The 57,671-nt window shown below is 62.0% G+C and carries 48 protein-coding genes (2 of these 48 cut by a window edge); 15 read left to right on the top strand and 33 right to left on the bottom strand.

The window, feature by feature from the left end; genetic code table 11:
- Positions 1-1,075: the 5' portion of an MFS transporter gene (locus HX786_RS16630; RefSeq protein WP_371132458.1), read on the bottom strand. It extends 143 nt beyond the left edge of the window; only the first 1,075 of its 1,218 coding nucleotides appear in the window; the start codon lies at positions 1,073-1,075; the stop codon falls past the left edge of the window.
- A gap of 181 nt (positions 1,076-1,256) precedes the next feature.
- On the opposite strand from HX786_RS16630, the gene HX786_RS16625 reads away from it, so the two are divergent.
- A complete protein-coding gene (locus tag HX786_RS16625; RefSeq protein WP_003209358.1) occupies positions 1,257-2,150 on the top strand; it encodes a LysR family transcriptional regulator in 894 nt (297 codons plus the stop codon).
- 161 nt (positions 2,151-2,311) lie between these two features.
- Here the strand turns inward: HX786_RS16625 and HX786_RS16620 are convergent, their stop codons facing one another.
- From HX786_RS16620 to HX786_RS16530, 19 genes are all read right to left on the bottom strand, one after another.
- Positions 2,312-2,752, bottom strand: coding sequence for a hypothetical protein (locus HX786_RS16620; RefSeq protein ID WP_003209360.1), 441 nt, complete (start codon positions 2,750-2,752; stop codon positions 2,312-2,314).
- Between the two features lie 26 nt (positions 2,753-2,778).
- Positions 2,779-4,005 carry a beta-ketoacyl-ACP synthase gene (locus HX786_RS16615; RefSeq protein WP_008439241.1) on the bottom strand — a complete coding sequence of 409 codons (1,227 nt, stop codon included), beginning with the start codon at positions 4,003-4,005 and terminating at the stop codon, positions 2,779-2,781.
- Positions 4,005-4,733 carry a 3-oxoacyl-ACP reductase FabG gene (fabG, locus tag HX786_RS16610; RefSeq protein WP_087692521.1) on the bottom strand — a complete coding sequence of 243 codons (729 nt, stop codon included), beginning with the start codon at positions 4,731-4,733 and terminating at the stop codon, positions 4,005-4,007. The genes HX786_RS16615 and fabG overlap by 1 nt, the downstream gene beginning before the upstream one ends.
- Positions 4,730-5,191 carry a hotdog family protein gene (locus tag HX786_RS16605; protein WP_177047534.1) on the bottom strand — a complete coding sequence of 154 codons (462 nt, stop codon included), beginning with the start codon at positions 5,189-5,191 and terminating at the stop codon, positions 4,730-4,732. The genes fabG and HX786_RS16605 overlap by 4 nt, the downstream gene beginning before the upstream one ends.
- Complete coding sequence (locus HX786_RS16600) at positions 5,188-6,354, bottom strand: beta-ketoacyl-[acyl-carrier-protein] synthase family protein (RefSeq protein WP_008439238.1); 1,167 nt, start codon at positions 6,352-6,354, stop codon at positions 5,188-5,190. Before HX786_RS16600 ends, HX786_RS16605 begins: the two co-directional genes overlap by 4 nt.
- Positions 6,351-6,833 carry a hypothetical protein gene (locus HX786_RS16595; protein WP_032899865.1) on the bottom strand — a complete coding sequence of 161 codons (483 nt, stop codon included), beginning with the start codon at positions 6,831-6,833 and terminating at the stop codon, positions 6,351-6,353. The genes HX786_RS16600 and HX786_RS16595 overlap by 4 nt, the downstream gene beginning before the upstream one ends.
- Positions 6,830-7,564: a class I SAM-dependent methyltransferase gene (locus HX786_RS16590; RefSeq protein ID WP_003209370.1), complete on the bottom strand. Its 735-nt coding sequence runs from the start codon at positions 7,562-7,564 to the stop codon at positions 6,830-6,832. Before HX786_RS16590 ends, HX786_RS16595 begins: the two co-directional genes overlap by 4 nt.
- On the bottom strand, positions 7,561-9,879 hold the full coding sequence (locus HX786_RS16585; RefSeq protein ID WP_178912344.1) for an MMPL family transporter: 2,319 nt from the start codon (positions 9,877-9,879) through the stop codon (positions 7,561-7,563). The genes HX786_RS16590 and HX786_RS16585 overlap by 4 nt, the downstream gene beginning before the upstream one ends.
- Complete coding sequence (locus HX786_RS16580) at positions 9,869-10,531, bottom strand: outer membrane lipoprotein carrier protein LolA (protein WP_043226421.1); 663 nt, start codon at positions 10,529-10,531, stop codon at positions 9,869-9,871. Before HX786_RS16580 ends, HX786_RS16585 begins: the two co-directional genes overlap by 11 nt.
- A gap of 32 nt (positions 10,532-10,563) precedes the next feature.
- Positions 10,564-10,989: a thioesterase family protein gene (locus tag HX786_RS16575; RefSeq protein WP_178912343.1), complete on the bottom strand. Its 426-nt coding sequence runs from the start codon at positions 10,987-10,989 to the stop codon at positions 10,564-10,566.
- Positions 10,982-12,523, bottom strand: coding sequence for a histidine ammonia-lyase (hutH, locus tag HX786_RS16570; protein ID WP_178912342.1), 1,542 nt, complete (start codon positions 12,521-12,523; stop codon positions 10,982-10,984). Before hutH ends, HX786_RS16575 begins: the two co-directional genes overlap by 8 nt.
- Positions 12,507-13,442: a glycosyl transferase gene (locus tag HX786_RS16565; protein ID WP_178912341.1), complete on the bottom strand. Its 936-nt coding sequence runs from the start codon at positions 13,440-13,442 to the stop codon at positions 12,507-12,509. Before HX786_RS16565 ends, hutH begins: the two co-directional genes overlap by 17 nt.
- Positions 13,439-14,173, bottom strand: a complete 735-nt coding sequence (locus tag HX786_RS16560) for a glycosyltransferase family 2 protein (RefSeq protein ID WP_177008295.1) — start codon at positions 14,171-14,173, stop codon at positions 13,439-13,441. The genes HX786_RS16565 and HX786_RS16560 overlap by 4 nt, the downstream gene beginning before the upstream one ends.
- 167 nt (positions 14,174-14,340) lie before the next feature.
- Positions 14,341-16,011, bottom strand: coding sequence for an acyl-CoA synthetase family protein (locus HX786_RS16555; RefSeq protein ID WP_178912340.1), 1,671 nt, complete (start codon positions 16,009-16,011; stop codon positions 14,341-14,343).
- Positions 16,008-16,553: a membrane protein gene (locus HX786_RS16550; protein WP_008439202.1), complete on the bottom strand. Its 546-nt coding sequence runs from the start codon at positions 16,551-16,553 to the stop codon at positions 16,008-16,010. The genes HX786_RS16555 and HX786_RS16550 overlap by 4 nt, the downstream gene beginning before the upstream one ends.
- Entirely contained in the window at positions 16,550-16,804 is a 255-nt protein-coding gene (locus HX786_RS16545) for an acyl carrier protein (protein ID WP_003209389.1), read from the bottom strand. Before HX786_RS16545 ends, HX786_RS16550 begins: the two co-directional genes overlap by 4 nt.
- Positions 16,805-16,813: 9 nt before the next feature.
- Positions 16,814-17,083 carry a phosphopantetheine-binding protein gene (locus HX786_RS16540; protein WP_008439197.1) on the bottom strand — a complete coding sequence of 90 codons (270 nt, stop codon included), beginning with the start codon at positions 17,081-17,083 and terminating at the stop codon, positions 16,814-16,816.
- Positions 17,061-17,873 carry a 1-acyl-sn-glycerol-3-phosphate acyltransferase gene (locus HX786_RS16535; protein WP_102367952.1) on the bottom strand — a complete coding sequence of 271 codons (813 nt, stop codon included), beginning with the start codon at positions 17,871-17,873 and terminating at the stop codon, positions 17,061-17,063. Before HX786_RS16535 ends, HX786_RS16540 begins: the two co-directional genes overlap by 23 nt.
- The gene (locus HX786_RS16530) at positions 17,849-18,571 is read right to left on the bottom strand and encodes a beta-ketoacyl synthase chain length factor (RefSeq protein ID WP_003209396.1); all 723 of its coding nucleotides are present in this window, start codon (positions 18,569-18,571) and stop codon (positions 17,849-17,851) included. The genes HX786_RS16535 and HX786_RS16530 overlap by 25 nt, the downstream gene beginning before the upstream one ends.
- Positions 18,572-18,919: 348 nt before the next feature.
- On the opposite strand from HX786_RS16530, the gene HX786_RS16525 reads away from it, so the two are divergent.
- A complete protein-coding gene (locus HX786_RS16525) occupies positions 18,920-19,690 on the top strand; it encodes a ParA family protein (protein WP_003209397.1) in 771 nt (256 codons plus the stop codon).
- A 441-nt stretch (positions 19,691-20,131) separates the two neighbouring features.
- Positions 20,132-20,380 (top strand): DUF6124 family protein, encoded by a 249-nt coding sequence (locus HX786_RS16520; RefSeq protein ID WP_003209399.1) that lies wholly within the window; start codon positions 20,132-20,134, stop codon positions 20,378-20,380.
- On the opposite strand, the gene trxC is transcribed toward HX786_RS16520, so the two are convergent.
- Entirely contained in the window at positions 20,368-20,802 is a 435-nt protein-coding gene (gene trxC, locus HX786_RS16515) for a thioredoxin TrxC (RefSeq protein WP_003209402.1), read from the bottom strand. The genes HX786_RS16520 and trxC overlap by 13 nt on opposite strands.
- A 235-nt stretch (positions 20,803-21,037) precedes the next feature.
- On the opposite strand from trxC, the gene HX786_RS16510 reads away from it, so the two are divergent.
- Together HX786_RS16510 and HX786_RS16505 are read left to right on the top strand one after the other, a co-directional pair.
- Positions 21,038-21,334 (top strand): type II toxin-antitoxin system HigB family toxin, encoded by a 297-nt coding sequence (locus tag HX786_RS16510; protein ID WP_093202502.1) that lies wholly within the window; start codon positions 21,038-21,040, stop codon positions 21,332-21,334.
- The gene (locus HX786_RS16505; protein WP_008439186.1) at positions 21,331-21,732 is read left to right on the top strand and encodes a type II toxin-antitoxin system HigA family antitoxin; all 402 of its coding nucleotides are present in this window, start codon (positions 21,331-21,333) and stop codon (positions 21,730-21,732) included. The genes HX786_RS16510 and HX786_RS16505 overlap by 4 nt, the downstream gene beginning before the upstream one ends.
- Positions 21,733-21,738: 6 nt before the next feature.
- Here HX786_RS16505 and selO read toward each other — a convergent pair whose 3' ends face one another.
- The 4 genes from selO to HX786_RS16485 all read right to left on the bottom strand — a co-directional run bounded on the left by selO (position 21,739) and on the right by HX786_RS16485 (position 30,276).
- Complete coding sequence (selO, locus tag HX786_RS16500) at positions 21,739-23,202, bottom strand: protein adenylyltransferase SelO (protein WP_178912339.1); 1,464 nt, start codon at positions 23,200-23,202, stop codon at positions 21,739-21,741.
- A 50-nt stretch (positions 23,203-23,252) separates the two neighbouring features.
- Entirely contained in the window at positions 23,253-26,603 is a 3,351-nt protein-coding gene (mscK, locus tag HX786_RS16495) for a mechanosensitive channel MscK (protein WP_008439184.1), read from the bottom strand.
- 70 nt (positions 26,604-26,673) lie between these two features.
- A complete protein-coding gene (locus HX786_RS16490; protein ID WP_178912338.1) occupies positions 26,674-28,416 on the bottom strand; it encodes a potassium/proton antiporter in 1,743 nt (580 codons plus the stop codon).
- Between the two features lie 234 nt (positions 28,417-28,650).
- Positions 28,651-30,276 (bottom strand): methyl-accepting chemotaxis protein, encoded by a 1,626-nt coding sequence (locus tag HX786_RS16485; RefSeq protein WP_177036460.1) that lies wholly within the window; start codon positions 30,274-30,276, stop codon positions 28,651-28,653.
- Between the two features lie 277 nt (positions 30,277-30,553).
- Between HX786_RS16485 and HX786_RS16480 the strand changes: the two genes are divergently transcribed.
- Both HX786_RS16480 and HX786_RS16475 read left to right on the top strand, forming a co-directional pair.
- Positions 30,554-30,784: a hypothetical protein gene (locus HX786_RS16480; RefSeq protein ID WP_003209413.1), complete on the top strand. Its 231-nt coding sequence runs from the start codon at positions 30,554-30,556 to the stop codon at positions 30,782-30,784.
- Positions 30,781-31,074: a cell division protein ZapA gene (locus HX786_RS16475; RefSeq protein ID WP_003209415.1), complete on the top strand. Its 294-nt coding sequence runs from the start codon at positions 30,781-30,783 to the stop codon at positions 31,072-31,074. Before HX786_RS16480 ends, HX786_RS16475 begins: the two co-directional genes overlap by 4 nt.
- On the opposite strand, the gene HX786_RS16470 is transcribed toward HX786_RS16475, so the two are convergent.
- Positions 31,071-32,873, bottom strand: coding sequence for an acyl-CoA dehydrogenase (locus tag HX786_RS16470; protein ID WP_178912337.1), 1,803 nt, complete (start codon positions 32,871-32,873; stop codon positions 31,071-31,073). The two genes, HX786_RS16475 and HX786_RS16470, sit on opposite strands and share 4 nt — an antisense overlap.
- A 228-nt stretch (positions 32,874-33,101) precedes the next feature.
- On the bottom strand, positions 33,102-37,055 hold the full coding sequence (gene putA, locus HX786_RS16465; RefSeq protein ID WP_134325624.1) for a trifunctional transcriptional regulator/proline dehydrogenase/L-glutamate gamma-semialdehyde dehydrogenase: 3,954 nt from the start codon (positions 37,053-37,055) through the stop codon (positions 33,102-33,104).
- 29 nt (positions 37,056-37,084) lie between these two features.
- Here putA and HX786_RS16460 point away from each other — a divergent pair, with 29 nt between their 5' ends.
- A complete protein-coding gene (locus tag HX786_RS16460; RefSeq protein ID WP_177039692.1) occupies positions 37,085-37,375 on the top strand; it encodes a hypothetical protein in 291 nt (96 codons plus the stop codon).
- Positions 37,376-37,513: 138 nt separating this feature from the next.
- On the top strand, positions 37,514-38,998 hold the full coding sequence (putP, locus tag HX786_RS16455) for a sodium/proline symporter PutP (protein WP_003209422.1): 1,485 nt from the start codon (positions 37,514-37,516) through the stop codon (positions 38,996-38,998).
- A gap of 269 nt (positions 38,999-39,267) precedes the next feature.
- Here putP and HX786_RS16450 read toward each other — a convergent pair whose 3' ends face one another.
- Entirely contained in the window at positions 39,268-39,762 is a 495-nt protein-coding gene (locus tag HX786_RS16450) for a DUF2165 family protein (protein WP_008439179.1), read from the bottom strand.
- Positions 39,763-39,950: 188 nt separating this feature from the next.
- Here HX786_RS16450 and HX786_RS16445 point away from each other — a divergent pair, with 188 nt between their 5' ends.
- Positions 39,951-41,984 (top strand): type VI secretion system tip protein VgrG, encoded by a 2,034-nt coding sequence (locus tag HX786_RS16445; protein ID WP_177039693.1) that lies wholly within the window; start codon positions 39,951-39,953, stop codon positions 41,982-41,984.
- Positions 41,981-42,694 carry a DUF4123 domain-containing protein gene (locus HX786_RS16440; RefSeq protein WP_023659354.1) on the top strand — a complete coding sequence of 238 codons (714 nt, stop codon included), beginning with the start codon at positions 41,981-41,983 and terminating at the stop codon, positions 42,692-42,694. The genes HX786_RS16445 and HX786_RS16440 overlap by 4 nt, the downstream gene beginning before the upstream one ends.
- On the opposite strand, the gene HX786_RS16435 is transcribed toward HX786_RS16440, so the two are convergent.
- Positions 42,680-43,957 carry an O-acetylhomoserine aminocarboxypropyltransferase/cysteine synthase family protein gene (locus HX786_RS16435; protein ID WP_102604288.1) on the bottom strand — a complete coding sequence of 426 codons (1,278 nt, stop codon included), beginning with the start codon at positions 43,955-43,957 and terminating at the stop codon, positions 42,680-42,682. The two genes, HX786_RS16440 and HX786_RS16435, sit on opposite strands and share 15 nt — an antisense overlap.
- Before the next feature lie 174 nt (positions 43,958-44,131).
- Here HX786_RS16435 and HX786_RS16430 point away from each other — a divergent pair, with 174 nt between their 5' ends.
- Entirely contained in the window at positions 44,132-44,968 is an 837-nt protein-coding gene (locus HX786_RS16430) for a 23S rRNA (adenine(2030)-N(6))-methyltransferase RlmJ (RefSeq protein ID WP_003209435.1), read from the top strand.
- A 142-nt stretch (positions 44,969-45,110) separates the two neighbouring features.
- Here the strand turns inward: HX786_RS16430 and msrA are convergent, their stop codons facing one another.
- The 4 genes from msrA to aceE form a co-directional block, all read right to left on the bottom strand.
- Positions 45,111-45,758, bottom strand: coding sequence for a peptide-methionine (S)-S-oxide reductase MsrA (gene msrA, locus HX786_RS16425; RefSeq protein ID WP_102367962.1), 648 nt, complete (start codon positions 45,756-45,758; stop codon positions 45,111-45,113).
- A 74-nt stretch (positions 45,759-45,832) separates the two neighbouring features.
- Positions 45,833-48,523: a bifunctional diguanylate cyclase/phosphodiesterase gene (locus HX786_RS16420; RefSeq protein WP_177047561.1), complete on the bottom strand. Its 2,691-nt coding sequence runs from the start codon at positions 48,521-48,523 to the stop codon at positions 45,833-45,835.
- 315 nt (positions 48,524-48,838) lie between these two features.
- Complete coding sequence (gene aceF, locus HX786_RS16415) at positions 48,839-50,491, bottom strand: dihydrolipoyllysine-residue acetyltransferase (protein WP_087692500.1); 1,653 nt, start codon at positions 50,489-50,491, stop codon at positions 48,839-48,841.
- An 11-nt stretch (positions 50,492-50,502) separates the two neighbouring features.
- Positions 50,503-53,148, bottom strand: coding sequence for a pyruvate dehydrogenase (acetyl-transferring), homodimeric type (gene aceE, locus HX786_RS16410; protein ID WP_003209439.1), 2,646 nt, complete (start codon positions 53,146-53,148; stop codon positions 50,503-50,505).
- Positions 53,149-53,531: 383 nt separating this feature from the next.
- Between aceE and glnE the strand changes: the two genes are divergently transcribed.
- The 3 genes in view from glnE to waaC are tightly spaced (at most 55 nt apart) and all read left to right on the top strand, a layout consistent with a single transcriptional unit that may run on beyond the window.
- Positions 53,532-56,471 (top strand): bifunctional [glutamate--ammonia ligase]-adenylyl-L-tyrosine phosphorylase/[glutamate--ammonia-ligase] adenylyltransferase, encoded by a 2,940-nt coding sequence (gene glnE, locus HX786_RS16405; protein ID WP_178912336.1) that lies wholly within the window; start codon positions 53,532-53,534, stop codon positions 56,469-56,471.
- Between the two features lie 55 nt (positions 56,472-56,526).
- Positions 56,527-57,561: a lipopolysaccharide heptosyltransferase II gene (waaF, locus tag HX786_RS16400; protein WP_102604286.1), complete on the top strand. Its 1,035-nt coding sequence runs from the start codon at positions 56,527-56,529 to the stop codon at positions 57,559-57,561.
- 1 nt (position 57,562) lies between these two features.
- A protein-coding gene (gene waaC / locus HX786_RS16395; RefSeq protein WP_003209442.1) for a lipopolysaccharide heptosyltransferase I crosses the window boundary here: on the top strand, positions 57,563-57,671 show its 5' end (the start). It continues 950 nt past the right edge of the window; 109 of the gene's 1,059 nt are visible here — the first part of the coding sequence; it begins with the start codon at positions 57,563-57,565; its stop codon lies off the right edge, out of view.

Here is a 57,671-nt window from a genome sequence, read left to right as displayed (position 1 = left end):
TACTCGACCCCACGTAGTAACTGAACAGGTACAGCGACGACGCCTGGCCCTTGGCTTTCAGCGCGCGGCGGCCGATCCAGCTGCTGGCCACCGAGTGGGCGCCGAAGAAGCCGAAGGTGAAGATCAGCATGCCGGGCACTACCAGCCACAGCGGGGTAAACAGCGTCAGGGCGATGCCGCCGAGCATCAGCACGATGGTGCCCCAGAGCACTCGGCGACGGCCCAGGCGGTCGGCCAGGGAGCCGATTTTCGCCGAGCTGTAGATACCCGAGAGGTAGACCAGCGACAGCAGGCCTACCACGGCCTGGCTCAAATCGTACGGGTCCGCCAGCAAGCGGTAGCCGATGTAGTTGAACATCGTCACAAAGGCGCCCATCAGCACGAAGGCCTCGAGGAACAGCCACGGCAGGCCGGCGTCCTTGAAGTGCATGGTGAAGCCGTCCACCAGGCTGCGCGGGTGCAGGGTGCTGGCGCGGAAGTTGCGCGATTCGGGGAGGATCTTCCAGAACACCGTGGCTGCGATCAGCGCCAGGGCGCCAATGATCAGCATCGCCGTGTGCCAACTGACGAAGTCGATCAGCACACCGATGATCAAGCGCCCGCTCATGCCGCCAATGGCGTTACCACCGATGTACAAACCCATGGCCAGCCCGATGTGTTGCGGGTGGATCTCTTCACTCAGGTAGGTCATGGCCACCGCTGCCAGGCCGCTGAGGGACAGGCCCACCAGTGCGCGCATCAGCAGGATGCCTTCCCAGCTTGGCATCAAGCCGCTGGCGATGGTGCACAGTGCGGCGCAGAACAGCGCGGCAACCATCACCGGCTTGCGCCCCAGGGTGTCGGAAATCGGCCCGGTGATCAGCAGGCCAATGGCGAGCATGCCGGTGGCCACCGAGAGAATCAGGCTGCTTTGCGCGGCATTGATGGAAAATTCGTGGGACAGCGCCGGCATCATCGGCTGTACGCAGTAGAGCAGGGCGAAAGTGGCGAAACCGCCGGAGAACAGCGCCAGCACCGTGCGCATGAACATCGGGGTGCCTTTTTCGATGTACTGCTCGTTGAGCTGTGCCACCACGTCATCGAGGGCGGTGGGCGGTACTTCTTGAGCAAGCGGAGCGACAGCAGATTTCACGCGGGACCTCGGGGAGGAAAGGCTGCCAGGGCTGGCAATGCAAAAAAGAATATAGCTCCCTATTGATTCTTTCCAATATATTGTTCGACCTGTTTAAGAGCTTTTACGACCTAATGAGGTTTTCATGGAACTGCGCCACCTGCGTTACTTCATCGCCGTGGCTGAAGAGCTGCATTTTGGCCGCGCCGCGCAGGTGCTGGGGATCTCCCAGCCGCCCCTGAGCCAGCAGATCCAGGCGCTGGAGCAGGAGATAGGTGCGCGGTTGTTTGAGCGTACCAATCGTCGGGTCGAGCTGAGCGAGGCCGGCAGGTTGTTCCTGCAAGAGGCGCGGTTGGTGCTGGCGCAGGTGGATAAAGCGGCGGACGTGGCGCGTCGGGCGCAGTTGGGGGAACTGGGGGAGTTGAAGATTGGCTTCACCTCTTCTGCGCCGTTCAACTCCAGCATCCCACAGGCGATCTTCGCGTTTCGCCAGGCATTCCCGGCGGTGCATTTGAATCTGCAGGAGATGAGCAGCACGGAGGTGGCCGAGTCGCTGGTGGATGAGTCGATTCAGGTGGGGTTGATGCGACCGTTGCCGTTGCCCGATTCCCTGAGCGTCGTGGAACTGATGCGCGAGCCCTTGGTGGCCGTGCTGAACGCCGGGCATCCGTTGGTGGAGGGCAGTGAGCGGGGTTTGCACCTGGCGCAATTGGCCGAAGAACCGTTTGTGTTTTTCCCGCGGACTTACGGCAGTGGCTTGTATGCCCAATTGATGAGCCTGGCGCGTGATGCCGGCTTCAGCCCGCATTTCGCCCAGGAGGCCGGGGAAGCGATGACCATCATCGGCCTGGTGGCGGCGGGGTTGGGTGTCTCGGTGTTGCCGGCGTCGTATCAGCGGATCCGCATTGATGGCGTGGTGTATCGCACGTTGCTGGATCAGGAGGCGGTGACGGCGGTGTGGCTGGTGCAGCGCAAAGGCCAGCAGACGCCGATGGCCAAGGCGTTTGTCGAGCTGCTGACCCGCAAGGCATTGGTATGACCGACGTATAACCTGTGGCGAGGGAGCTTGCTCCCGCTGGGCTGCGCAGCAGCCCCGAAACCCGACGACTGAGTTTTACCAGGCAACCTTCAATCGCAGGTTTCAGGGGCGCTTCGCGCCCCAACGGGAGCAAGCTCCCTCGCCACAGGGAAGCGGGTGTTTCAGTTCTGCTTCGACGTCCCGGTCTGCTGGAGCAACTGCGCCGTGTCACTCACACCATTGGTGCGCAACGCCGCCAGGATGTCACGGTCCAGCATGCTCACCCAGCGGTTGTAGTTGCGGTGAATCTTGCCGTCCTTGTAGCCCAGGTCGCGGCTGTCGCGGTAGGTGATGGCGTAGCTGGTGGCGGTGTAGCGGATGTCGATTTCAGCGTGGAACTGGTTGCGCACGTTGATCTCGGCCTGCACCAGTTGCGGGCTCAGGCGCTGCACCACCCATTGGCGTTTGTTCAAGGCCGCGATAATGGTCTGCTTCATTTTTTCTTCGTTGACCTGCGGGTTCGCCGGCAAGTCGTGCTGGGTGTTGAGCACCGGTTTGTTGGTGCAGCCAGCGGTGGTGAGCAGGGCCAAAGCGACCAGTGTTGCGCGTAGCAGGGAAGACATTCCATTTCTCCAGTCAGTAAAAAAACTTAGACCCAGCGGCGGAAGATCAGCGAAGTGTTGACGCCGCCAAAGGCAAAATTGTTGTTCATCACGTAGTCGCTGTGCAGCTCGCGGAACTCACCTTGCAGGTAGTCCAGCTCGCCGCAGCGCGGGTCGACTTCGTCGAGGTTGAAGGTGTGCACGTATTGGTTGCGGTTCATCATCTCGATGCTGAACCACGACTCCAGCGCGCCGCATGCACCCAGGGTGTGGCCGAGGAAACTCTTCTGCGAACTGATGGGCATGCGGCTGCCGAACAGGCTGCTGGTGGCCAGGGTTTCGGCGATGTCGCCCTGGTCGGTGGCGGTGCCATGGCCGTTCACATAGCCGATCGCGTCGGGCGCAAGCCCCGCATCTTCCAATGCCAGTTCCATGGCGCGGCGCATGGTGGCCTGTTCCGGGCGGGTGGTGTGCTGGCCGTCGGCGTTGCTGCCGAAGCCGACGATTTCCGCGTGGATATGCGCGCCACGGGCCAGTGCATGTTCCAGCTCTTCGAGTACCAGGATGCCGCCGCCTTCGCCGATCACCAGGCCGTCGCGGCCACTGTCGTAGGGACGCGGGCTGGTTTGTGGTGCATCGTTTTTCAGGCTGGTGGCGTACAGCGCATCGAACACCATGGCTTCGGTAGGGCACAGCTCTTCGGCGCCACCTGCCAACATCAGCGGCAGGCGGCCGAACTTGATGGCCTCATAGGCGTAGCCGATGCCCTGGCTGCCGCTGGTGCACGCGCTGGACGTGGGGATCAGCCGGCCGGTGAGGCCGAAGAAAATGCTGATATTCGCCGCCGTGGTGTGGGGCATCATCCGCACGTAGGAGTTGGCGTTCAGCCCCTCGGCCACCGAGTTCAGCAGCATATTGCCGAAGGCCTTGATCTCGTCGGTGCTGCCGGTGGACGAGCCACAGGCCACGCCCATGCGCCCGTCCTTGATCGACTCGTCGCCCAGCAAGCCGGCGTCTTTGAGCGCCTGCTCCGCCGCCCATACCGCTAGCCGGGAAACCCGGCCCATGCTGCGCAGTTGCTTGCGGGTCCAGTGGGCGGGCACCACGAAATCATCGATCGGCCCGGCCAGCCGGGTGTTCAGTTCGGTGAAACGGTCCCACTCGTCCATGCGCCGGATGCCGCTGCGGTTGGCGCGGAAGTTGGCGGCGATGGTTGCCCAATCGCTGCCCAGGGACGTAACGCCGGCCATGCCGGTGACCACCACGCGTTTCATCAGCACAGGCCTCCATTCACGGCCAGCACTTGGCGGGTGATGTAGCCGGCTTCTGCCGACATCAGGAAATTCACCGCCCCGGCGACTTCTTCCGGAGTGCCCATGCGCTGGGCCGGGATCATTTTCATCAGCTCTTCCACCGGTACGTTTTCATCGAGCATCGCGGTGTCGATCAGCCCGGGGGCCACGCAGTTGACGGTGATCTTGCGCTTGCCCAGCTCGATGGCCAGAGCCTTGGCGGCGCCGATCAGGCCGGCCTTGGACGCGCTGTAGTTGACCTGGCCGCGGTTGCCGATCAGCCCGGATACCGAGGTGATGCACACGATCCGCCCGGCGGCGCGACGACGAATCATCGGCATCATCACCGGGTGCAGCACGTTGTAGAAACCGTCGAGGTTGGTGCGCATCACCACGTCCCAATCGTCTTCCGACAGCGCTGGAAACGCGCCATCGCGCGTCAGGCCCGCATTGAGCACCACGCCGTAATACGCGCCATGGGCTTCCACGTCGGCTTCAAGGATCTCCTTGCAGCTGGCGCGGTCCGCCACATCGAATTGCAACACCCGGGCCTTGCGCCCCAGCGCTTCGATTTCGACCTGCACCGCATCCGCCTCGGCACGCCCGCTGCGGCAGTGCAGCACGATGTCGTGCCCGGCCTGGGCCAGGCGCACAGCGATAGCGCGGCCGATGCCACGGCTGGAGCCGGTCACCAATACGGATTCAGTCATGGCGTGGTGTCCTTCGATTCATCTAAATAGTTGGCCGCCTGGGGCGGTCGAAATACGTTCAAGCGCGCGCTGGCCTGGATGCCGTCGCCGGTGAGGTGGCATTCGAACACACCCATGCCGTTGTCGTCTTCCAGGGAGCGCAGGCCGTGGATGGTCAGCTCGGTGCCGGCGGGAAAGTGCTCGACGTTGCACTCAAACTTGCGCGTGCCCAGCAGGAAGCCCAACTCCACGGCTTCACCTTTCTGGCGCGCACGGCAACCGGCGTAGGCCGCGACGCTTTGCGCCATCAACTCAACGCCGACCCACGCAGGCAGGCTGCCGTCGGCGCGGTTGAAAAGACCGCCGGGCTTGACCGTCAGGCGGGTCTGGATCTGTTCTTCATCAAAGCTCAGGACCTGATCGATCAGGATCATGTCACCGGCGTGGGGCAGCAGTTCGGCGAGCGGCCAATCAGTCATGGGGCGTCTCCGATAATCAGGCTGACGTTGTTGCCGCCGAAGGCAAACGAGTTGCTCATCAGGCAGCGTTTTTCCAGGGCGTCGCCGGGCGACGCCCACTTCAGTACGGGCAGGTCGGGGTCCGTCTGGCCATCCCAGACATGCGGCGGCACTACGCCTTCTGCCAGGCTCAGCCAGCAGAACGCCGCTTCCAGCGCGCCGGCGGCGCCCAGGGTGTGGCCGGTCATGGGTTTGGTCGAGGAGCAGGCTACGCCGTCCGGGAACAGGGCCGCGACCGCCAGGCTTTCCATGGCATCGTTATGTTGGGTAGCGGTGCCGTGCAGGTTCAGGTAACCGATTTGTCCGGGCGCCAGTTGTGCGCTGGCCAGGGCCTTGCGCATCGCTTGCAACGCACCCTTGCCGGTAGGCTCGGGGGCGGAAATATGGTGGGCGTCGCAACTGGCACCACTGCCCAGCAGTGCGACCGGCGCCGGGGTTTTGCTCATCAGGAACAACACGGCGGCTTCGCCGATATTGATGCCGTTGCGGTTCAGCGAAAACGGATTGCAGCGCTCTGCCGAAACCGCCTCCAGCGACGAAAAACCATTGAGGGTCAGCTTGCACAGCGTGTCGACACCACCGCAGATCACCGCATCGCACACGCCCAGGTCCAACAGGCGTTGGGCACTCATCAGCGCTCGTGCGCTGGAGGTGCAGGCGGTGGAAATCACGTAGGCCGGGCCGCTCAGTTGCAGCCAGTCGGCGAGGAAATCGGCCGGGGCGCCAAGCGCCTGTTGCTGATAGTCGTAGTCGGCGGGGAACTGGTTTTCCCGCAGATAGTGGGCGATGCCACGGCTGGCTTCATCGATGCCCGAGGTGCTGGTGCCGAGCACGATGCCAATGCGCGACGCGCCGAACGTCTGGATCGCTTGCCGGATCTCGTCGTCAATCTGCAACGCGGCTTCCAGCAGCAACTGGTTATTGCGGCTGCGATGGGATTCCAGCCCGGGCGGTATCGCCGCCAGTTCACCGTGCACAGCGGCCACCGGCAACACACGCTCCGGCACCCAGCCGCTTTCGGCGCGCATGCCGGAGCAGTCGCCGGCAAACAGGCTGCGGCTGACTTCGCGCTTGTCGCGGCCCAGGGCGCAGATCACGCCGAGGGCATTGAGGTAGGCGCTCATCGGGCAGCCCCTAGCGGCGAGATGTGGTAGGTCAGGTGTTGCCCGATCACGTCCACGCGAAACACCAGGGAGGAGTGATAGGTGATCTTCCAGTGGGACGGCAGGGTGCGGATCAGGTCCATTTCCTGGGTCCCGGGGTACAGCCTGGAAACTTCATCCGCCGAGGTCAGGGCGAACAACAGCGCGGCAAACAGTTCACGCGCCTGGGGATTGGGCGGCAGCAGACCGTCGGCCTGCCAGGCGCCATTGATCAGCATCTGCCGAGCCTGGGGAATGCCCAGCGGGTCCATCATCGACCAGCGAATCCCGCCGCCTTCGCGCTGCATCACCAGCAACCAGTCCTGGCGTTGGCCATCCTGTTCGCGCTGCACATGCAGTTGCAACGGCAGGCTCAGCACCGGGGTTTTCGACGGCAACGGCGGCTGGCTGGCGCACGCGCCCAGCAGCAACAGGCAGCCGATCAACAGCATTCGGATCATGTTTCAGCGCTCGCCAGAGGTTTGCGGGCGACCACGTTGACCAGGGTTTCTTCGCGCTGGCCGGCCGGTTTTGGCTGGCGCAGGCCCCAGCGCTCAAGCAGGCCGAAGTCGGTGGCGCGGCTCCACCACAGGTACGGGTACGAGACGTTCTGCGGGCCGAACTCAAAGCCCTGCTCGCGAATCATCTCAAGGTACTCCTCGGCGCTTTTCTGCACATGCATCGGGTGACGAAACAGCCAGCGGATTACCCAAGTGTCGATATAGGCCTCGGTGGATTCGGCAAACAGCAGGTAGCCGCCCGGCTTGAGCACCCGATAGAACTCTTTCAGGGCGCGATGCTGTTCCACCAGATGATGGAAGGTCTGGTGACAGAACAGCACGTCGACACTGGCGTCGGCCACGTCGAGGGTCGCGCAGTCGCTGCCGATCAACTCGATGGCGATGCCCTGGCGCGCGGCTTCGGCGCGGCTCAGGTCGAGGCTGTGGGGGTCGGCGTCGAGGCCGATCAGGCGTTCGGGGGCGAACACCTGCTGCAGGTACTGGAACGACTTGCCCTGGCCGCAGCCGGCGTCCAGCAGTACCGGAGCAACCGGCAGCGGGTCGCTGAACAGGCTGCGCAGGTCGTTGATGGCCACGCGCAGCACATGGTGCTGCCAGGTGTGGCTGCGCAGGAACCAGAAGCCGAATTTGGTTTCTTCGACGTAGTTTTTACTCAGGTATTGGCTGCTCATCTCATCTTCCTTGTCCCGGACGGGCTGGCCCACGGCGCCAGCATGAAGCTGAACGCCAGCCCCAGGCTCACCGACAGCCCAAAATTACTCACCGCCGGTGTGCTGGAAATAGCCAGCAGGCCGAACGATAGCCAGGTAGTCACGGCCGCCAACAGTGTGCCCAACAGGCTCACGGCGGCGCCGCCAATTTGTTCACGCATCAGGATCGCGTAGTCGACGCTGATGGCGGTCACCAGCAGCAGGCCGAACAGGCTGAACAACGTCAGCGGCTGCCCCAGCCAACCCAGGCTGGCCAGGCTGCACAGCGCCGCCAGCAACGGCAGGGCGACGATGCGCAAGGCGCCGCCGAAGCCGAACGGCAGGATCAGCAACAGTACGATCAACACGCAGGACATCAATTTCAATTCGGCCGCGCTGATCTGTGTGGCAGCGAATACCTGGTTCAAGTCGCCCAGGCGATCCACCAACTGCACGCCGGGCAGATCCAGGGCCTGTACCCGCAGCAAGGCTGGGTTGTTCAAGCCTTGCAGGCTCACCATCGCCGCCACGCCACCGTCGACATTCCCCAGCCACAGCGTGCGCCATGGCTCGGCCAGCGGGCCGACCAGTGCTGCGTCGATGTCTTCGGTGGGCAAGGCCTGCAACTGGGCCAGCTCGGCTTGCAGCGCGCTGGCGGGCACACCGAGGTCCAGCAATGGCTGCCAGTACTGCGGCAGCTGTTTCAGGGCCTCGCGCAGTTGCTGTTGCTCCGCCGGCGCGCTGACCAACTGGTTGAGCGCCAGGTAACCCTGGAGCTTGTCCATGTTCACCAACTGATCCAGGCGCTGGCTCAGCGCGACCTGGCGTTCCAGCAACTGCTGCTGGTTGTCCGCCCGCACGAGGAAGAACTGGCTGGTGGGCTGGAACCCGGTAATCCGCGCAACGGCCTGGGCTTCCTGCAGCAACTGCGGTGGCGCACCGATCCACTGGCGGATATCGTTTTTGCTGTTCAGGTGCCACAGCCCACCGGCGCAAAACACCAACACCAGTATCAACAACACCGGGCTTGGCAGGCGCTTGAGCAGCGACTCGCGCACGCTCAGCAGGAACTCGGCAATGCGCAGCGGCCATTGCGCCGGGCGCAGCTCGACGCCTTTGAGCAAGGCCGGCAACAGGCACACGGCCGACAGGTAAGCGCCCACCAGACCGGCAGCGGAGAACACCGCGATTTGCGTCAGCGCCGGGAACGGCGTCCACGCCAGGGCCAGGTAACCGATGCAACTGGTGGCCAGGCTCAGGCTCAGGCCCGGCAAGGTCAGGCGCAAGGCCGGCCAACTGCGCCAAGGGCTCATGCTCCAGCTCTTGGACAGGTAATGCAGCGGGTAATCCACCGCCACGCCGATCAGGCTCGAGCCCAGCACCAGCGTGATCACATGCATATGCCCGAACAGCGCCACACAGGCCACCGCACCAAACAGCATGCCCACCAGCACCGGCACGAACGCCAGCAACACCCGCCAGCGGCGGAACGCAAGCAGCAGCAATAACAGGATGCCTACCGTCGCGCCGCCGCCGACCCAAGTGATTTCCCGGGTGGCCTGCTGCTGACCATTGGCTGCATACAGCAGGCCGCTGGCGGCGAGCAATTGCGCGCCTTGCTGGTCGGCCTGCTCGCGGCTGGCCTTGAGCAGTTCAGCCACTTGCAGCGGCAGTTTCATGTCGAAGGCATTGCCGGTGGTGCGGGCCCGCAGCAGTACCCAGCTTTTGCCGTCGGCATCGGCGATCAGCGCGCCGCTGCCGATATCCAGCTGCACCGAACCGTGTTGCGGCTGGCTGTTCTGGATGCGCCCGGTGAGGCCCAGCCAATCGTCCTGGCTCGGCACCAGGCTGAAGCCGGTGAACGGGTCGAACAGCGCCTGAACCCGCTGCTGAATAAACGCCTGGGGCTCGTCGATCAGTTGCTCGCGATCCTTGGCCGAGAGCATCGCCAGCCGGCCTTGCAGCAACTGCTGACGCAGGGCCGGCAGGTCGGCTTGGAGGTTCCACTGGACCTTTTCAAACAGGCCGCTGGCTTGCCAGGCTTCGCCCAATTGCGTCGCCATGGCCACGGCTTTTTGCCGGTCGGCATGCCCCACCAGCACCAGCATTTCGCGGTTCAGCGGTTCCTGCATGCGCTGTTCGGCGCGCAGCTCCAGCGCATCCGGCGCGGTGCCGGGCACCAGTTCCATCAGGTTCGCCGACAGCGGTGCGCCATGGCGCCATTGCCAACCCGCCAGGGCCAACACGGCCACCAGCAGGATCAGGAACAGGCGCGGCAACCAGCGTTCACTCGGCAAAGTCGTGTTGCTCCGCGTCGCTCAAGGGCTGGCTGCTGGTGCTGTCCTGCATGCGCAGTACGGTGCTGTCGCCCTGGGTTTCCAGCAGCTCGATCTTCTGCACCAGTTCGCCGCCGTCGATATTGATTTGGGTGAACACCTGCTTGAGCAGCAGCGAGCGCGGGATCAACGTGAGTTTCCACTGCTGGGCTTCGCCTTGCAGTTGCAGCTCGAAGTCACGCTGCAAGCCGCTGCTGTCGCCCTGCAACACCGCGAGGAACAAACGGTTCTGCTCGGCGCCGGCGCTCTTGTTCGGCAGCAATTGCCAGCCGTTGGCGTCACGCCGGGCGATGCCGTTGGCGCTGATGCGGTAGTCCTGTTGCAGCGGGGTTTTCAGCAGCCACAGCAGGCCGTGGTCCTTGGCCAGGACGAAGGTGCCCTTGCTGGTCAGCGGCTGCGGCAGCGCGCGCAGGTGTTTTTCCTGGATGAAGTTGCCGTGGATCACCGACGGTTTTGCAAGCTGATCGCTGAGTTGTTGCAGGTCGAAAGCATGGGCCAGGCCTGGAATGCTTAACAACAGGATTAGCGCGGTCCTTGTGGGAGCGAGCTTGCTCGCGAAGAACCTGAGGGCGCCGAGAAGTGTCAGGCGTCTCGCGTTATCGTTGACGACCATCGCGGGCAAGCCCGCTCCCACAGGGTTGTGTGTCATGACAGCGCCCTCTCGACTGCGTCGACAAATACCTTCGGCGAGGCCAACTGCATTTCGCGGCTGGCAATTTCCACCGCCACTTGCACGGTGCTGGCGCGGGTCAGGCGTTCGCCCGTGGCCTTGTCGCTGATCAGGTAATTGACCTTCAAGCGGTTCTCCCACTCCACCAGGCTGGCGCGCACGTTGATGGTCTGGCCGAAGGTCGCACCGCGCACATAGCGCAGCTGCATGTCGATCACTGGCCAGGCGTAGCCCGCTTGCAGCATCGCCGTGTAGTTGTGGCCGATCTTGTCCAGCAAGGCGCAGCGGGCGACTTCCAGGTACTTTACGTAGTGCCCGTGCCACACCACGTTCATGGTGTCGATGTCGAAAAACGGCACGAGGATTTCAGTGTCGCAGTGCAGCACGCCGGGGCTACGCATGCAGCCTCCAGTGTTGCTCGGCGATGCGTTTCAGGCACAGGCGCAATTCGCCTTCCAGGGCGCGGTCTTCGATGACCGGCGGGAAGTCCTTGGCCAGTTCGTCGTGCATGGCGGCCAGCGCCGGCGGCAGCGGACGCGCGTCTTCAGCCTGGGCCCGCAGCCATACGCCCTGATTAGCGGCGAGCAAGGTGGCGGCGGCGACTTGTTCGGTCAGTTCCAGCACACGAATCGCATCGCGGGCGGCGATGGTGCCCATGCTCACCTTGTCCTGGTTGTGGCACTCGGTGGAGCGCGAGAACACGCTGGCCGGCATGGTGTTTTTCAACGCTTCGGCGGTCCAGGCGCTGGTGCCGATCTGCACAGCCTTGAAGCCGTGGTTGATCATCGCCCGCTCGGCTGGCGCACCGGACAAATTGCTCGGCAAGCCGTGGTTGTAACGCACGTCCACCAGCAGCGCGAGCTGGCGGTCCAGCAGGTCGGCGACGTTGGCCACCAGGGTCTTGAGGCTGTCCATGGCGAAGGCGATGTGGCCGCCGTAGAAGTGGCCGCCGTGCAGCACGCGTTCTTCTTCGGCGTCGATGATCGGGTTGTCGTTGGCGCTGTTGAGTTCGATCTCGATGAACGAGCGCAACCAGTTCAGGCTGTCGGCCAGCACGCCCAGGACGTGGGGCGCGCAGCGCAGGGAGTAACGGTCTTGCAGGCGATGCAGCGGCGCGGTCGGCGCGTCAATCGCCAGATCCTTGCGCAGCCAGGCGGCGACTTGCATCTGCCCCGGGTGTGGCTTGGCGGCGAACAGGCGCTCGTCGAAATGCTCCGGGTTGCCTTGCAGCGCCACCACGTTCAGCGCGGTGATGCGCGTGGCCAGTTGCAGCAGGTAGTCGGCGCGGGCGAAGGCCAGGCAGGCGAGGCCGGTCATCACGGCGGTGCCGTTCATCAGTGCCAGGGCCTCTTTCGGGCGCAGCACCAGCGGGTCCCAGCCCAGCTCGCGGTGTACGTCGGCGGCCTGGCGACGTTCGCCACGGAACATCACTTCGCGCTCGCCGGACAAGGTTGCGGCCACGTAGGACAGCGGCGTCAAGTCACCGCTGGCGCCTACCGAGCCTTCTTCCGGAATCAGCGGCAGCACGTCAAATTCCAGGAACGCGTGCAGGCGCTCCAGCAACTCCACGCGCACGCCCGACACGCCATGGCACAGCGACTGCAACCGCGCCGCCAGCACCGCGCGGGTGGCTTGCGCATCCAGCAACTTGCCCAGGCCGCAGCCGTGGAACGTGTAGAGGTGGCGGGGCAGTGCTTCGACGTGCTCCAGCGGCACGGCCACCACGCACGAGTCGCCGTAGCCGGTGGTCACGCCGTAGATCACGCCTTCCTTGTCCAGCAACGAATCCAGGAACTGCGCGCCCTTGGCGATGCGCTGGCGGTACTTGGCATCAGCTTGCAGTTGAGTCGGCGCCTGACGGTTGGCCAGGGCCAGCACGTCTTCGATGCGCAGGGGAATTTCGCCGAAGGTTACCGGCTCAAGATGCGTCGTCATCGGTCTTCCAGAAAGGGTAAAAGTTGAACCATTGTTGGGGCGCTTCCAGGCAGAACTGGCCCAGGCGCTCGGCGTAGCGGGCGGTCCATTGTGCGATCACCTGCTGGCGGTCGCTGCGTTTCCATTCGATCAACTGGGCAAACGGCTCGATGATCAGGCGATAACGGCCTTGATGCTTCAAGCACATCAGCAGGTTGACCGGGCATTTCAGCAAACCGGCCAACAGCCACGGGCCTTGGGGGAAGGCGGCGTCATGGCCGAGGAAATCCACGCGCACCGTACGCCCGCCATGCAGCGGTACGCGGTCGCCGGCAATCGCCAGCCACTCGCCGTCGTCGAGGCGCTGGCTGAGCAGCATCATCACCGCCGGGTCAAGTTCGCTGACCTGGATCAGGCGCAGATTGGTCGCCCCGGCTTCGCCCAGAATCCGGTTGAAACGTTCAGCGTGCTTGGTGTGCACCAGCACGTTCATGGTGACCTTTTCGCCAAGCTCGGCGAGGGCGCGGCACACCTCAAGATTGCCCAGGTGCGAGCCCACCAGCATCTGCCCGCGTTCGCTGCGCAGCTGGCCGCGCAGTTGGGCCGGGTCGATGATTTCGATCTGCTCCAGGCGCAGCTTGCCGTTCCATACGTCGAGCTTGTCCAGCAGGGCGTCGGCGAACGCCATGAACTGGCCGAAGACGCTTCTGTGGGTAGGGCGCAGGTCGTCGCGCCGGCTCCAGTCGGCCAGGCGCTGCTGGTATTGCCAGGCGCTTTGGCGGGCCGTGCGGCCGAACAGAAAGAAGTAGAAAACGATGCCGTAGAGCAGCGGGCTCAGCAGCCGGCGCCCGAGGACCTTGGCGGCGAAGGCAGTGAATTTCATCAGCCAGAAGCTGCCGCGCTCCTCGCGGTCGGCCCAGTGCTTGGTGTCCTGGCTCATGCCTGCCACCGGCGCCAGAGGATCATCGGCGCGCGCACCAACATGCCGAAGAACAGCCGGGTGTGCATCGAGGAAATCAGCGCGTTGTCGTGGAACAGGCGAAAGTGCGACAGGCCGTCGGCGGGGTAGTGCACCTTGGTCGGCAGCCAGCGCATCGGCTGGTTGCGCCAGGCCAGGCGCACCAGGATGTCGGAGTCGAAATCCATGCGTTTGCCGATGTTGGCCGAGTCCATCAAGGCCAGGGTCGGTGGCAGTGGGTACACGCGAAAGCCGCACATGGAATCGCGGATCTGCAGCGACAAGGTGTTGATCCACACCCAAACGTGGGTCAGGTAGCGCGCGTAAAGGCGGCCCTTGGGCACGCTGTCGTCGTATTCCGGGTAGCCGCAGATCACCGCATTCGGGTGGGCGCGGGAGGCGTCGAGGAAGGTACCGACTTCCCGCAGGTCGTGCTGGCCGTCGGCGTCCACTTGCAGGGCGTGGGTGAAACCCAGGCGTGCGGCTTCGCGAAAGCCGGCCATGACGGCGGCGCCTTTGCCCTGGTTGGCGGGCAGGGTCAGCAGTGACACGTTGTCGAGGGTTGCCAGTTGCGCCAGCACGGCGGCGCAGGCGGCGCTGCTGCCGTCGTCTACCAGCAGGCATGGCAGGCCGCTGTCCAGCACGGTGCGCACCACGGCGGGCACGGCGGCTTCGTGGTTATAGACCGGGATCAAGGCGCAGGGCTTATGCATAACAGGTACCCCATTGGCAGAAGCGCTGTGCGTGGCGAGGGAGCTTGCTCCCGCTGGGCTGCGAAGCGGCCCCAACACAGGCGACACCGATTTGCCTGATAAACCACAGTGCCTGGGTTGGGAGCGCTGCGCACTCCAGCGGGAGCAAGCTCCCTCGCCACAAAAGCTTAATCACTGACCCTCTCCAGCACGATCCGCCCACTGGAGCAGGCGGCCGCCTCATTGCGGTAGGCGAAGTACAACTTGCCGCGCTCCTGATCGAACCGCAGGTGCAGTTCGATCCGGTCATCCGGGCGTACCAGTTGCTGGAACTTGAGCACTTCCATCCCGGCGAACGGCCCCGGCAGCTTGAGCAGTTGCTGGCCCAGGCTCAGCGCCCAATCCACTTGCACCACACCCGGTAGCACCGGGGTTTGCGGGAAGTGGCCGCTGAAGTAGGCGAGGTCCGGCGGGATCGCCAGTTGCAGGGTCCATTCACCGTTGGCTTCGACTTGTTCCAGTACTTCCGGGGCTTTCGGGCGCGGTGCCAGCAGCAGGGCTTCGACGTCGGCCTGGGGCAGCTTGCCTTGGGTGTTCAGCGGCAATTGGCGCAACAGGCGCCAGCGGCGGGGCAGCGCCAGGGCTTCGCAGTGTTGGCTCAAGTGCTGGCGCAGGGTTTGGGTGACGGTGCGCCGGCCCTGGTTACGCAGGGCATGCAAGCCGGCTGCGCTAAGCACCACGAGGGCGCCGAGGGAGGCGCGGTTTTCCTGCACCACGCCCAGGCGCGTTTCAGCGACCCAGGCATGGTCCATCAGCGCCTGTTCCAGCATCGGCAGGGAGATGCGTTTTTCTTCCAGCTTGACGATGCGGTCCAGGCGGCCGAGCAATTCGAAGCGGCCGTCGGCGTGGATGGTGGCGGCGTCGGCGGTCTGTTCGACATGGCCGGCGGGCAGGTATGGCGAGGCGATGCGCAAGGCGCCGTCGGCGTCCTGGCTCAGTTGCACGTCGGCAAACGGCTGCCACGGTTGTTCGCCCTGGCGCCAGGCGATACCACCGGTTTCCGAGCTGCCGAGGATTTCCGTCGGCCATTGCTGCAAACGCTGATGCAGGCTGTCGGCGGCCTCAAGGGGCAAGGCGCCGCCGGAGGAAAACACCCGTTTGACCGGTGTAAGCGCTGGCCAGTCGAGGTTGTCACCCATGCGCTTGAGGAGCGCCGGGCTGGCGACCCAGGCAAATTGCGCATGCTCGCGGCTGGCGCGCTGCAAGTCCTCGGGAAATGCCAACTGTTGGCGCACAAAGGTGCGCCCGGCACACAACGGCCACAGCACCCGAAACAGCAAGCCATAGATATGCTGGGTGGCGACGCTGCCGATGATGCACGCCTCGCCCAGGTCGGCGCCCCACAAGGTTTCCAGCGCCTGGACTTCATTGGCCATCTGGCGCAGGGTTTTGTCGATGCGCTTGGGTTCGCCGCTGGAGCCGGAGGTGCACAGGCTCAGGCAGCAGGCGTCCAGGTCCAGGGCCGCGGCGCTTGATGGCGCTTGATACAGCGCGTCCAAGTCGCTGGCCTCGGTCAACCAGGCGTCGACGGCATCGTCCCAGCGTTGGCGCGTTTGTGGTTGCAGGTCGGCAGGCAACAACACGCTGACGCCTGCTCGCCACGCACCCAGCAGGGCGATCGCCAGCAAGCCGGCATCTTCCAGGTACACCGCCAGGCGCTGGATGCCCCGGGCTTGCAACCCGGCGGCCAGGCTCAGGGACTTCTCCCACAGGTGTGGGTGATCCAGGGCAGGTTCGGTGGTGACCAAACGCTGCTCCACAGGCTCAAGCAGCAAGTGCTCAAGATTCAACCAATTCATACGCGGCCTCGAACCCTTTGTCGTACCAGCCATTCCACGGCAAACAACAGCCCCATCAGCCCGTAGGCGATCATGCCGTTGTACAACGTCCACCAGCTCAGCGGCGCCCACAGGGTGAGCGCGGCGGCGAGCAGGCCGTTACACAGGAAAAATACACTCCACACCACGGTGACCTGGCGGGTATACACAATCGCTTCTTCGGGCAGTTGCGGCTCGCTCATGCGCGCCAGGCGCTCGACCATCGGCGGCCCGTATTTCAGGCTCAGGCCGAACAGTGCCAGCATGAAGGCGCTGACCAGGCTCGGGTACCAGCGCAGCATCTGCGGGTTGTCGAACCAGGCGAGCAGCAGGCAAAAGACAATGATCGCCGCCGCCATCCAGCGGCTTCCCGGGCGCCTGGCGCCGGTCAGGGCGCGCAACAGCCACAGGCTGCCCAGCAGCAGGCCAAATTGCCACGGGGCAAAATGCTCAGTGCCGTAATACACCGCAAAAGGGTACAGCAGCCCCGCCAGCAACAGGCCAAGGCCGATCAGCCGGCTCATGCGGCCGGTTGAACCAGACGGTAGACCGCCTCGACCACGTCATTCACGGTACGCACGGCCTTGAACTCTTCGGCGGCGATTTTCTTGCCGGTCTGGCGCTTGATGTGGTCGATCAGGTCCACTGCATCAATGCTGTCGATTTCCAGGTCCTGGTACAGGTTGGCGTCGAGCGTGACGCGTTCCGGTTCCAGTTCAAACAGTTCCACCAGGGCGTCGCGCAAGGTGTTGAAAATATCGTCACGAGTTTGCATGGTACGGTCTCAAGCTGCCTGTCGGGCCGTGACGAACGCCGCGAGGCTGGCCACGTTGGTGAAGTGATTGCGGGTGTCCTTGGCGTCGGCATCGATCTTGATGCCGTACTTTTTCTGGATCGCCAGGCCCAATTCCAGGGCGTCGACTGAATCCAGGCCGAGGCCTTCGCCGAACAGGGTTTGCTCGTTGCCGATGTCGCTCTCGCTGATGTCTTCCAGGCCCAGGGCCTCGATGATCAGCGTTTTTATGTCGTGCTCAAGGCGGTGTTGGTCGCTCATCTTCGGCGAGCTCCTTAATAAAATACTGGTGCAGGTAATCGTTGAGCTTGCGTGATGCCTGGGGCGCGGGCCCTTGTGCGGCAAACGCCTGTGGTTCTATATCGGCACCCACGCGCAAACTGAAGTGAAAGCGGCGATTCGGGATGCGATACCAGGGTTCGGCCTTGGTCAGGGTGGTGGGGCTGACCTTGATCACTACCGGAGTGATGATGCTCGCACCGCGCAGGGCAATGGCGGCGGCGCCGCGATGAAAGGTCGGTGCCTGGCCCGGTGAGGTGCGGGTACCTTCCGGGAAAATGATCAGGGTCTGGCCGTCCCGTAGGGCATCGGCGGCGGCGTCGAGCATGTCGGCGCTGCCGTCGTTGCTGATGTAGCCGGCGTCGCGCACCGGGCCCCGGGTGAAGGGGTTCTGCCACAGGCTCTGCTTGACCACGCAGTTGGTCTGGCGCATCTGGGCGATCAGGAACACCACGTCCACCAGCGATGGGTGGTTGGCAATGATCATCTGGCCCGGGCGGCCGAGCTTTTCCGCGCCTTCGACGCTGTAGGTCAGGATGCCCAGGCGCGTCATCATGCGGATAAACAACCAGAACAGGCAGCTGATGGTGTGGCGGGCGCGTCGCTGATGCTGTTTGGCATCACCCGGCAGGCAACTGAGCAGCGGAAACACCAGGACACGCAGGCACAGGCCGCCGAGGCCAAACAGGGCGAAGGCGGTGGCAGTGGCGAACAGGCGCCAGTAGTAGGCCTTCCGGGGCTTTTCGGTCAGGACTTGCGTTGCCAGTTCCATACTCGGTTCTTCCAGGCATGTTGGCAGGCGCCCTGTTCGTTCAGCAGGGTGCGCAGCAGGTTCAGGGCGTGGGGCCACTGGGCTTTGGTGGTGGGTTGGACAGCGGCTGTATTCAGTTCCAGCTGCCACTCGTCGCCCGGTGTCAGCAGCAGGCCGAGGGCGTAGGGGAAGGGCACGTCCTCGATCCAGCGCGCATAGGCTTCGGGGGGCTGTTCCTCGGTAATGATCAGCAATACAGCCGGTGCGCCTTCATTGAGCAGGGCAGCGGCTTCGAGCATGCCGTGCTCCAGGCCATCGCCGGCGGCGGCGAGGGCGGTCATTTCACTGGTTTCATTGCGCAGGATCGACCACAGGCCAATCACCGCGTTATGCACCGACAGGCTGAACTGGGTCGGCGACAGGGGCTCGTCGTTGGCCAGGTCGCTGAGAATATCGAGGGTGCGTGGGGTTTCGCCGTGACGGGAGACAAACACCAATGGCAACTGTTGCAAGCCTTCGGCCAGGGGCCAGCCCACACTGAAGGCCATGCGCGCCAGGCGGCTCAGGCGCCGGCGCTGCATGGCCGGCAGGAAGGACACGTCGGGTGCCGCGTCGCTGCGGGCGAGCAATGTCGGCTGCCGGCACCAGGTGCGCCAGTCGTCCGCGCTTTCGAGCCCGGGAGCCCAGGCGCGCCATTGGGCGATGTTGAAATTGATCACTGAGAAGTTATCCCGCCCCTGCGGGCTTCCTTGTGCAGCCATTGGCCCCGAATACCGGGACAGGGTGCAATCGCCGAATGGCGCGCATTATCCCGGTGCTGCGGGGTTCTAGCAAACTTTGGTAAAGAATTGTTCACGGATGATTACAAATTCGCTGGAAAGAATTACCGATTGTCCATCATGCAGGTAGGGCAGCAGGTGTCAGGCAATTCCTGCTTTGTCGGACAGACGGGAAATTGTTATGCGAGATAGAGCCTCTGATGCTGTAGTACAGGAACAAACGAGGTAGCTAACGGGCGCTTTTGCCCTCTACACTCGGGTCATTCATTGATACACGGAGGTTTTTCCATGCGGCGCGTGGTGTTCAACCAAAAAGGCGGTGTTGGCAAGTCCAGCATTGCCTGCAACCTGGCGGCGGTCAGCGCCAGCGAAGGCTATCGAACCCTGTTGGTGGACCTCGATGCCCAGGCTAACTCTACCCAGTACCTCACCGGGCTGACCGGCGACGATATCCCCATGGGAATCGCCGACTTCTTCAAGCAAACCCTGTCTTCCGGGCCGTTTTCGAAGAAGAACCAGGTGGATATCTACGAAACCCCGTTCGACAACCTGCACGTCATCACCGCCACCGCGGAACTGGCAGACCTGCAGCCCAAGCTCGAGGCCAAGCACAAGATCAACAAGCTGCGAAAGCTGCTGGATGAATTGAGCGAGGACTACGACCGGATCTACCTGGATACGCCGCCGGCGTTGAACTTTTATGCCGTTTCAGCGCTGATTGCCGCTGATCGCGTGCTGATCCCCTTCGATTGCGACAGCTTCTCCCGCCAGGCGCTGTATGGCCTGTTGGCCGAGATCGAAGAATTGAAGGAAGACCACAACGAAGGGCTGGAAGTGGAAGGCATCGTGGTCAACCAGTTCCAGGCCCGGGCGAGCCTGCCGCAGCAGATGCTGGATGAATTGATTGCCGAGGGGTTACCGGTGCTGCCGGTGTACCTGACCAGCTCGGTGCGCATGCGTGAATCGCACCAGGCGAACATGCCGCTGATCCACCTGGACCCACGGCACAAGCTGACACAGCAGTTTGTGGAATTGCATAACTTGCTGGAAAACGCGTGATTTAGCAGGCAACACATCACCCATGTGGGAGCGGGCTTGCTCGCGAATGCGGTGGATCAGTCGAATTCTCTATTGACTGACTCACCGCATTCGCGAGCAAGCCCGCTCCCACATTTGGTCTTTGTTTCTACAGGGAAATCGTCGTCTTGCGCCGTTGCCTACAGTTACGCCAGAATCCGCCGGCTTGTGCGTCTGGATGGGCGTCTCTAAGGTTGCTCGGTCGCTGAATTCTCAGTGATCGGGTTTAGTAGCCCGAGTGTTTGTCGTTAAGTGCATAAGCTTCATCTTTCAGGCGCTGAGTCTGTGCTTGATGGTAGCTGTGCGTAGGGCGTCTTCGGGCGCGCCGGCTTCGACATTTCCCGGTCTACTAACCTGCGTACAGCTGCCACCCTAATTCGTTTAGTAGCGATCAGATGGCGGTTCCAATCAGGAATGTCGACCATGTTTAAAGCTACTCCAAATCCCCCGTCGTACCTTTTTACAGTCAGCCCCGGCCAAGCCACCGAAACCCTGATCCTCAATACCTACGAAACCTTCTCCTCAGTCACCACCCTCTTGCTCGACCTTTCCGACGACCTCACCGGCAAGCAGCGCGATGTCGCGTTGGCCATTCATCAGTTGAGCGAATTGGGCGTATTGCTGATGGGGCAGGTGATGGACCGGGGCGTCCCGCTACCTCAAACGCCCTGACTGCGCAGCCAGCTCATCAACTGCGGTAACGGAAACGCACCGCTCTGACGCGCCACTTCCCGGCCATTCTTGAACAGGATCAGGCTGGGAATCGAGCGAATCCCCAACTGAGCGGATAACTGCTGATTGGCCTCGCTATCGAGCTTGGCCAATCGACACTTCCCGGCCAACTGCCCGGCGGCCTGCTCAAACACCGGCGCAAACGACTTGCACGGCCCGCACCATTCGGCCCACACGTCCACCAGCAACGGCAGGTCGCCCTTGATCTGGCTGGCGTAATCGCCCTGTTTCAGCTCAAAGGGTTTGCTCAGCAGCACCGGTTGCTTGCAGCGCCCGCACTTCGGCGCATCGCCCAGGCGTTCATTGGGGATGCGGTTGAGACCGTTGCAGTGGGGGCAGGGAATTACTAGAGAGTCGGACATGCTGGGCTCCGTGAAAGTGGCCAATGGGTTCTATTTGGAGCCGGGAAGGGTGTTTATCAAGGTTCGACGCTAGTGACGTACGCGTTCACATTTTTGGTGGTGACTTCTATCGCGGCGTATCTAGGCTGTTGAAGGATGCTTGGAATTGCGCCACTGGTCCGCCAAGTAATATCGCAGATTGCGATATTTTTTCGGCAAGACTAACCTTCATAGCAAGATGCGATAAGGATGTTGCATGCGAGTGATCAGCGAAAAAAGGATATGGGAAGCGAAAGAAAGATGGCCGCATTCAGCCACGGCACTGGATGAGTGGTATCGCAGAATGAAACGCAACAGTCCCGCCGACTTTGCGTCGATGAAAGGAATGTTCCCTGCAACAGACAAAGTCGGGCAGTTCCATGTGTTTGACATCGGGGGCAATAAGCTGAGGTTGATTGCCTTCGTGCATTACCAAGTACAACGAATTTATATCAAGTACCTGTTCGATCACCGTGAATATGAGCAAGGTAAATGGAAGGAGAAAATCAGATGAGCGCACTCATCAGGCAGGCTGCCGAACACTGGCAATTTGTTTCGCCATTGCTGCGCAAGCCAAGAAACGAGGCGGACTACGATACCTTGGTCAGCGCCCTCGACGAATTGCTGGACCTGATAGGCGAAGATGAATCCAGCCCGCTCATGAGCCTGGTGGATATCCTCAGTGACTGGATCGAGGCCTACGATCTCGAGCACCGGCCGATGCCCGTTGCCAGTGGCGTTGAAGTGCTACGTTCAATGATGCGAGAGCATGGCTTGACCCAAAGTGATCTCCCGGGCGTTGGTGCGCAGTCGGTTGTCTCTGAAGTACTTAGTGGCAAACGCCAGCTCAACCTGCGGCAGATTCGTTGGCTGGCGGAGCGCTTTGGGGTTTCAGTGGAGACCTTTATCTAGGTCGCGCTATGAAGAACAACTAATCTCCAAATGCTTCCCCCAATCCGGCGGCCGCTGAGCGTATTGCTCCATCCCCGGCTGCTCTTCAAACGGTTTGCTCAGCACTTCATGCAGCCGGCGCACTTCGCTGTAATCCCCAAGCTCTGCCGCCTGGATGGCGTTCTGCGCCAAATAGTTGCGCAGGATATAAAGCGGATTCACCCCATGCATCCGCTCACGTCGCTGTTCTTCTGTGCCGCTGGCGTCGCGCTCCACGCGCGCCTTGTACAGATCCGCCCACCCATCAAACCCCTTGAGGTCGACAAAGTCGTCGCGCAACCGCGCCACGGCCAATGCGGCGGATTCATCCCCCAGCCGGCGGAAGAACAGGGTGTAGTCGACGCCGCTGTTCTGCATCAGTTGCAGCAGGCGCTCCACCAGTTTCTGATCGTCATCTTCGGCGGTGGTGAGGCCCAGTCGGCGGCGCATCAGGTCCAGGTAGTGGGCCTGGAACAACGGCAGATACAGCCCCAGCGTTTCCCGCAGCGCCTCGACGCTGATAAACGGCGTCAACGCCTGGGCCAGTGCGCTCAGGTTCCACTGCCCGATCGGCACCTGGTTGCTGAAGGAATAACGCCCTTCATGGTCGGAGTGGTTGCAGACGAACTGCGCGTCGAAATCGTCCAAAAATGCAAACGGCCCGAAGTCGAAGGTGATGCCGAGGATCGACATGTTGTCGGTGTTCATCACTCCATGGCAGAACCCATAGGCCTGCCACTTGGCGATCAACTCGGCATTACGCTCGACGATTTCGCGGAACATCGCCAGGTACGGCTCGGGCTGTTCCATGCATTCCGGGAAGTGCAGGGACAGCACGTGCTCCGCCAATTGCTTCTGCAATTCAGGCTTCTTGGTGTAGTAGAAATATTCGAAATGCCCAAAGCGCACATGGCTGTGGGCCAGGCGCAGCACCATGGCGGCGCGCTCCTGTTTCTCGCGCCACACCGGCGTGGTGGAACCGATCACACACAGCGCACGACTGCTGGGAATGCCCAGCGCATGCAGTGCTTCCGACGCCAGAAACTCCCGGATCGACGAGCGCAACACCGCACGACCATCGCCCATGCGCGAGTACGGGGTTTGCCCGGCACCCTTGAGGTGCAGGTCCCAATGCTCGCCGGCCTGGTTGTACACCTCGCCCAGCAACAATCCGCGGCCATCCCCCAGTTGCGGGTTGTACGAGCCAAACTGATGCCCGGAATAGATCATCGCCCGCGGCTCGGCCTCGGCCCACAGCTTGTGCCCGCCGAACAGCTCGGCAAATACCGGTGTTTCGGCCACGGCGGGGTCGAGATCCAGCAGCGCCATGGCTGCCTCGCTCGCCACCACTAAACGCGGTTCGTCGATGGGCTCGGGCAGCACATGGGTTGAGAAGCCGTCGCCCAGGCGGGCGAAGCGGTTGTCGAAGGTCAGTTCGTCGAGGGCTTTCAACGGCCATCTCCTGAGCAGAATGTCCGACCATTCTGCTGGGGATAGCGCGTTTAGTCGAGTTTGGCGGGCGGCGGCTCGGGCAGGTCCTGGTCCTGGGCGGGCGGCAGGATGGTCCGGTTTTCTTCTTCCACCGGCACCAGCTTGTATTCCTGGCCATGCAGGTTCTTCAGGTAAACCTCCATCTGCCGGAACGAGATGTTGATGTGGTGGTTCTTGAACTCGCGGTTGATGAAGCGGTTGACCTCATCGATCACCGGGTTGCGGTCGCCCAGGTCCCGTACATGCATGCGCAGTTCGTGATCGAGGGTGCTTTCACCGAAGTTGAGGAAGTACACGTGGGGCGCCGGGTCCTTCAACACGCGTGGGTTTTCGGCGGCGGCCTTGAGCAGCAATTCCTTCACCAGGTCCAGGTCCGAGCCGTAGTCCACGCCCAGTTTCAGGGTGACCCGGGTGATGGTGTCGGTCAGCGACCAGTTGATCAGTTGCCCGGTGATGAACGTTTTGTTCGGAACAATGATGTCCTTGCGGTCGAAGTCGGTGATGGTGGTGGCACGGATGCGGATCTTGCTCACCGTGCCCGACAAGTTGCCGATGGTGATGGTGTCGCCGATCCGTACCGGGCGCTCGAACAGGATCATGATGCCGGAGATGAAGTTGGCGAAGATTTCCTGCATCCCGAAACCCAACCCCACCGACAGCGCGGCCACCAGCCATTGCAACTTGTCCCAGCTCACGCCGAGGGTCGACAGGGTGGAGACAAACCCGACGCCGGCAATCACATAGGACAGCAAGGTGGTGGTGGCGTAGGCGCTGCCCTGGGCCAGGTCGAGCTTGGACAGCACCAACACTTCCAGGAGGCCGGGCAGGTTGCGCGCCAGGGCGAAGGTGATGCCGATGATGATCAGGGCGCCGAGCAAGTCGCCGATGCTGATGGGCACCATGCTGATATTGGCGCCGGTGCCGCTGGTGTATTCGTAGAGGGTGACGTTGTCCAGGTAGGAAAACACCGAGATCAAGTCGGACCATACCCAGTACAACGCAGCGATAAAGCCGCCCAGCAGCGCCAGGCGAATCAGGCGCATCGACTGTTCGTTGACCTGTTCGATGTCCAGGGTCGGCTCTTCGATCACTGCTTCACCCTCACCGGCTTCCTTGGCGGCCTGGCGTTTGGCCAGGGCCCGCGCATAGGCCAGGCGCCGTGCCGCAACGCCCAGGCCACGTACGAAGGTGGCTTCGATCACCAGCCAGAACATCAGCAGGTACAAGGTGTTGATCAGCCGGTCGCTGAGCTTGAGGGCGGTGTAGTAGTAGCCAAAACATACGGCGATAAACAGCGCCACCGGCAGTGCCGTAAACACCAGGCCCACGGCCTTGCGAAACAGCGAGGCTTTTTCATGAGTCGGGCTGTTGAGCAGCAGGCGCCCGAGCAGCCACGCCATCAGTGCGTAGCAGGTCAGTACCACGCCGATGCCCAGCACATCGTCGGCCAGCGCTGCCGGCTGATGCTCGGCGATGGCCACCACGGCCACCAACGCCAGTACCACGAGCCCGAGCTTGCGTACCCAGCCCTGGAGGAATTCGACCTGGGGTTTTTCCCAGCGGAAGTGCAATTCGGCGACGCCGCCGGGCGCGAGGATCCGATACGCGGTGTAGAACACCAGCCACGCCTGGGCGATCTGCAGCAGGGCGGCGCCGAGGTTGGCGTTTTGCCCGCGGGCGTCGATCTGCAGCGCATAGCCGCAGAGTGCCAGGCCCAGGGCTACCGGCATCGCCAGCGCGATATTCACCAGGATCGCCACCGGCGTGTGCCACTGGCTGTCGCGTTTGAAGTGGCCGATGTCCATATGGATTTTTTTCAGCCGGGCATACAGGTAGCTGCGACGCCACAGCAGCGCGCCAATCAACAACAGCAGGGGCAGGAACAGCAGCGGGCGCTGGGTCAGGCCGTCATACAGCTCGCTGACGCTGGAGGCCCACGGCAGGGTATTGACCTGTTTGCTCAGGTGCGCCGGTACGGTTTCCAGCCATTCGGTATCCAGCGGCTTGTTGCTGGGAATCCAGAACATCTGTTCGTCGAGGGTCGCCCGCAAGGTGGTGGCGGTGCTCAGCAGTTGTTTCTGGTTCAGTTGCAGGGTGATGGATTCGTTGAGCAGTGCGCTCAGTTCCCGGCTCAAGCGTTCCAGCAGGTCGCTGCGGGTGATCGCCAGTTCCAGCAGGGTGCGCCGCAGTTGTGGCGTCACCTGGTCGGCCGGCTGGTTGGCCAGCAAGCTGTCGACGTAGGTGCTCGGGGTGCTGATCAGTTCGCGCTGCTGGTTGACCTCGAACTGGTACAGGCGAATGTTGGCGATGTCATCTGCCAGGTCGCGGTCCACGGTCAGGCGCGGGAGGGCCTGCTTCTGTTTGTAGAGGATCTTGGACAGCAGCAGGCTGCCCTTGAGCACGTTGATCTGCTCGTCCAGCGCCGAGTCGCTTTGGGTCACGCTGTCCAGTTGCTGCTTGGTTTGCAGGTTTTTCTGGGTCAGCTCGTTGAGCCGGTCAGTGCTTTTGAGCAGGTAGTCGGACAGTTTCAGGTTGGCCGCGCTTTCCGTGGCGAGCAGGCTGCTGCCACCGGCCTTCTGGGCTTCGATGGACTGCTGGGTCACGGTTTCCTGGGACTGGGCCAGGCGTTTCTGGTTGATCAGGGTTTGCAGGTCCTGGATTTCCTGCTCCAGGCGCGCGGTCTTTTCCAGCACCAGGTCGTGCTGGCTGTTGCCCAGGTCTTGCAGTTGGCTGTTGCCGGCCAGTTCCTGGCGGCGCAGGGGAATCAGCGCGTTGAGTGCGGCCAACTCGGCATTCAGCTGGTTGCGCTGGTCGCCGCTGAGGGTCTTGCCGTTGTCCTTGCCTGCCTTGAGGGTCGCGTTGATCTGCTGGATACGTGTCTGGCTGCTGCTGATTTCGGTCTGGGCGCGCTCGGGTCGGGTCTGGGCCGCGATGGTCAGGCTGTTGGCGTCGGCCAGTTCCTTTTGCAGGTCGCCTTGCTGGGTGGTGCGCTGCACCAGCAGTTGTTCAAGTTGCGGCACCGGCAAGGTGGCGTAGCGCTGGGCGACCGGAATCACCTTGGTGGCCTTGAGGCGGGTCAGTTCGCGCTGGTTGTCGACGGTCTGGCGCGGCGCGTCTTCGAGCTGGCGCTTGAGGTCCACCAGGCGCTGCTGGTAGTCCTGCTGGTTGCCCAGGAAGGTGAGCGTTTGCTGCAGGATGCTTTGCAGCGCCTTCATGTCGGCGTCGGGCAGTTTGCGGTCCGGCAGCTTGTCCAGGGTTTGCTGGACGGAATCGATGCTGGGCGGGTCGGCCGCGTGTACGGTGCCGACGCAGAGAGTCAGGCCCAGCAGGGCAGTGGCGAGAAAAGTGCGCAGGGTTGTCATAGAGACCGGTCGAGCAAGGTGAAAAATAGGGGGCGTCCCGACATCGACTGGCGCGCCGTCGCCCCGCAGTTTAGAGGAAGAGTCCGGGGCCCGGGCGACTTCCTTCGGGGAATCTGACGCCGACTTTGCCGATCTTGTTCCCGTCCATGACCGCGATGGTCCAAATGGTGTTGTTCCATTCCACCTGGTCGCCGACGACCGGCGCACCGCCGACTTTCTGGGTGATGAAACGACTCAGTGGCATGTCCGGGTCGATGCCCTCGAGCTTGAGCCCGTACAGGGCCGAAACCGCGCCCAGCTGGGCGTCGCCTTCCAGGACGAAGTCACCGAAGAAGCGCAGGTCGAGGCCCCGTTGTGGTGCCTGGCTGAACAGTTTGCCGAGGGCCGGCAAGTTGTGTTCATGGCCGATTACGCACAGCAGATCGTCGACTTCGAGCACTGTACTACCCGACGGATGGAGCAGTTGCTGGCCACGAAACAGCGCGGCGATCCGCGTGCCTTCGGGCATTTTCAGCTCCCGCAGGGCGGCGCCGATGCACCATTTCTCGGCGCCCAGGCGGTAGACGAACAGCTCCCACTCGCTGGTGACGTGCACTTCCAGGGCCGCCCGGGAAATCGGCGCCGGCTCTGGCGGTACCGTCACTTTCAACAGTTTGGCGACCCACGGCAGGCTCGTGCCCTGCACCAGCAACGACACCAGCACGATAAAGAACGCCAGGTTGAAGTAAAGCTGCGCGTGGGGCAGGCCGGCCATCAGCGGGAACACCGCCAGAATGATCGGTACCGCACCGCGCAGGCCGACCCAGGCGATAAAGGCTTTCTCTCGGCCATGGAAGGCCTTGAACGGCAACAGGCCGACGATCACCGACAGCGGCCGTGCGAAGAGAATCATCCACAGCGCCAGGCCCAGAGCCGGCAGCGCGATGGGCAGCAAATCATGGGGCGTGACCAGCAGGCCCAGCACCAGGAACATGCCGATCTGTGCCAGCCAGGCCATGCCGTCGAGCATATGCAAAATGCCGTGCCGGCTGCGCACCGGGCGGTTGCCGATCACCAGGCCACACAGGTAAACGGCGAGGAAGCCGCTGCCGTGCAGGGCGTTGGTCAGGGCGAACACGAAAAGGCCGCCGGAAATCACCAGGATCGGGTAAAGGCCGTTGGCCAGGTTGATCCGGTTGACCATCTGCAGCATCAACCAGCCGCCGCCCAGGCCGATGATGCCGCCGATGCCAAACTCGCGGATCAGGTGGCCCAGCAGGCTCCAGTGCAGGCCAGTCTGGCCGCTGGCGAGCATGTCGATCAGGGTGACGGTGAGGAACACCGCCATCGGGTCGTTGCTGCCGGATTCGATTTCCAGGCTGGCGGTGACCCGTTCGTTAAGGCCTTTGCCGCCCAGCAGCGAGAACACCGCTGCGGCGTCCGTGGAGCCGACGATGGCGCCGATCAGCAGGCCTTGAATGATGTTGAGGTTGAACAGCCAGGCGGCTGCCATGCCGGTGAGGCCGGTGGTGATCAGCACCCCGACCGTCGCCAGGGACAACGCAGGCCAGAGGGCTACACGGAAACTGGCTACCCGCGTTCGCAGTCCGCCGTCGAGCAGGATCACGGCCAGGGCGAGGTTGCCCACGAGGTAGGCAGTCGGGTAGTTGTCGAAGATGATGCCGCCGCCGTCGACGCCGGCGATCATGCCCACGGCCAGGATGATCACCAGGATCGGAATCCCCAGGCGGGACGAAAGAGAACTCACCAGAATGCTCGCACCTACCAGCAACGCGCCGATCAAGAACAGGCTGTTGATGGTCGTCGCATTCAAAGGCAGTACTCCATGAGCAGGAAAGACGAGGCGCAAACTGACCATGCAGTCTGCGTGCCAGCGATTCTAACCTGTTGAATTGCTGTGCTGTCAAAAAGGTTTTGAATGGCTGGCGCATATTCAATGTGGGAGCGGGCTTGCTCGCGAAAGCGGTGTGTCAGTCGCGTTATGCGTAGCTGATCCACCGCATTCGCGAGCAAGCCCGCTCCCACATTTTTAGCCCTGCGGTATCCGTTAAAGCCTGAACCGCCCCACCATCCCGTTCAAATCCACCGCCAACCGCGACAGCTCACTGCTCGCCGCACTGGTCTGGCTGGCGCCGGTTGCCGACTGCACCGACAAGTCACGAATATTCACCAGGTTGCGATCCACTTCCCGCGCCACCTGCGCCTGCTCTTCGGCGGCACTGGCGATCACCAGGTTGCGCTCGTTGATTTCAACGATGGCAGTGTTGATGGTGTCCAGCGACATCCCCGCACCCTTGGCGATGTTCAACGTCGATTCCGCCCGCTCGGTGCTGTTGCGCATCGAATCCACTGCATGCTCGGTACCGGCCTGAATGCTGCCGATCATCCGCTCGATTTCGCTGGTGGACTGTTGGGTGCGGTGGGCCAGGGCCCGCACCTCATCCGCCACCACCGCAAAACCACGCCCGGCTTCACCGGCACGCGCCGCTTCAATCGCGGCGTTCAGGGCCAGCAGGTTGGTCTGGTCAGCCAAACCACGAATCACGTCCAGCACCTTGCCGATGTCCCGGGACTCTTCCGCCAGGTTGCCGATCAAGGTGGCAGTGGCTTGCACGTCGCTGCTCATGCGTTCAATGGCGCTGACGGTTTCCTGCACCAAATCACGTCCATCGCCCGCAGACGACGTGGCGTTCTTCGAGGCTTCGGAAGTGCTGACCGCGTTGCGGGCCACTTCTTCAACCGCGCTGGTCATCTCGTTCACCGCCGTGGCGGCCTGTTCGATTTCGTTGTTTTGCTGGGTCAGGCCACGGGCGCTTTCGTCGGTCACGGCATTCAGCTCTTCCGCGGCGGAGGCCAATTGGGTGGCCGAGCCGGAAATGCGCTGCAAGGTGTCCTTCAATTTGTCCTGCATCTTGGCCATTGCCAGCAGTAGTCGGCCGGCTTCGTCGTGGCCTTCCACCTTGATCGGGCGCGTCAGGTTGCCTTCGGCGATTTCCTCGGCGGCATCCAGGGCCTGGGCGATCGGCAGGGTGATGCTGCGGGTCAGCAACCAGGCGAACAGCATGGTCAGCGCCGTGGCGAGGATCAGCAGGATCACCACCAGCTCAAACGCCATGTCGTACTGGTCGGCAGCTTGCTGGTTGGTGGCCAGCGCCATCTTGTTGTTGATGTCCAGCAGCCGGTTCAGTACGGCGTTGACCTGATCCGAGTTGTTCAGCAGCTCGGTATTCAGCAGCGTGCGCAGCTCTTCCACCTGATTGGCCCGTGACAGGCTCTTCATGCGCTCTTCAATCTGATGGTACTGGGCCAGCAGACGCACGTATTCATCGTAGGCAGCACGTTCTTCGCTGCTGTCGATCAACTTCTCGTAGACCGCCTGGGCCGTACGAATCTGCTGATTGCGCACGTCAAAAGACTCAAGGGTCTTTTGCTGGACGTCAGGCTCGCGGTTGGTCAGCAGGCGATACGACAGCACCCGCAGGCGCAGGGTCAGTTGAGTGAACTCGTCCAGGGCGCGAATGCTCGGCACGCTGCTAAGGGTGATGTCTTCCGTCGCCGCACGGATCTTGCTCATCTGGTTCAGGGCGAACACACCGAGAAACAACATCAGCGCGCCAATCAACGCGAAGCCGAGAAAGGCCCGCGGCGCGATATTCATATTACGAAGAGACATGTTGTGATCCTGGGGAGAAGCGCGATCCATGCGGGGTTTGAGCGGGGTGTCCATGACCTATCGGTCATACGACTAAAGTCTTGAGGGGGTGCGCGCTTTTGTCGCAGATCGGGGCGGGCCGACGGGATTCAGGAACCAGATGCCATAAATGCAGTCACTAAGGCTCGAAAGCGTGGCCTGCCCTGTAAAATCAAGGCCCCGCGCCAGGGATAACCCTGGCATCCGAGGTGAATTTTCTTTATCGTCACCGCCCTTTGAAAAAGCCCGAGAAATCAAAATGTTAGAAGCATCCCTCAGCCAATTGGAACAACTGGTCAGCGACCTGGTACAGCAGAACCAGGATCTGCTGGGCACCAACGAATCCCTCAAGGCCGAACTGGCTCGCGCCAAGGATGAAAACGACAGCTTGCAGCTGAACCTGATGGAACAGGAAGAAAAGCAGGGCGCCACCGCTGCCCGTATCCAGGCGTTGGTTGAGCGTGTGAGCGCAGGTCCTGTCAGCGCATGAATGAAGGGATAAAGGTCGTTTCGATTCTCGGTGAGGATTACTCGATCAAGGCACCGGAGGGGGAAGACAACACCCTGATGAGCGCCGTGACGATGCTCAAGGCATCCCTGGCCACCACCAAGAAAAAGTACCCGACGCTGATCGGTGACAAGCTATTGGTGCTGGCGGCGCTGAACCTGTGCGCCGAGCAGATCGAAATGCAAAAGCACCACCAGCAGGAACTCGACCGTTACCAAGAGCAAGTCAGCGCCACGGTCGAGGTGATTTCCAAGGCAATCGGAACGCCTTAGAACCACTCATCCTGCATCCCCAGGCACGTGTCATCGCGTGCCTCGAGAATCGCCAGTTCATGATGGCAGCCCGGTATTTCCCACGTCAGGAAGTACCGGGCGGCCTGGAGCTTGCCCTTATAGAAGGCGACATCGGCAGCATTGCCCCTGGCCAGCCCTTCCTCGGCGCGAATTGCCTGTTCCAGCCAGCGCCAGCCAATCACCATATGCCCGAACACCTTCAGGTACAGCGCCGAATTCGCCAGGCTGCTGTTGACCTTGCCTTGGGCGAGATCCGTCAACAGGCCGAGGGTGACCTCTTGCAGGCGTGCCACCAGTTGTTCCAGCGGTTCCCGCAAGGCATTCAGCGACGGATACTCCTGTGCCCGTGCGCCGGTCTCGGCGATCAGGCGGATCAGTTGCTTCAAGCCCGCACCGCCGTTCTGCGCCAGTTTGCGCCCGAGCAAGTCCAGCGACTGAATGCCGTGGGTGCCTTCATGGATCGGGTTCAGACGGTTGTCGCGGTAGTACTGCTCCACCGGGTATTCGCGGGTATAGCCGTGGCCGCCGAGTATCTGGATCGCCAGTTCGTTGGCCTTCAGGCAAAACTCCGATGGCCAGGATTTGACGATCGGCGTCAGCAGGTCCAGCAGTTCGTGGGCCTGTTTGCGCGCAGCTTCGGTTTCCAGGGTGGTGGTGTCGTCGAACAGGCGCGCGGCGTACAAGCCAAGGTCGAAGGCGCCTTCCACGTAGGCTTTTTGGGTCAACAGCATGCGTTTGATATCGGCGTGCTGGATGATCGACACCGGCGCGGTGTTGGGATCCTTGCTGTCGGGCAAGCGGCCTTGGGGACGTTCACGGGCATATTCCAGGGAATACAGGTAGCCGGCGTAACCCAGCATCACCGCGCCCATGCCCACGCCGATCCGCGCTTCGTTCATCATCTGGAACATGCAACTCAGGCCCTGATGCGGCTGGCCTACCAGGTAGCCGACGCACTCGCCGTTATCGCCGAAATTCAACGCGGTTGAGGTGGTGCCACGCCAGCCCATCTTGTGAAACAGCCCGGCCAGCAGCACATCGTTGCGCTTGCCCAGGCTGCCGTCGTCGTTGACCAGGAACTTGGGCACGATAAACAGCGAAATGCCCTTCACCCCGGCAGGTGCGTCCGGCAGCTTGGCCAGCACCATGTGCACGATGTTCTCCGACAGCGGGTGATCGCCGCCGGAGATGAAGATCTTGTTGCCCTTGAGGCGATAGCTGCCGTCAGCCGCCGGCTCTGCGCGGGTACGAATATCCGACAGCGATGAGCCCGCATGGGGCTCGGTCAGCGCCATGGTGCCAAAGAAGCGGCCTTCGATCATCGGTTGCAGGAAGCGTTGCTTCTGCTCCTCGGTGCCGAAGCTCTCGATCAGGTTGGCGGCGCCCATGGTCAGGAACGGGTAGGACGTGGATGCGGCGTTGGCCGACTGGAAGTGGGCGAAACACGCCTGGGAGAGCAGGGTGGGCAGTTGCATGCCACCGGCTTCGAAGCTGCGGGCGGCGTTGAGAAAACCGGCTTCGAGGAAGGCATCTACTGCCGATTTCACCTCGGGAATCAGAATCGCCTGACCGTTTTCGTAGCGGGGCTCGTTCTCGTCGCCCTTGCGGTTATGCGGGGCGAAGAACTTCTCGGCAATGCTGCGGGCGGTGCCGATGGCGGCGTCGAAGGTTTCACGGTTGTGTTCGGCAAACCGCTCGCGCTGGGTCAGGCCCTCGGCATCGAGGACTTCGTACAGCTCGAAAGCCAGATTGCGGGAACTGAGCAGCGTCTCGGACATGGCGGCTTACCTGTGTGGGAATGGGCCGAGTCTAAGTGCGCAAATAGAGGCTGGATAGCAAGATTGATCTGGGTGATGGAGGGGCCAAACAACAGCGGTGAGTTGCAAACACGGTCAGTGTGGGAGCGGGCTTGCTCGCGAATGCGGTGGATCAGTCAGTACATCTGGCGACTGACACTGCGCATTCGCGAGCAAGCCCGCTCCCACATTTTGACCGCGTTTCGTCAGTTAGCCGATAGTCATCAGGCTGGCGTTACCACCCGCAGCAGCAGTGTTGACGCTCAGCGCCCGCTCGATCACCAGGCGCTCCAGGGCAATCCCGGTTTCGCCCGAAGACAAACCGTGAACCCCGACAATCGCCCCGCCACGCTTGGCCACTTGCTGGCAAACCCCGCGCAGTTGGTCGGAATCGCCGTGATGCAGCACGGCATCAAACACGGTTTCATCCTTGGTCCAGTCAGCCACCCGCGTGATCTTCGCCTGAATATCCTTCGGCAAGCGTGCGAACACGGCCTTGGTCAATTCAGTTTCCGGCCATACCGCCGAGCCGCCGACTGCCAGCACGGCCGCCAGTTGCGTCAGCAGGTCGCCTTCCACTTCCGCCAGGCACAACACGTGCTCGCGGGGCAGGATGGCGTAGCTGTTGCGCTCGCCGGTCGGGCCGGCCAGTTGGCGGGTGATACCGCTTTGGGATTGCGCGGCGAACTGCACGCACAGGGCGCTCAAGTCGCTGAGCTTGCTGCTGTCGGCCCAGGCTTTCAGGGCGGTCAGCGGCTTGCTCATGGCATCCCGCAGGCGAACATCCGGTGCGGCCAGTGCATCACCACGGACGAAGGATTGCTCGATGGCGTCCGTAGGACGGGTCGACAGCAAACGGTACAGATACAGCGGGCCGCCAGCTTTCGGGCCAGTGCCCGACAAGCCTTCGCCACCGAACGGCTGTACACCGACCACGGCACCCACGATGTTGCGGTTAACGTAGACGTTACCGGCATGGACGTTGTCAATCACCTTGGCGATGGTCTCGTCGATGCGGGTGTGCACGCCCAGGGTCAGGCCATAGCCGGAGGCATTGATCTGGCCGATAAGCTGGTCGATCTCTTTGCGCTTGTAGCGCACCACGTGCAGCACCGGGCCGAAGATCTCCCGTTGCAGTTCGTCGAAGCTTTCCAGTTCGATCAGGGTTGGCATCACGAAGGTGCCGCGCTTGATCTCTTCGCTATCGGCAATCGCGACCTGGTAAACGTTGCGGCCTTTGTCGCGCATGGCCTGGATATGTTTCTCGATGCCAGCCTTGGCTTCGGCGTCGATCACCGGGCCGATATCCACCGACAGGCGCTCCGGGTTGCCGAGGCGGCATTCAGCCATGGCACCTTTAAGCATTTCGATGACGCGGTCAGCGGAATCTTCCTGCAAGCACAGTACGCGCAGGGCCGAGCAACGTTGACCGGCACTGTCGAAGGCCGACGACACTACGTCGATCACCACTTGTTCGGTGAGTGCCGAGGAGTCGACGATCATTGCGTTCTGGCCACCGGTTTCGGCGATCAGCGGAATCGGACGACCCTGTGCATCCAGGCGGCCGGCGACACTGCGTTGCAGCAAGCGCGCAACCTCGGTGGAACCGGTGAACATCACGCCCTTGACGCGATCATCACCCACCAGGCGCGCACCGACGGTTTCGCCCTGGCCCGGCAGCAGTTGCAGCACGCCTTCCGGAATCCCGGCTTCCAGCAGCAGGCGCACGGCTTGTGCGGCCACCAGCGGTGTTTGCTCGGCAGGCTTGGCCAGTACCGGGTTGCCGGCGGCCAGTGCAGCGGCGACCTGGCCACTGAAGATCGCCAGCGGGAAGTTCCACGGGCTGATGCACACCACCGGACCCAGCGGGCGGTGAGCGTCGTTGGTGAAATCGTTGCGAGCCTGCACCGCGTAGTAACGCAGGAAGTCCACGGCTTCACGCACTTCGGCGATGGCGTTGGCGAAGGTCTTGCCGGCTTCGCGGGCCAGCAGGCCCATCAGCGGCTGGATCTCGCCTTCCATCAGGTCGGCGGCACGTTCCAGGATCGCGGCGCGTTCGGCGGGCGGGGTGGCCTGCCAGATTGGCGCAGCGTTCAGGGCGCACTGGATGGCGTTGTCGACGTCTTCGACAGTTGCTTCCTGTACGTGGCCAACCACGTCACGCAGATCCGACGGGTTCAACACCGGTGCAGCCGCTTCATTGCTGGAAGCGCAACCGAGCATCGGCGCGGCTTTCCAGTTGTTATGCGCGGTAGCCAGCAAGGCGCAGGACAGCGACGCCAGGCGGTGTTCGTTGGCCAGGTCGATACCGGCGGAGTTGGCGCGCTCGGCACCATACAGGTCACGCGGCAGCGGGATACGCGGGTGCGGCAGGCCGAAGCCGCCTTCCAGCGTCGCCATCTGCTCGATGCTGGCCACTGGATCGGCCACCAGCTCCTGGATCGAGATGGATTGGTCGGCAATACGGTTGACAAACGAGGTGTTGGCGCCGTTTTCCAGCAGGCGACGCACCAGGTAAGCCAGCAGTGTTTCGTGGGTGCCGACGGGTGCGTACACGCGGCACGGACGGTTCAGCTTGCCTTCGGAGACCTTGCCTACAACCTGCTCGTACAGAGGCTCGCCCATGCCGTGCAGGCATTGGAACTCGTACTGGCCGGGGTAATAGTTCTGACCGGCAATATGGTAAATCGCCGACAAGGTGTGAGCGTTGTGGGTGGCGAACTGCGGGTAGATAACTTCCGGTACCGAAAGCAGTTTGCGTGCGCAGGCAATGTAGGAAACGTCGGTGTACACCTTGCGGGTGTACACCGGATAGCCTTCCAGGCCTTCGACCTGGGCGCGCTTGATTTCGCTGTCCCAGTACGCGCCTTTTACCAGGCGGATCATCAGACGGTGGCGGCTGCGGCGTGCCAGGTCGATCACGTAGTCGATCACATACGGGCAACGCTTCTGGTAAGCCTGGATCACGAAACCGATGCCGTTCCAGCCGGTCAGTTGCGGCTCGAAGCACAGGCGTTCCAGCAGGTCGAGGGACAGCTCCAGGCGGTCGGCTTCTTCGGCGTCGATGTTCAGGCCGATGTCGTACTGCTTGGCCAGCAGGGTCAGCGACAGCAGGCGCGGGTACAGCTCGTCCATCACGCGCTCGTACTGCGCACGGCTGTAACGCGGGTGCAGGGCCGAAAGCTTGATGGAAATGCCCGGGCCTTCATAAATCCCGCGACCGTGGGACGCCTTGCCGATCGAGTGGATGGCTTGTTCGTACGAGGCCAGGTATTTCTGGGCGTCATGTTCGGTAAGTGCGGCTTCACCGAGCATGTCGTAGGAATAGCGGAAGCCCTTGGCTTCGAACTTGCTCGCATTGGCCAGGGCTTCGGCGATGGTTTCGCCGGTGACGAACTGCTCGCCCATCAGGCGCATGGCCATGTCGACGCCCTTGCGGATCATCGGCTCGCCGCTCTTGCCGATGATGCGGCTCAGGGACGAGGTCAGGCCGGCTTCGTTGTGGGTCGCGACCAGTTTGCCGGTCAGCAACAGGCCCCAGGTGGCGGCGTTGACGAACAGCGACGGGCTGTTGCCCAGGTGCGGGTGCCAGTTGCCGGTGCTGATCTTGTCGCGGATCAGTGCGTCGCGGGTGCCCTTGTCCGGGATGCGCAGCAGCGCTTCGGCGAGGCACATCAGCGCTACGCCTTCCTGGGACGACAGGGAAAATTCTTGCAGCAGGCCCTGGACGATGCCTGCACGGCCGCCGGCGCTTTTCTGATTGCGCAGTTTCTCGGCGATCGAAGAGGCGAGCTTGTTGGTGGCCTCGGCCATTGCCGCGGGCAAGCGAGCCTGCTCGATCAGCATCGGCACCACTTCCGGCTCCGGGCGACGGTAGGCGGCGGTGATCGAGGCGCGCAGTACGGATTGCGGCAGGATGCTTTCGGCAAATTCCAGGAAGCACTGGTGGGCGTGGTCGGTCTGGACCTCGCCGGCTTCTTCCGCGTCCTTGCTGCCCAGGCCGTTGAGCTCGGCCAGGGTTGCACCACCCTCGAGTTTCTCCAGGTAATTGAAAATCGCCTGCTTGATCAGCCAGTGCGGCGTGCGATCAATGGAGGTCGCGGCCGCCTTCAGGCGCTCGCGGGTCGGGTCGTCAAGTTTGACCCCAAGGGTGGTCGTAGCCATCTTTTTATCCTCATGGGTGCCACTACTGCGTGGCATCAGCTGGCGGCAAGATTAGCTTTGCGCCGAGAGAGGTGCAACCGGGTGCAACCCTTTTTATCCATGAAATTTTTGATGCTGATCGGGAAAAATTATCGTCGCAGCCGAATCGGCTGCGCCTTGGTGCATTTGCTTATGACTTTGGCTGCTCTTGCTCCGAAAAGGAGCAAAAACACGGTGTTTTCCACAAAAAACATCGAGGTGCAACTTATTCTCAAGAAACTGGTTGCACCTTATTTGCTTTGTTGAATAGCATTCGCGCCCAAGGTGCAACCTCTTACTGACGGTTCATCGGCTGATGGCTTTCCTGGGGAAACGTCAGTCATAAATGCGCGGCGCCAGGCTTCGTCTATCCACTAGCAAAGTGGATGGCCGTCCGGACAGACCGCCGCTACATAAAAACAAAGCCAGGGCGTAACTCAATGAGCGTAAGTAATCCTACCCTGATCACATTTGTGATCTATATCGCTGCCATGGTGCTGATCGGCTTTATGGCCTATCGCTCCACCAACAACCTTTCCGACTACATCCTCGGCGGTCGCAGCCTCGGCAGCGTGGTTACCGCGCTTTCGGCCGGTGCCTCGGACATGAGCGGCTGGTTGCTGATGGGCTTGCCCGGCGCGATCTACATGTCTGGCCTGTCGGAAAGCTGGATCGCCATCGGCCTGATCGTCGGTGCCTACCTGAACTGGCTGTTTGTAGCCGGCCGCCTGCGGGTGCAGACCGAGCACAACGGCGACGCCCTGACCCTGCCGGATTACTTCTCCAGCCGTTTCGAAGATAAAAGCGGCCTGCTGCGAATCATCTCTGCGGTGGTGATCCTAGTGTTCTTCACCATCTACTGCGCTTCCGGCATCGTGGCTGGCGCCCGTCTGTTTGAAAGCACCTTCGGCATGTCCTACGAGACCGCGCTGTGGGCCGGTGCTGCCGCGACCATTGCCTACACCTTCGTCGGTGGTTTCCTGGCCGTGAGCTGGACCGACACCGTGCAAGCCACGCTGATGATCTTCGCCTTGTTGTTGACCCCGATCATCGTGCTGCTGGCCACCGGTGGCGTCGACACCACCTTCCTGGCGATCGAAGCGCAGAACCCTGACAACTTCAACATGCTGAAAAACACCACCTTCATCGGCATCATTTCGCTGATGGGCTGGGGCCTGGGTTACTTCGGCCAGCCGCACATCCTCGCGCGTTTCATGGCGGCGGATTCGGTGAAATCTATTGCCAACGCACGTCGCATCTCCATGACCTGGATGATCCTGTGCCTGGGCGGCACCGTGGCGGTGGGCTTCTTCGGTATCGCCTACTTCTCGGCGCACCCGGAAGTCGCCGGTCCCGTGACCGAGAACCACGAGCGTGTGTTCATCGAGCTGGCCAAGCTGCTCTTCAACCCATGGATTGCCGGTGTGCTGCTGTCGGCCATCCTGGCGGCGGTAATGAGCACCCTGAGCTGCCAGTTGCTGGTGTGCTCCAGTGCCCTCACCGAAGACTTCTACAAAACCTTCCTGCGTAAAAACGCCTCCCAGGTCGAGCTGGTATGGGTCGGTCGCGCCATGGTGCTGTTGGTGGCGCTGATCGCCATCGCCATGGCCGCCAACCCGGAAAACCGCGTACTGGGCCTGGTGAGCTACGCCTGGGCCGGTTTCGGTGCTGCGTTCGGTCCTGTGGTACTGATCTCCGTACTGTGGAAAGGCATGACGCGTAATGGCGCATTGGCCGGCATCCTGGTGGGTGCGATCACCGTGATCGTGTGGAAGCACTTCAGCCTGTTTGGCCTGTACGAAATCATCCCGGGCTTCATCTTCGCCAGCCTGGCGATCTACTTCGTGAGCAAGCTGGGCGCTCCGACGGCTGGCATGCTTCAGCGGTTTGACGCAGCCGAGGCGGATTACAACCTCAACAAGTAATCGGCGGGGGCTTGAATGCCCGCTGAAGTGAAAACGGCCCGCATCTTTTGGATGACGGGCCGTTTTTTTTGCCTTCCAGATCTCGCAGTGTTGTTTTCACAGGTTCAGATGATCACTGAAGTAAACGGCCAATGTAAGCGCTCGCCTGGTGGCTGTGAGCGTTGAATGTGAGGCGGTTTTTATACTTTGGGAAAAGGGCTACAAACTACCGTCAGCTATCTGACAGTAGTTTGTGAAAGGGCATCCACCGATTTTGAATTCGTGGTTTTTCAGTCGTGGTCAGTGTCCGGCTGGTTGAGAAAAATCAGCACACCCAGGATCGCCATATAGAACTTGAACGCCGCTTCCTGGCCGTTCCACTGATGGGATTGCCACATCAGGAACCACTCGCCGCCGATCACCATAAAGCCGAAGAACCACACCACGAAACCCAGGGTCAGCCCGACGATTGCGCTTTTCTTGGCGCGATTGAAGTCGATACCTGTGGCACGACGAGCCCGCCACAAGGCCAGTGCTCCACGCGCCAGCAGCACGGCCGTCAGTGCTTCACCGGCGATGATCAGCCAATATGCACCGTGCCACAGCCATGGGGTGGTGATGGCGCGATACATCGCGGCGTTGCCGGGGAAGGTGGTGTCCATGCTCAGCACATGTTTGACGAAGGCAAAGTTGGAGCCGTAGTCGGTGATGTTGCTGAAGGCCACGAGTGTGGCGAAGGCTGCCAGGGCAAGGGTCAGGACGATTTTTGCGTAGCGGGTGGCCATGTTTTTTCCATTGTCATGGGGCGACGGGGGACGAATAAGCTAGCACGCTGGTGGTAGGGCTTCGATGCCTGATACATGAAGATTAAAGCGCCTGCGATGTAGGGATTTACTGATTTGCCTGAAGCGCACTCAGCTCGGCAAACAGCTGGTGCAGAATCGGCCACCCACTACTCGCAGAGAAACACCGGATGTTCGCTCCTGCCAATCAAAGTGCCTTTAGCCTGACCCTCGACGGTGTGCCAAGTGTTCTCAAGGTACGTGAGTTCACTGGCGATGAATTCATCAGCCTGCCCTATCGTTTTGACCTTGAACTGGTCAGCGAGCAGCCCGACCTTGACCTGGAAAGCTTGATGCATCGCCAGGCGTTCCTGGGGTTTGATGCGCATGGCCATGGTATTCATGGCCAAGTTTATCGGGTGGCACAAGGCGACTCGGGCAAGCGCCTGACGCGTTATCAGATCACGCTGGTTCCGCGGTTGGCTTATCTTGAGCACAGCGCTCACCAGCGGATTTTCCAGAACCGGACGGTGCCGCAGATCATTGCACTGGTGCTGGAAGGGCAGGGTATCCAGGCGGATGCCTTCTCGTTTCAACTGAGCGGGGTGTACCCCGAGCGTGAGTACTGCGTTCAGTTTGGCGAAACCGATCTGGCGTTCATCCAGCGCTTGTGCGCCGAGTCGGGCATTCACTACCACTTCCAGCATCACCCCGAGCGCCACCTTTTGGTGTTCGGCGATGACCAGAGCGTGTTCGCCCAGCCTGAGCAAGCCACTCAATACGCGGCGGGTTCGGGGATGGTTGCCGACACGCCGGTGATCAAGCGTTTTACCCTGCGGTTGAAGACCCGTACCACCGATGTGAATCTGCGGGACTACGACTTCAGAAAGCCACGCCTGAGCTTGGAAAGCACGGCGTCCGGCGGCCAGCGTCCCATGCTGGAGGAACAGTGTTATCCCGGGAATTTTACGGATCGCGCTCATGGTAAATACCTGGCGCAACGTAGGTTGGAGCGCCATCGCGGTGACTTTCGCCAGGCCAGTGGCCATAGCGACCAGCCGTCCCTGGTCAGCGGGCAGTTCCTGAGGATGGGAGGGCATCCTCGCCAGGAATGGAATGATTTGTGGCTGGTCACCCAGGTGACGCATGCAGGGCGCCAGCCTCAGGTGCTGGAGGAGTCGGCCATCGACGCCTCAGGTGATGAATCGGCTCAGGGCTACAGCAATCACTTTGTCGTAACGCCATGGGAGGTGCCGTTTCGAACACCGCTGCTGGTATCGCGACCGCCGGTGTCTGGCTATCAAAACGCCGTGGTGACAGGGCCGGCAGGCAGCGAGATCCATTGTGACGAGTATGGCCGGGTCAAGGTGCAGATGGCCTGGGATCGCGCCGGGGAGCACGACGAACATTCCAGTTGCTGGCTGCGGGTGGCCAGTGGCTGGGCCCATGAGCACTACGGCTCGGTGTTGATCCCGCGGGTGGGCATGGAGGTGCTGGTGGGTTTCGTCGACGGCGACGCCGACACGCCGCTGGTGGTCGGTTGCCTGGCCAATGCCGCCACGCCGGTGCCGCTGGACCTGCCAGCCGACAAGACCCGCAGCATCTTCCGTAGCCAGACCAGCCCCGGCGGCGGTGGCTACAACGAGCTGCGCATCGAGGACCGCAAGGGTGCCGAGGAAATCTACCTGCGCGCCCAGCGCAACTGGACCCAGCATGTATTGCACGACCAGCACGTGCAGGTCGACAACCAGCGCGATGTGATCGTCAAAGGCCTTGATCGTCACGAGCTTCAGGGCGAAGAACAGCGCACCACCCACGGCAACCGCCTGACCGAACTCAAGCAGGACGATCACCTGATGGTCGCGGGCTCCCAGCAGGTACGTGCCGGGTTGACCATTCACATCGGTGCCGGGCAAAACGTCGTTATTGATGCGGGTGCCAGCGTGACCCTCCAGGCCGGTGGGCAGTGGATCAACGTTTCGGCGGGCGGGATTTTCAGCAGCACGCAAATCCAGCTTGGCGGCTCCCCGGCACCGGCGGGAGCGCCGCTGACGCCGGGGCTGCAGGAAAAGTTGCTGGCGGTAATACCTGCACCGTTGAGTGCCGTCCAGGTGTTAAGCCTGAAGCGCAGCGCACCCTTTTGCGAAGAGTGCGAGCGCTGCAGGAATGGCGTGTGCAATACGCCCCTGCATCGCAATACATCACTGCCCGCGGGTGCGCCATGATTTCTCCCGGGCAGTGGCTTGAGGCTGCGCCGTTGCAGGCGGGCGAGCAGTTGTTTGTGGTGATGGGCAATGCCAGCGACTGCAAGCCGCTCGATGCGTGGCGGCGTACCGACGGACGTGCACTTAGCCCCATCTGGGCGGGCAGCGAGTATGCAGCGTGGGAGGAGGTCATGCCCTACGTCGCGGTGGTCGCCGTCGACAGCGCTTTTTTGAAATGGGCCGCTGAATGTGAAGGTATCGACTGGGGTTGGCTGGCGGTGTCGTCCTGTTCCTTGCACACCGTCGTCGAGCATCTGCGCAGCCTGACCAAGGTACTGTTGCCGGAAGGGCCGGCGGTGTTCTTTCGCTTCTGGGACGGTGCTTATGTCCTGCCTGTGTTGCAGGCGCTGGGGCCACAGGCAAAGGAGTTGCTCCCGGTGTTCAGTCGCTACTGGATCAATGGTCGCCAGCATGAGGTAGCGGTTACGGCAGCGGGAGCGGCAAAGCCCGGCCCATGGTGGCAAGTGCCGCCGCATGTTCTCCAGCACTTGGGTGAGCAATCGAGCGTTACGCAGGTGGACAACCTGTTGCAATGGCTGGAAGAACAGCGCCCGGACCTGTACAGCGCCTTTGTGCCGGCGACCTTGAAGCACAAGGTCGCCTACTTCGTGCGCCGGCCGGATGTCAGCCATCAGGCGCTGGCCGCCTGGCTGGCCTCAGAGCTGGGTTGAGGCCAGCGACTGCTGCAGGTCCTCGATCAGGTCTTCAATGGCCTCGATGCCCACCGACAGGCGAATCATCTCCGGCTTCACCCCGGCCTTCGCCTGCTCCTGTTCATTCATCTGGCGATGGGTGGTGGACGCCGGGTGGCAGGCCAGGGACTTGGCATCGCCGATGTTCACCAGGCGCTTGAAGATCTGCAGCGAATCGTAGAAACGCACGCCCGCCTCATAACCACCCTTCAGGCCGAAGGACAGAATCGCCGACGGTTTGCCCTGCATGTATTTTTGCGCCAGGTGATGGTGGGGGTGATCCGGCAGGCCGGCGTAGCTGACCCACTCCACCAGTGCGTGGTCTTGCAGAAAGTGGGCAATCTTCAAGGCGTTTTCGGTGTGGCGCTCCATGCGCAGGGCCAGGGTTTCCAGGCCTTGCAGCAGCAGGAATGCATTCATCGGCGCCAGGGCCGCGCCGGTGTTGCGCAGCGGCACGGTACGGGCGCGGGCAATGAACGCCGCCGGGCCGAATTTTTCGGTGTAGACCACACCGTGATAGGCCGGCTCCGGCTGGTTGAGTCCGGGGAATTTCTCCGGGTACTGGGTCCAGGGAAAGGTGCCGCTGTCGACGATCACGCCACCCAGCGAGTTGCCGTGGCCGCCCACGTATTTGGTCACCGAATGCACGACGATGTCCGCGCCGAACTGGATCGGCTTGCACAGGATTGGCGTGGCCACGGTGTTGTCCACCATCAGCGGCACGCCACGGGCGTGGGCGACGTTGGCCAGGGCTTCGATATCGATGATATTGCCTGCCGGGTTGCCGATGCTCTCGCAGTACACCAGTTTGGTGTTGTCATCGATCAGCTCGGCGATGGCTTCGGCGGAGTCGTCACGGGCGAAGCGCACGTCAACGCCGAAGCTCGGCAGCAAGTGGGCGAACAGGGTGTAGGTGCCACCGTACAGCTGCGGGGTGGTGACGATGTTGTCACCGGCACGGGTCAGGGTCTGGATCGCGTAGTGGATCGCCGCGCTGCCGGCCGACACCGCCAGGGCCGCGATGCCGCCTTCGAGTGCTGCGATGCGTTGCTCCAGCACGTCGTTGGTGGGGTTCATGATGCGCGTGTAGATATTGCCGGGCACGTCGAGGTTGAACAGGTCGGCGCCGTGCTGGGCGTTATCGAATTCGAAAGCGACGTTCTGGTAGATCGGCACGGCGACGGCCTTGGTAGTCGGGTCCGACTTGAAGCCATGGTGCAAAGCGATGGTGGCGTCTTTCATGAGTTGTTATGACCTCCATGGATAATTGCTCGCCACAATAAATCCGCTTTCGCACCGCCAATTAGACTATTTTCGGCAGCGCCCCTGTGTTTGCGGCATAAGCGCCACCTGACGCGCAGCCCTGCACCTTTGCCTGCGTAAAAGGTAAACTTCGCCCCCTGCGCAGGAGCAACCATGAATTATCGTCACGCCTATCACGCCGGCAACCACGCCGATGTCTTCAAACACCTGACCTTGACCCGCCTCATCGCCCTGATGTCGCGCAAGGAGCAGCCGTTTGCCTATCTCGACACCCACGCCGGCATTGGTCTGTACGACCTGCAGGGCGACCAGGCGAACCGTACCGGTGAATACCTGGAAGGCATCGCCCGCCTGTGGGGCCAGGCCGACCTGCCGCCGCTGACCGCCGATTACATGCGTGTGCTGCACGAGATGAACCCGGATGGCGAATTGCGCTACTACCCGGGTTCGCCGGAGCTGGCGCGACGCCTGACTCGTCCTCAGGACCGCGTGCTGCTCAACGAAAAGCACCCGGAAGACGGCCTGCTGCTCAAGGACAACATGAAGGGTGATCGTCGGGTGAAAGTCCACCTTGGCGAAGGCTGGCACGTGCCACGGGCATTGCTGCCGGTGCCGGAAAAGCGTGCGTTGATGTTGATAGACCCGCCGTTCGAGAAGCTCGACGAGATGCAGCGCTGCGCCGCGTCCCTCAAGGAAGCCGTGAGCCGGATGCGCCAGACAGTGGCTGCGATCTGGTACCCGGTGAAGGACCAGCGCATGCTGCGCCGCTTCTACCAGGACCTGGCCGGTACCGGTGCGCCGAAGTTGCTGCGGGTGGAATTGCTGGTGCATCCGCTGGACACGCCCAACACCCTGACCGGTTCGGGTCTGGCGATTGCCAATCCGCCGTGGGGGCTGGAGGAGGAGTTGCGTGAGCTGCTGCCGTGGTTGTCCAAGCAGCTTGGGCAAACCCAGGGTGGCTGGCAGATGGATTGGCTTATCGCCGAGTAAGCCAATCTCAAGGTATTGAAGACCCAATGTGGGAGCGGGCTTGCTCGCGAATGCGGTGTATCAGAAACACAGAAACACATTCAGTGACTGACACTCCGCTTTCGCGAGCAAGCCCGCTCCCACATTTTTATCGGTGTCGCTCTTAGATCGGGCAGGTCACGCCGGTGCCGCCGATTCCGCAGTAACCCTGCGGATTCTTCGCCAGGTACTGCTGGTGGTACGCCTCGGCGAAATACACCGTCGGCGCTTCTTCGATTTCGGTGGTGATGGTACCCAGGCCGGCCTTGGTCAGTTCAGTCTGATAAGCCTGTGCACTGGCCTTCGCCGCTTCCAGATGCTCCGGTTTGACCGCGTAGATCACCGAGCGGTACTGGCTGCCGATGTCATTGCCCTGGCGCATGCCCTGGGTCGGGTTGTGCAGTTCCCAGAACATTTTCAGCAGCTCTTCGTAGCTGATCTTGTCCTGGTCAAACACCACCAACACCACTTCGCTGTGGCCGGTCAGGCCCGAGCAGACTTCTTCATACGTCGGGTTCGGCGTGTAGCCGCCGGCATAGCCCACCACCGTGCTGACCACACCGTCGCGCTGCCAGAAACGACGCTCTGCACCCCAGAAGCAACCCAGGCCGAAGATCGCAAACTCTACGTTGTCGACAAAGGGGCCCAGTAGCGGGTTGCCGTTGACGAAGTGCGTCTCGGGCAGCGACATCGGGGTTTCACGGCCAGGCAAAGCTTGTTCTTGAGTGGGAAGCACGTTTTTATTCACCAGGATTTCCGAGCGCAAGACCATGATCAGTCCTCTCAGTCAGATTGAGTTACAAGTAAGAGTTCAGACTGCCAGTGTGCCCGAGTGTTACCGCGCTGTCAGGCGATTGGCCCGCGAGGGTAGCGTTTAAGCATCGTCATCAGCTCGGCCCCCGGGATTGGCCGGTCGAACAGGTAGCCCTGGCCGACGTCGCAACGGTGGCGGCGCAGGAACGCCAGCTGCTCGGCAGTCTCGATGCCTTCGGCCACCACCTTGAGCTTGAGGTTGTGGGCCATGGCGATCACCGCCGAGGTGATTTCCATGTCGTCCTGGTTGTCCGGGATTTCATGGATGAAGCTGCGATCAATCTTGATGATGTCGATCGGGAATTTTTTCAGGTAGCTCAGCGACGAGTAACCGGTACCGAAGTCATCCATCGCCAGGGTCAAGCCGAAACTCTTCAGTTGGTCCAGTTGCAGGCGCGTGTCTTCGGTGGCTTCCAGCAGCAGGCCTTCGGTCAACTCCAGTTCCAGCAGGTTGGCCGGCAACTGTTCCTCCTTGAGGATCGTGGCAATCGAGGCCACCAGGTCCGGGTCGGAAAACTGCTTGGGCGACAGGTTGATCGCCACTTGCAGGTTGCCCATGCCGGCGGCGGTCAGCTGTCGGCTCATGCGGCAGGCCTGGCGGGCGATCCATTTGCCGATGGGGATGATCAGCCCAGTCTCTTCCGCCACGCTGATGAATTGATCGGGGCGGATCATGCCCTTTTCCGGATGGTTCCAGCGTAACAACGCTTCCATCCCCAGCAGACGACCGCTGCGCAGGCACAGCTTGGGCTGGTAGAACACGTCCAGTTCGTTCTGGGTCAGGGCGCGGCGCAGGTTGTTTTCCACGAACAGCTTGTAGCTGGCTTCGGCATTCAGCGCTTCGGTAAATACCTGCACCTGGTGTTTGCCGTTGGCCTTGGCCTTGTGCAGCGCCAGGCCGGCGTTGCGCATCAGGGTCTGCGGGTCGCGGCCATGCAGCGGCGCGCAGGCGAGGCCCACGGAGCCGGTGACGCTGATCAGCTGGTTGTCGACGAACATCGGCTTGTCGAGGGTCGCCAGCAACTGGCTGGCGACCTGCTGGCCGGTTTCAAGGTCGGTATCGTCCAGCAGCACGGCAAATTCGTTACTGGCAAACCGCGCCAGGCTGCCACTGGCGGTCAGGCTGTTGCGCAGGCGCCGGGCCAGGCTGATCAGCAGCTTGTCGCCGGTCTGGTGGCCGAGGCTGTCGTTGATCCGCTTGAAGTTGTCGATGTCCACCAGCAGCAGGCTGATGGGGCTGTCGCTGTCCCGGGCAAAGCGTTCGTCCAGGTTGCGGATGAACGCCGGGCGGTTGCCCAGGTTGGTCAGGTTGTCGGTGTAGGCCAGCCGCTCGATGCGCTGCTGGGCCAGCTTGGTCTGGGTGATGTCTTCGTAGATGCCGATGTAATGGGTCAGCTCACGGTTGTCGCCATAAACCTTGGAGATCGACAACTGGCCCCAGTAGGGTTCGAGGTTTTTGCGCCTGCTCTTGAACTCGCCTTGCCAACTGTTGCTCTTGGCCAGGCTTGAAGGCGCGTCGAACAGCAGCTCGCTGAGGTTCTCCAGCGCCGGCAGTTCCGACAGCTGGTGGCCGTGGACTTCATCGGTGCTGTACTGGGTGATCGCGGTAAAGCTGGGGTTGACGTATTCCACCACGCCGTCGCAATTGACCAGCAGGAACGCATTGGCGCTTTGCTCCACGGCTCGCTGGAACAAGTGCAGGGCACTGGTGGCGGTGCGGCGGTTGTGGTTGTTGATCACCTGGGCGAACTGGTCGGCCAGCTCGCCGGCAAAGGCGATCTCGTCGGACTGCCAGACGCGGGTGCTGCCACTTTGCTCCAGGCACAACACGCCGACCACATTGCCATCGACGCGGATGCTGGCGTCGAGCATGGCGTGGATGTCCCGCGGGCGCAGGCTCTCGGCCATTTCACGCGTGCGTGGGTCGCGCATGGCGTTGGTGGCGTCGATCGCACGGCTGGTTTGCAGGGCTTCCAGGTAATCCGGGAAGCCACTGGCATCGATAGACTCTGGCAGGTGGTGCTGCTGATCGGCGCGGTGATAAGCGGAAATCGGCACCAGATGCTGGTTTTCGAGGTTCCAGATGCTCGCGCAGTCGATCTGGTAGATATCGCAGGCACTGCGGGTGATCAGCTCGGCGGCTTCCTGCAGCGAGTTGTTGGTGCTGTAGCGCTGGCGGGCCAGCAGCAGGATCAATTCCTGCTGGGCGCGTACCCGCTCAAGGTGTTGCAGTTGTTCCTGCTGGGCGCGCTGGTTGAGTTCCAGGGCAATCTGCAAGCGGCTGTTCTGGCTCTCCAGGTCTGCCGCAGGGGCCGGTGGGAGATCACTGAACAGGCCGTCGACCACCATCAGGTAGCCGCGCAGCAGGTGACGATTGTGTTGTTTGTAGGCTTCACCCAGTTCCAGCAGGCTCAACGGGCCGTCGTTGGTGTGCAGGGTGTAGCGCACCAGGTAATGCGGGCTGATGGTCAGCTGTTCCTGGATCGCATCATGCAGCTGATAGCGCGCCTGGGGCTCCATCAGGCTGGCGTAGGGCGAGCCGATCAGGGCGCACAGTTCCATCGCGGGCAGGCCGAACTGGCGTTCGCAATTGGGGTCGAGGTACAGCAGGGCCCAGCTAGCCTCATTAAGCCGCTCGAAACGCAGCATACCGAGGCGCGAAGGCACCGGTAATTGCGTCACTACCTCGGCCGCCGTACGGGCGACATCGGGTTGGCTTTTCATGGGGAAACTCGCTTGGAAAAATGCGCATCGCGCCGGGCTCACGCCCTCTTTACTGTTGCCTGCGGCAAGGTTGCATCATGCAGCACAGGCTGACAAGAGAGGATGAAGGCTAAGTGCTATAAGTGGGTTATCGGCCAGCGAGCGGTTTTCTGCAACCGGGGTGATGGGCGGTGTACAACCTCGATTTCCGTGTCCAGGTTTTCCCTGGAAAGCAGGCAAAAAAAGCCCCGCCAATTGGCGGGGTTGAGGTACGAGCGTGGCGCTCGGAAATCGTTGAAGCCAGGTCTTCTGCATGGGCAGAAGACCTGTTGTTGCTTAAAGCAGGATGGTGCGGATGTCGTTCAGCAACTGGCTCAGGCGCTGGGTGAAGCGTGCGGCAGCCGCGCCGTTGATCACACGGTGATCGTAGGACAGCGACAGTGGCAGCATCAGCTTCGGCTGGAACGCTTTACCGTCCCACACAGGCTGGATAGTGGCCTTGGAAACACCCAGGATCGCCACTTCCGGCGCGTTGACGATTGGCGTGAAGCCAGTGCCGCCAATGTGCCCGAGGCTGGAGATGGTGAAGCACGCGCCCTGCATGTCGTCCGGGGTGAGCTTCTTGTCGCGGGCCTTGGCAGCCAGTGCAGCAGCCTCAGCGGCAAGCTGCAGCAGGCTCTTCTGGTCGACGTTCTTGATGACCGGTACCAGCAGGCCATCCGGAGTGTCGACGGCAAAGCCGATGTGCACGTACTTCTTGCGAATGATCGCCTTGCCGCTTGGCGCCAGCGAACTGTTGAAGTCCGGCAGTTCCTTGAGCAAATGTGCGCAAGCCTTGAGCAGCAGAGGCAGCACGGTCAGCTTCACGCCGGCCTTCTCGGCCACGGCTTTCTGCGCAACGCGGAATGCTTCCAGGTCGGTGATGTCGGCCTGGTCGAACTGGGTCACGTGCGGGATGTTCAGCCAACTGGCGTGCAGGCCGGCCGCGCCGATTTGCATCAGGCGGGTCATCGGCACTTCTTCGATTTCGCCGAAGCGGCTGAAGTCGACGGTGCGGATCGGCGGAATGCCCGAGCCACCGGTAGCAGCGCCGGCAGCCGGAGCTTCCTTGGCCTTCTGCATCATGGATTTGACGTAAACCTGCACGTCTTCCTTGAGCACGCGACCGTGAGGACCGCTGGCGGTTACCGCGCTCAACTCGACGCCGAATTCACGGGCCAGTTGGCGCACGGCAGGGCCGGCATGAACCTTGGCACCGCTTGGCGCAGGTGCAGCCGCCGGAGCCGGTGCGGCCTCCGCTTTTGCAGCAGGCGCAGGTGCAGGCGCGGCAGCAGCCGGTGCGGCTTCAGCCTTGGCGGCCGGAGCAGCGGCGGCCGGAGCGGCAGCAGCCGGGGCAGCAGCGCCCGCCACTTTCAGTTTGAGGATGAAGTCACCAGTGCCGACTTCGTCTTCCAGCTTCACGGCAATGCTTTCCACCACACCGGCAGCCGGCGAAGGGATTTCCATGGAGGCCTTGTCGGACTCCAGGGTGATCAGCGATTGATCAGCTTCGACGGTGTCGCCGACTTTAACCAGCAGCTCGATGATCTTAGCCTTGCCCGACGAACCGATGTCCGGAACATGAATGTCCTGGACTGTTTCGGCGGCAGGTGCAGCCGCCGGAGCCGCAGGGGCCTCGGCAGCAGCGGCAGGCTTCTCGGCGGCAGGAGCCGGGGCAGCAGCAGGAGCGGCCGCCGCAGGGGCCGCATCAGCGGCACCTTCGATTTCCAGCTCAAGCAGTTCGTCGCCTTCTTTCAGGCGATCGCCCAGCTTCACTTTCAGGCTTTTGACCACGCCGGCCTTGGGAGCAGGGATTTCCATGCTCGCCTTGTCCGATTCCAGGGTCAGGATGCTCTGGTCGGCTTCGACGGTGTCGCCGACCTTCACAAACAGTTCAATTACTTCACCTTCACCGCTGCCGATGTCAGGTACGCGAATGAGTTCGCTCACAGAAAGTCTCCTCAGCAGTCCAGTGGGTTGCGTTTTTCCGGGTTGATCCCGAACTTGACGATAGCGTCTGCTACCACCTTGGGTTCGATTTCACCACGGTCAGCCAAGGCTTCCAGGGCTGCCAACACCACGAAGTGACGGTCGACTTCGAAGAAGTGACGCAGCTTTTTGCGGCTGTCACTACGGCCGAAACCGTCGGTGCCCAGGACTTTGAATTCCTTGGACGGTACCCACTGACGAATTTGTTCAGCAAACAGCTTCATGTAGTCGGTAGAGGCGATAACCGGACCCTTACGGCCAGCCAGGCACTCTTCGACGTAGGTGCGCGCAGGCTTCTGGCCCGGGTGCAGGCGGTTGCTGCGCTCTACGGCCAGGCCGTCGCGACGCAGTTCGTTGAAGCTGGTAACGCTCCATACGTCAGCACCGACGTTGAACTCTTCACGCAGGATTTTTGCAGCTTCACGCACTTCGCGCAGGATGGTGCCGGAGCCCATCAGTTGCACGTGGTGAGCGGCTTCCTTGGTGTCTTCTTCGAGCAGGTACATGCCCTTGATGATGCCTTCCTCGACACCGGCCGGCATGGCTGGCTGCTGGTAGGACTCGTTCATCACGGTGATGTAGTAGAAAACGTCCTGCTGCTCTTCGGTCATCTTCTTCATGCCGTCCTGGATGATCACCGCCAGCTCATAGCCGTAGGTTGGATCAAAGGTGCGGCAGTTCGGGATGGTGCCCGCCAGGATGTGGCTGTGACCGTCTTCGTGTTGCAGGCCTTCGCCGTTCAGCGTGGTCCGCCCGGCAGTACCGCCGATCAGGAAGCCACGGGTACGGCTGTCGCCTGCTGCCCAAGCCAGGTCGCCAATACGCTGGAAACCGAACATCGAGTAGAAGATGTAGAACGGCAGCATCGGCTGGTTGTGGCTGGAGTACGAAGTACCGGCAGCGATGAAGGAGCTCATGGCGCCCGCTTCGTTGATGCCTTCTTCGAGGATCTGGCCCTTCTTGTCTTCCTTGTAGAACATCACCTGGTCTTTATCGACTGGCTCGTAGAGCTGGCCGACGGAGGAGTAGATGCCCAACTGACGGAACATGCCTTCCATACCGAAGGTACGGGCTTCGTCCGGGATGATCGGTACGATACGCGAGCCGATTTCCTTGTCCTTGACCAGCTGCGCGAGGATCCGCACGAAGGCCATGGTGGTGGAGATTTCACGGTCGCCCGAGCCGTCCAGGATTGCCTTGAGGGTATCCAGTGGCGGAGTCGGGATGTTGAAGCTCTTGGCGCGGCGCTGAGGCACGAAACCGCCCAGTGCAGTGCGACGCTCGCTGAGGTAGCGGGCTTCGGCGCTGTTTGGCTCCGGCTTGAAGAACGGCAGGTTCTCCAGCTCTTCGTCCTTGACCGGGATGTCGAAGCGGTCGCGGAACAACTTCAGGCTGTCGACATCGACTTTCTTGGTGTTGTGCGCAGTGTTCTTCGCTTCGCCGGCACCGGTGCCATAACCCTTGATGGTCTTGGCCAGGATGACGGTCGGTTGTTCTTTGTGGTTGACCGCTTCGTGGTACGCCGCGTAAACCTTGTACGGGTCGTGGCCGCCACGGTTGAGTTTCCAGATCTCGTCGTCGGACAGGTCTGCAACCATTGCCTTGAGTTCAGGCGTGTTGAAGAAGTGTTCACGTACGAACGCGCCGTCTTTGGCCTTGTAGTTCTGGTACTCGCCGTCGATGACTTCGTCCATGCGGCGTTGCAGGATGCCGTCGACGTCCTTGGCCAGCAGTGGGTCCCAGAAACGGCCCCAGATGACTTTGGTCACGTTCCACTGAGCACCACGGAACACGCCTTCGAGTTCCTGGATGATCTTGCCGTTGCCGCGAACCGGGCCGTCGAGGCGCTGCAGGTTGCAGTTGATGACGAAGATCAGGTTGTCCAGCTTCTCGCGGCCAGCCAGGGAAATGGCGCCCAGGGATTCCGGCTCGTCACACTCGCCGTCGCCCAGGAAGCACCAGACTTTCTGCTTGCCTTCAGGGATGAAGCCACGGGCTTCCAGGTACTTCATGAAGCGTGCCTGGTAGATCGCCTGGATCGGGCCCAGGCCCATGGATACCGTCGGGAACTGCCAGAAATCAGGCATCAGCCAAGGGTGCGGATAGGACGAGAGGCCCTGGCCGTCGACTTCCTGGCGGAAGTTGTTCATTTGTTCTTCGGTGATGCGGCCTTCCATGAACGCACGGGCGTAGACGCCTGGCGAGGTGTGGCCCTGGAAGTAGATCAGGTCGCCGCCATGTTCTTCGGTCGGGGCCTGGAAGAAGTAGTTGAAGCCGATGTCATACAGGGTTGCGCTGGAAGCGAAGCTGGAGATGTGACCGCCCAGGTCAGAATCTTTCAAGTTCGTGCGCATTACCATCGCCATGGCGTTCCAGCGTACCAGCGAGCGAATGCGGCGTTCCATGAACAGGTCGCCAGGCATGCGTGCTTCGTGGGTTACCGGGATGGTGTTGCGATACGGCGTGGTGATGGCGTAGGGCAGTTGCGAGCCGCTGCGGGTCGCGAGTTCGCCCATACGGGTCATCAGGTAGTGAGCACGGTCTTCGCCTTCTTTGTCGAGAACCGATTCCAGGGCGTCCAGCCATTCCTGGGTTTCGACGGGATCGAGGTCTTGCATGGCTTGCTCCAGGGCGGAAAGGCTACCAGAATCGGTTGCCTGAAGTTTGCGACTGGCCTTGTGGGCAGACGACATAAATTCTTGGATGGCCGAAGGTTGCTTCGGCGTCCTGTAGTTTTACTACAAATCGTCGGCCATTTCAGCCTTTCGAATGTATATACGAGTAGTAAAACTACACAAGACTGAGCGGATTGCTCGGTCTAGCTGGCGAGCATAATCGTTATTGTTGATCTTTTGCGAACAAGAAAGGGTAGAGATTTGATGTTGACTGCCAAAAAAGAAAAATTTTCAGCTATTTCTAACCTTTGTTCGACAGTCCTTCACCGAGCATGGTTCTTGCGTTCACAGCTACAAGCCCTTTACGCGCCGATCAAGGATAGACCATGAGCCTTCCAATGCAGGCCGAACTCCCGGCCATCCTGCTTCCATTTGCCAAGCGGGCCGAGCAGTCATTTCGTGACGCCGTGGCCGGATTGGACGGCGATAATGGCCTTTCTGAGTGGACGCCGCAACGTTGGGCTGACTTCGCCCGTGTGTGCGCCGCCAGTGATTTCGTCATTGAACAGAGTGTTCGTGACCCTTTGATGTTGCTCGAGCTGGTGGCCTGGGGCGAACTGGACCGCAGCTTTGCCCCCGGCGAGCTGTGCGGACAGATTGCGGCGGCCGTGCAACAAGCCGAGACAGAAGACGAACTGGGCCGGGTTCTGCGCCGCCAGCGCACCCGCCAGCAGGTGCGGATCATCTGGCGCGACCTGACCCGACAGGCGGACCTGGTGCAAACCTGCCGCGACCTGTCGGACATGGCCGACGCCAGCATCGACCATGCCTATCAGTGGTTGTACCAGCGCCACTGCGTATTGTTCGGCACCCCCACGGGCCGTCGCAGCGGCGAACCGCAGCACATGGTCATCCTCGGCATGGGCAAGCTCGGCGCAGTGGAGCTGAACCTGTCGTCCGACATCGACCTGATCTTCGCCTACCCCGAAGGCGGCGACACGGTTGGCGTGAAGCGCTCGCTGGACAACCAGGAGTTCTTCATCCGCCTTGGTCAAAAACTGATCAAGGCCCTGGACCCGATGACCGTCGACGGCTTTGTGTTCCGGGTCGACATGCGCCTGCGACCTTACGGCTCAGCCGGGGCGCTGGTGCTCAGTTTCAACGCGCTGGAGCAGTACTACCAGGACCAGGGCCGCGACTGGGAACGCTACGCCATGATCAAGGCGCGGGTAGTGGCCGGTGACCAGGTGGCCGGTGCGCAACTGCTCGACATGTTGCGACCGTTTGTCTACCGGCGTTACCTGGACTTTTCCGCCATCGAAGCGCTGCGCACCATGAAGCAGTTGATCCAGCAGGAAGTGCGGCGCAAGGGCATGGCCGAGAACATCAAGCTCGGCTCGGGCGGCATCCGTGAAGTCGAATTTATCGCCCAGGCGTTCCAGCTGATCCACGGTGGCCGTGACCTGAGCCTGCAGCAGCGCCCACTGTTAAAAGTGCTGGGTACCCTGGAAGGCCAGGGTTACCTGCCGCCGGCGGTGGTCGCCGAGCTGCGCGATGGCTATGAATTCCTGCGCTACACCGAGCACGCGATTCAGGCGATCGCCGATCGCCAGACGCAGATGCTCCCGGATGGCACCGAAGACCAGGCGCGGATTGCCTTCATGCTGGGCTTTCCGGACTGGACCGCGTTTCATGAGCGCCTGATGTACTGGCGTGGCCGGGTGGACTGGCATTTCCGCCAGGTGATTGCCGATCCGGATGAAGAAGAGGGCGAAGAGAGCGAGTTGATGGTGGGCGGTGAGTGGTTGCCGTTGTGGGAAGAGTCCCAGGACGAGGAAGCCGCCTGCCGTCAGTTGCAGGAAGGCGGTTTTACCGACGCGCCCAAAGCCTTGAAAACCCTGGCCGGCCTGCGCAGCAGTCCGCAATTGCGTGCCATGCAGCGCCTGGGTCGCGAGCGTCTGGATGCATTTATCCCGCGCTTGCTGGCCCAGGCCGTCGAACATGCCAACCCGGACCTGGTACTGGAGCGCGTCCTGCCCTTGGTCGAAGCCGTCGCCCGGCGTTCCGCTTATCTGGTGTTGCTGACGGAAAACCCCGACGCCCTGCGTCGCCTTCTGACCCTGTGCGCCGCCAGCCCGTGGATTGCCGAGCAGATCACTCGCTTCCCGCTGCTGCTGGACGAACTGCTCAACGAAGGCCGCCTGTTCAAGCCGCCGCTGGCGCCGGAACTGGCCGCCGAATTGCGCGAACGCCTGACGCGTATTCCCGAAGACGACCTTGAGCAGCAGATGGAAGCCCTACGGCACTTCAAGCTGGCCCACCGCCTGCGGGTGGCCGCTTCGGAAATCGCCGGCAGCCTGCCGTTGATGAAAGTCAGCGACTACCTGACCTGGCTCGCCGAAGCCATCCTCGAGCAAGTGCTGGCCCTGGCCTGGCGCCAGACGGTTGCCCGCTACGGCTCGCCGCAACGGGTGGACGGCACCTTGTGCGATCCTGGCTTCATCATTGTCGGTTATGGGAAAGTCGGCGGCATCGAATTGGGGCATGGTTCTGACCTGGACCTGGTGTTTATCCATGACGGTGACCCCCAGGCCGAAACCGACGGTGCCAAGCCGATCGATGGCGCGCAGTTCTTTACCCGGCTGGGGCAGCGAATCATTCATCTGCTGACCACCCAGACCAACTCGGGCCAGTTGTATGAAGTGGACATGCGCCTGCGGCCTTCGGGCGCATCCGGTTTGCTGGTGAGTTCCCTGGGCGCATTTGCGCGTTATCAGGAAAACGAAGCCTGGACCTGGGAGCACCAGGCGCTGGTGCGTGCGCGAGTGCTGGTAGGCAGTCAGGATGTGGGCCGTGCTTTCGAGCAGGTACGGGCGCAAGTGCTGGGCCGTGCGCAGGACCTGGACAAGCTGCGCCAGGAGGTCAGCGAGATGCGCGCCAAGATGCGCGACAACCTCGGCACCAAGTCCACGGCGGCGGGAACGGCGGCGAATGCCTTCGAACCCACGGCGTCGTTCGACCTCAAGCAGGACGCCGGAGGTATCGTCGATATTGAATTTATGGTGCAATACGCGGCTCTGGCGTGGTCTGCGCAACATCCATCGTTGCTGCGCTACACCGACAATATCCGCATTCTGGAAGGCCTGGAGCAGGTCGGGCTGATGCCCGCCGCCGATGCCCATTTGCTGCGCGAGGTGTATAAAGCCTACCGTTCCGCCGCTCACCGCCAGGCCCTGCAGAACGAGGCCGGTACGGTGGCCGGGGACCAGTTCGCTGACGAACGGCGCCAGGTGCAGCGAATCTGGCATGAACTGGGGTTAAGCTGAAACACTATATAAGGCGGGGAGGCATGAGCCTCCCCGTATCGTTTGTGGAAACTACATGAATATTCTGATCGTTGGGCCCAGTTGGGTCGGTGACATGGTGATGGCGCAGACACTGTTCCAGTGCCTCAAGCAACGTCATCCCGACTGCCAAATCGACGTGCTCGCCCCCGAGTGGAGCCGGCCGATCCTTGAGCGCATGCCCGAGGTGCGTCAGGCCTTGAGCTTCCCGCTCGGCCACGGCGCGCTGGAGCTGGCGACCCGTCGACGCATCGGCAAGTCCCTGGCTGGCCAGTACGATCAGGCGATCCTGTTGCCCAACTCGATGAAGTCGGCACTGGTGCCGTTCTTCGCCGGTATTGCCAAACGCACCGGCTGGCGTGGCGAGTTTCGCTATGGCCTGCTCAACGATGTGCGCAAGCTCGACAAGGCCCGTTACCCGCTGATGATCGAGCGCTTCATGGCCCTGGCCTACGCGCCGGGAGCCGAGTTGCCGACGCCTTATCCGCGCCCGAGCCTGCAAATCGACCCGGTCACCCGAGACGCCGCCCTGGCCAAGTTCGGCCTGGAGCTGGACCGTCCGGTGCTGGCGCTGTGCCCTGGCGCCGAGTTTGGCGAGTCCAAGCGCTGGCCTTCGGAGCATTACGCCAAGGTTGCGGAGATGAAGATTCGCGAGGGCTGGCAGGTCTGGTTGTTCGGCTCGAAAAACGATCATTCGGTGGGCGAGGATATTCGCCAGCGCTTGATCCCGGGGCTGCGCGAAGAGGCGGTCAACTTGAGCGGCGACACGTCCCTGGCCGAGGCCATCGACCTGCTGTCCTGTGCCGACTCGGTGGTGTCCAACGACTCCGGCCTGATGCACGTGGCCGCGGCGCTGAACCGCCCGCTGGTGGCAGTGTATGGCTCGACGTCTCCCGGGTTTACCCCGCCGCTGGCCGACAAGGTCGAAGTGGTGCGCCTGGGCCTGGATTGCAGCCCGTGTTTTGATCGCACCTGCCGCTTCGGCCACTACAACTGCCTGCGCCAGTTGCTGCCGCAACCTGTCAGCGACGCGTTGCAGCGGTTGCAGGGCACTGTGGTCGAGGTTCGTTAAGTTGCGGGTTCTGGTAATCAAGACCTCATCCCTGGGCGATGTGATTCATGCCTTGCCGGCGTTGACCGACGCGGCGCGGGCGATCCCGGGCATCCGGTTTGACTGGGTGG

The organism is Pseudomonas sp. 21615526 (assembly GCF_013386245.1).
Taxonomy (GTDB): Bacteria; Pseudomonadota; Gammaproteobacteria; order Pseudomonadales; family Pseudomonadaceae; genus Aquipseudomonas.
The sequence above is the reverse complement of the archived record's forward strand: the minus strand, read 5'-3'. Positions and strand labels throughout refer to the sequence as shown.

Coding starts and splice junctions, on each gene's coding strand:
- HX786_RS16625 (WP_003209358.1), top strand. CDS start 1,257: ATGGAACTGCGCCACCTGCGTTACTTCATCGCCGTGGCTGAAGAGCTG.
- HX786_RS16620 (WP_003209360.1), bottom strand. CDS start 2,752: ATGTCTTCCCTGCTACGCGCAACACTGGTCGCTTTGGCCCTGCTCACC.
- HX786_RS16615 (WP_008439241.1), bottom strand. CDS start 4,005: ATGAAACGCGTGGTGGTCACCGGCATGGCCGGCGTTACGTCCCTGGGC.
- fabG (WP_087692521.1), bottom strand. CDS start 4,733: ATGACTGAATCCGTATTGGTGACCGGCTCCAGCCGTGGCATCGGCCGC.
- HX786_RS16605 (WP_177047534.1), bottom strand. CDS start 5,191: ATGACTGATTGGCCGCTCGCCGAACTGCTGCCCCACGCCGGTGACATG.
- HX786_RS16600 (WP_008439238.1), bottom strand. CDS start 6,354: ATGAGCGCCTACCTCAATGCCCTCGGCGTGATCTGCGCCCTGGGCCGC.
- HX786_RS16595 (WP_032899865.1), bottom strand. CDS start 6,833: ATGATCCGAATGCTGTTGATCGGCTGCCTGTTGCTGCTGGGCGCGTGC.
- HX786_RS16590 (WP_003209370.1), bottom strand. CDS start 7,564: ATGAGCAGCCAATACCTGAGTAAAAACTACGTCGAAGAAACCAAATTC.
- HX786_RS16580 (WP_043226421.1), bottom strand. CDS start 10,531: ATGGTCGTCAACGATAACGCGAGACGCCTGACACTTCTCGGCGCCCTC.
- HX786_RS16575 (WP_178912343.1), bottom strand. CDS start 10,989: ATGCGTAGCCCCGGCGTGCTGCACTGCGACACTGAAATCCTCGTGCCG.
- hutH (WP_178912342.1), bottom strand. CDS start 12,523: ATGACGACGCATCTTGAGCCGGTAACCTTCGGCGAAATTCCCCTGCGC.
- HX786_RS16565 (WP_178912341.1), bottom strand. CDS start 13,442: ATGAGCCAGGACACCAAGCACTGGGCCGACCGCGAGGAGCGCGGCAGC.
- HX786_RS16560 (WP_177008295.1), bottom strand. CDS start 14,173: ATGCATAAGCCCTGCGCCTTGATCCCGGTCTATAACCACGAAGCCGCC.
- HX786_RS16555 (WP_178912340.1), bottom strand. CDS start 16,011: ATGAATTGGTTGAATCTTGAGCACTTGCTGCTTGAGCCTGTGGAGCAG.
- HX786_RS16550 (WP_008439202.1), bottom strand. CDS start 16,553: ATGAGCCGGCTGATCGGCCTTGGCCTGTTGCTGGCGGGGCTGCTGTAC.
- HX786_RS16545 (WP_003209389.1), bottom strand. CDS start 16,804: ATGCAAACTCGTGACGATATTTTCAACACCTTGCGCGACGCCCTGGTG.
- HX786_RS16540 (WP_008439197.1), bottom strand. CDS start 17,083: ATGAGCGACCAACACCGCCTTGAGCACGACATAAAAACGCTGATCATC.
- HX786_RS16535 (WP_102367952.1), bottom strand. CDS start 17,873: ATGGAACTGGCAACGCAAGTCCTGACCGAAAAGCCCCGGAAGGCCTAC.
- HX786_RS16525 (WP_003209397.1), top strand. CDS start 18,920: ATGCGGCGCGTGGTGTTCAACCAAAAAGGCGGTGTTGGCAAGTCCAGC.
- HX786_RS16520 (WP_003209399.1), top strand. CDS start 20,132: ATGTTTAAAGCTACTCCAAATCCCCCGTCGTACCTTTTTACAGTCAGC.
- trxC (WP_003209402.1), bottom strand. CDS start 20,802: ATGTCCGACTCTCTAGTAATTCCCTGCCCCCACTGCAACGGTCTCAAC.
- HX786_RS16510 (WP_093202502.1), top strand. CDS start 21,038: ATGCGAGTGATCAGCGAAAAAAGGATATGGGAAGCGAAAGAAAGATGG.
- HX786_RS16505 (WP_008439186.1), top strand. CDS start 21,331: ATGAGCGCACTCATCAGGCAGGCTGCCGAACACTGGCAATTTGTTTCG.
- mscK (WP_008439184.1), bottom strand. CDS start 26,603: ATGACAACCCTGCGCACTTTTCTCGCCACTGCCCTGCTGGGCCTGACT.
- HX786_RS16485 (WP_177036460.1), bottom strand. CDS start 30,276: ATGTCTCTTCGTAATATGAATATCGCGCCGCGGGCCTTTCTCGGCTTC.
- HX786_RS16480 (WP_003209413.1), top strand. CDS start 30,554: ATGTTAGAAGCATCCCTCAGCCAATTGGAACAACTGGTCAGCGACCTG.
- HX786_RS16475 (WP_003209415.1), top strand. CDS start 30,781: ATGAATGAAGGGATAAAGGTCGTTTCGATTCTCGGTGAGGATTACTCG.
- HX786_RS16470 (WP_178912337.1), bottom strand. CDS start 32,873: ATGTCCGAGACGCTGCTCAGTTCCCGCAATCTGGCTTTCGAGCTGTAC.
- putA (WP_134325624.1), bottom strand. CDS start 37,055: ATGGCTACGACCACCCTTGGGGTCAAACTTGACGACCCGACCCGCGAG.
- putP (WP_003209422.1), top strand. CDS start 37,514: ATGAGCGTAAGTAATCCTACCCTGATCACATTTGTGATCTATATCGCT.
- HX786_RS16450 (WP_008439179.1), bottom strand. CDS start 39,762: ATGGCCACCCGCTACGCAAAAATCGTCCTGACCCTTGCCCTGGCAGCC.
- HX786_RS16445 (WP_177039693.1), top strand. CDS start 39,951: ATGTTCGCTCCTGCCAATCAAAGTGCCTTTAGCCTGACCCTCGACGGT.
- HX786_RS16440 (WP_023659354.1), top strand. CDS start 41,981: ATGATTTCTCCCGGGCAGTGGCTTGAGGCTGCGCCGTTGCAGGCGGGC.
- HX786_RS16435 (WP_102604288.1), bottom strand. CDS start 43,957: ATGAAAGACGCCACCATCGCTTTGCACCATGGCTTCAAGTCGGACCCG.
- HX786_RS16430 (WP_003209435.1), top strand. CDS start 44,132: ATGAATTATCGTCACGCCTATCACGCCGGCAACCACGCCGATGTCTTC.
- msrA (WP_102367962.1), bottom strand. CDS start 45,758: ATGGTCTTGCGCTCGGAAATCCTGGTGAATAAAAACGTGCTTCCCACT.
- HX786_RS16420 (WP_177047561.1), bottom strand. CDS start 48,523: ATGAAAAGCCAACCCGATGTCGCCCGTACGGCGGCCGAGGTAGTGACG.
- aceE (WP_003209439.1), bottom strand. CDS start 53,148: ATGCAAGACCTCGATCCCGTCGAAACCCAGGAATGGCTGGACGCCCTG.
- glnE (WP_178912336.1), top strand. CDS start 53,532: ATGAGCCTTCCAATGCAGGCCGAACTCCCGGCCATCCTGCTTCCATTT.
- waaF (WP_102604286.1), top strand. CDS start 56,527: ATGAATATTCTGATCGTTGGGCCCAGTTGGGTCGGTGACATGGTGATG.